Annotated in this window: 52 protein-coding genes and 1 tRNA gene (2 of these 53 cut by a window edge); 29 read left to right on the top strand and 24 right to left on the bottom strand. The window is 31.6% G+C overall.

The annotated features are described in order from the left end of the window. The 11 genes from H574_RS0110645 to H574_RS0110585 all read left to right on the top strand — a co-directional run. Positions 1–305: the 3' portion of a hypothetical protein gene (locus tag H574_RS0110645; protein ID WP_155912646.1), read on the top strand. 100 nt of this gene lie to the left of the window's left edge; 305 of the gene's 405 nt are visible here — the last part of the coding sequence; its start codon lies off the left edge, out of view; it ends in the stop codon at positions 303–305. A gap of 182 nt (positions 306–487) precedes the next feature. After that, the gene (locus H574_RS0110640) at positions 488–1,900 is read left to right on the top strand and encodes a KAP family P-loop NTPase fold protein (RefSeq protein WP_027880565.1); all 1,413 of its coding nucleotides are present in this window, start codon (positions 488–490) and stop codon (positions 1,898–1,900) included. Positions 1,901–2,064: 164 nt separating this feature from the next. After that, positions 2,065–2,709, top strand: coding sequence for a hypothetical protein (locus H574_RS0110635; protein WP_027880564.1), 645 nt, complete (start codon positions 2,065–2,067; stop codon positions 2,707–2,709). A gap of 440 nt (positions 2,710–3,149) precedes the next feature. After that, complete coding sequence (locus H574_RS0110630; protein ID WP_027880563.1) at positions 3,150–3,770, top strand: MCP four helix bundle domain-containing protein; 621 nt, start codon at positions 3,150–3,152, stop codon at positions 3,768–3,770. Beyond that, positions 3,770–4,864 (top strand): sensor histidine kinase, encoded by a 1,095-nt coding sequence (locus H574_RS0110625; RefSeq protein ID WP_027880562.1) that lies wholly within the window; start codon positions 3,770–3,772, stop codon positions 4,862–4,864. Before H574_RS0110630 ends, H574_RS0110625 begins: the two co-directional genes overlap by 1 nt. Positions 4,865–4,872: 8 nt before the next feature. Then, positions 4,873–6,201 carry a sigma-54-dependent transcriptional regulator gene (locus tag H574_RS0110620; RefSeq protein ID WP_027880561.1) on the top strand — a complete coding sequence of 443 codons (1,329 nt, stop codon included), beginning with the start codon at positions 4,873–4,875 and terminating at the stop codon, positions 6,199–6,201. Between the two features lie 189 nt (positions 6,202–6,390). Further along, a complete protein-coding gene (locus tag H574_RS14650; RefSeq protein ID WP_155912644.1) occupies positions 6,391–6,567 on the top strand; it encodes a hypothetical protein in 177 nt (58 codons plus the stop codon). A gap of 359 nt (positions 6,568–6,926) precedes the next feature. Continuing rightward, entirely contained in the window at positions 6,927–8,234 is a 1,308-nt protein-coding gene (locus H574_RS0110605; protein ID WP_027880560.1) for a Glu/Leu/Phe/Val family dehydrogenase, read from the top strand. Positions 8,235–8,254: 20 nt separating this feature from the next. Beyond that, positions 8,255–8,674, top strand: a complete 420-nt coding sequence (locus H574_RS0110600; RefSeq protein ID WP_027880559.1) for a GreA/GreB family elongation factor — start codon at positions 8,255–8,257, stop codon at positions 8,672–8,674. A gap of 80 nt (positions 8,675–8,754) precedes the next feature. After that, complete coding sequence (locus tag H574_RS0110595) at positions 8,755–9,105, top strand: hypothetical protein (protein ID WP_240471268.1); 351 nt, start codon at positions 8,755–8,757, stop codon at positions 9,103–9,105. 623 nt (positions 9,106–9,728) lie between these two features. Continuing rightward, on the top strand, positions 9,729–10,496 hold the full coding sequence (locus H574_RS0110585; RefSeq protein WP_155912642.1) for a hypothetical protein: 768 nt from the start codon (positions 9,729–9,731) through the stop codon (positions 10,494–10,496). 829 nt (positions 10,497–11,325) lie between these two features. Here the strand turns inward: H574_RS0110585 and H574_RS0110580 are convergent. The 13 genes from H574_RS0110580 to H574_RS0110520 form a co-directional block, all read right to left on the bottom strand. After that, on the bottom strand, positions 11,326–12,192 hold the full coding sequence (locus H574_RS0110580) for a DUF6371 domain-containing protein (protein WP_027880555.1): 867 nt from the start codon (positions 12,190–12,192) through the stop codon (positions 11,326–11,328). 65 nt (positions 12,193–12,257) lie between these two features. After that, positions 12,258–12,455: a hypothetical protein gene (locus H574_RS0110575; protein WP_027880554.1), complete on the bottom strand. Its 198-nt coding sequence runs from the start codon at positions 12,453–12,455 to the stop codon at positions 12,258–12,260. A 4-nt stretch (positions 12,456–12,459) separates the two neighbouring features. After that, complete coding sequence (locus H574_RS0110570) at positions 12,460–13,494, bottom strand: AAA family ATPase (RefSeq protein WP_027880553.1); 1,035 nt, start codon at positions 13,492–13,494, stop codon at positions 12,460–12,462. Next, positions 13,487–13,711: a ribbon-helix-helix protein, CopG family gene (locus H574_RS0110565; protein WP_027880552.1), complete on the bottom strand. Its 225-nt coding sequence runs from the start codon at positions 13,709–13,711 to the stop codon at positions 13,487–13,489. Before H574_RS0110565 ends, H574_RS0110570 begins: the two co-directional genes overlap by 8 nt. 188 nt (positions 13,712–13,899) lie before the next feature. Further along, complete coding sequence (locus H574_RS0110560) at positions 13,900–14,853, bottom strand: hypothetical protein (protein WP_027880551.1); 954 nt, start codon at positions 14,851–14,853, stop codon at positions 13,900–13,902. Continuing rightward, entirely contained in the window at positions 14,854–16,209 is a 1,356-nt protein-coding gene (locus tag H574_RS0110555; protein ID WP_027880550.1) for a tyrosine-type recombinase/integrase, read from the bottom strand. 56 nt (positions 16,210–16,265) lie between these two features. After that, positions 16,266–16,338, bottom strand: a tRNA-Met gene (locus H574_RS0110550). Positions 16,339–16,459: 121 nt separating this feature from the next. After that, positions 16,460–16,642 carry a CPXCG motif-containing cysteine-rich protein gene (locus H574_RS0110545; RefSeq protein WP_027880549.1) on the bottom strand — a complete coding sequence of 61 codons (183 nt, stop codon included), beginning with the start codon at positions 16,640–16,642 and terminating at the stop codon, positions 16,460–16,462. Positions 16,643–16,706: 64 nt separating this feature from the next. Continuing rightward, on the bottom strand, positions 16,707–17,519 hold the full coding sequence (locus tag H574_RS0110540; protein ID WP_027880548.1) for a leucine-rich repeat domain-containing protein: 813 nt from the start codon (positions 17,517–17,519) through the stop codon (positions 16,707–16,709). Between the two features lie 194 nt (positions 17,520–17,713). Next, positions 17,714–19,039 carry a TolC family protein gene (locus H574_RS0110535; RefSeq protein ID WP_027880547.1) on the bottom strand — a complete coding sequence of 442 codons (1,326 nt, stop codon included), beginning with the start codon at positions 19,037–19,039 and terminating at the stop codon, positions 17,714–17,716. Further along, positions 19,026–22,226: an efflux RND transporter permease subunit gene (locus H574_RS0110530; protein ID WP_027880546.1), complete on the bottom strand. Its 3,201-nt coding sequence runs from the start codon at positions 22,224–22,226 to the stop codon at positions 19,026–19,028. The genes H574_RS0110535 and H574_RS0110530 overlap by 14 nt, the downstream gene beginning before the upstream one ends. Further along, positions 22,226–23,365: an efflux RND transporter periplasmic adaptor subunit gene (locus tag H574_RS0110525; RefSeq protein WP_027880545.1), complete on the bottom strand. Its 1,140-nt coding sequence runs from the start codon at positions 23,363–23,365 to the stop codon at positions 22,226–22,228. The genes H574_RS0110530 and H574_RS0110525 overlap by 1 nt, the downstream gene beginning before the upstream one ends. Positions 23,366–23,446: 81 nt before the next feature. Next, a complete protein-coding gene (locus H574_RS0110520) occupies positions 23,447–25,354 on the bottom strand; it encodes an ABC-F family ATP-binding cassette domain-containing protein (protein ID WP_027880544.1) in 1,908 nt (635 codons plus the stop codon). Between the two features lie 87 nt (positions 25,355–25,441). On the opposite strand from H574_RS0110520, the gene H574_RS0110515 reads away from it, so the two are divergent. After that, a complete protein-coding gene (locus tag H574_RS0110515; protein ID WP_027880543.1) occupies positions 25,442–25,828 on the top strand; it encodes a DUF983 domain-containing protein in 387 nt (128 codons plus the stop codon). 144 nt (positions 25,829–25,972) lie between these two features. Here the strand turns inward: H574_RS0110515 and H574_RS0110510 are convergent, their stop codons facing one another. The 7 genes from H574_RS0110510 to topA form a co-directional block, all read right to left on the bottom strand. After that, a complete protein-coding gene (locus H574_RS0110510; RefSeq protein ID WP_036227550.1) occupies positions 25,973–27,022 on the bottom strand; it encodes an NAD(P)/FAD-dependent oxidoreductase in 1,050 nt (349 codons plus the stop codon). A gap of 76 nt (positions 27,023–27,098) precedes the next feature. After that, entirely contained in the window at positions 27,099–27,998 is a 900-nt protein-coding gene (gene porN / locus H574_RS0110505) for a type IX secretion system ring subunit PorN/GldN (protein WP_027880541.1), read from the bottom strand. 32 nt (positions 27,999–28,030) lie between these two features. Next, positions 28,031–29,593: a type IX secretion system motor protein PorM/GldM gene (gene porM, locus H574_RS0110500; RefSeq protein ID WP_027880540.1), complete on the bottom strand. Its 1,563-nt coding sequence runs from the start codon at positions 29,591–29,593 to the stop codon at positions 28,031–28,033. Positions 29,594–29,641: 48 nt separating this feature from the next. Continuing rightward, positions 29,642–30,277: a type IX secretion system motor protein PorL/GldL gene (gene porL, locus H574_RS0110495; protein WP_027880539.1), complete on the bottom strand. Its 636-nt coding sequence runs from the start codon at positions 30,275–30,277 to the stop codon at positions 29,642–29,644. A gap of 68 nt (positions 30,278–30,345) precedes the next feature. Further along, the gene (gene porK / locus H574_RS0110490; protein ID WP_051169875.1) at positions 30,346–31,707 is read right to left on the bottom strand and encodes a T9SS ring complex lipoprotein PorK/GldK; all 1,362 of its coding nucleotides are present in this window, start codon (positions 31,705–31,707) and stop codon (positions 30,346–30,348) included. A 168-nt stretch (positions 31,708–31,875) separates the two neighbouring features. Next, positions 31,876–33,042, bottom strand: coding sequence for a formimidoylglutamase (locus tag H574_RS0110485; RefSeq protein WP_027880537.1), 1,167 nt, complete (start codon positions 33,040–33,042; stop codon positions 31,876–31,878). A 6-nt stretch (positions 33,043–33,048) separates the two neighbouring features. Next, on the bottom strand, positions 33,049–35,553 hold the full coding sequence (gene topA / locus H574_RS0110480) for a type I DNA topoisomerase (protein ID WP_027880536.1): 2,505 nt from the start codon (positions 35,551–35,553) through the stop codon (positions 33,049–33,051). 155 nt (positions 35,554–35,708) lie between these two features. On the opposite strand from topA, the gene miaB reads away from it, so the two are divergent. The 8 genes from miaB to groL all read left to right on the top strand — a co-directional run bounded on the left by miaB (position 35,709) and on the right by groL (position 43,387). After that, positions 35,709–37,154, top strand: coding sequence for a tRNA (N6-isopentenyl adenosine(37)-C2)-methylthiotransferase MiaB (gene miaB, locus H574_RS0110475; RefSeq protein WP_027880535.1), 1,446 nt, complete (start codon positions 35,709–35,711; stop codon positions 37,152–37,154). Between the two features lie 12 nt (positions 37,155–37,166). Next, positions 37,167–38,132 (top strand): hypothetical protein, encoded by a 966-nt coding sequence (locus H574_RS0110470; RefSeq protein WP_027880534.1) that lies wholly within the window; start codon positions 37,167–37,169, stop codon positions 38,130–38,132. A gap of 25 nt (positions 38,133–38,157) precedes the next feature. Then, positions 38,158–39,417, top strand: coding sequence for a sigma-54 interaction domain-containing protein (locus H574_RS0110465; protein WP_027880533.1), 1,260 nt, complete (start codon positions 38,158–38,160; stop codon positions 39,415–39,417). A 29-nt stretch (positions 39,418–39,446) separates the two neighbouring features. Continuing rightward, positions 39,447–39,947: an LptE family protein gene (locus H574_RS0110460; protein WP_027880532.1), complete on the top strand. Its 501-nt coding sequence runs from the start codon at positions 39,447–39,449 to the stop codon at positions 39,945–39,947. Between the two features lie 10 nt (positions 39,948–39,957). After that, complete coding sequence (locus H574_RS0110455) at positions 39,958–40,890, top strand: hypothetical protein (protein WP_027880531.1); 933 nt, start codon at positions 39,958–39,960, stop codon at positions 40,888–40,890. Between the two features lie 12 nt (positions 40,891–40,902). Then, positions 40,903–41,259, top strand: coding sequence for a preprotein translocase subunit SecG (gene secG / locus H574_RS0110450; RefSeq protein ID WP_027880530.1), 357 nt, complete (start codon positions 40,903–40,905; stop codon positions 41,257–41,259). A 138-nt stretch (positions 41,260–41,397) separates the two neighbouring features. Next, positions 41,398–41,676: a co-chaperone GroES gene (locus tag H574_RS0110445; protein ID WP_027880529.1), complete on the top strand. Its 279-nt coding sequence runs from the start codon at positions 41,398–41,400 to the stop codon at positions 41,674–41,676. A 73-nt stretch (positions 41,677–41,749) separates the two neighbouring features. Beyond that, on the top strand, positions 41,750–43,387 hold the full coding sequence (gene groL, locus H574_RS0110440; protein WP_027880528.1) for a chaperonin GroEL: 1,638 nt from the start codon (positions 41,750–41,752) through the stop codon (positions 43,385–43,387). A 52-nt stretch (positions 43,388–43,439) separates the two neighbouring features. Here the strand turns inward: groL and H574_RS0110435 are convergent, their stop codons facing one another. Then, the gene (locus H574_RS0110435) at positions 43,440–43,868 is read right to left on the bottom strand and encodes an exosortase F system-associated membrane protein (protein ID WP_027880527.1); all 429 of its coding nucleotides are present in this window, start codon (positions 43,866–43,868) and stop codon (positions 43,440–43,442) included. Beyond that, positions 43,861–44,412 (bottom strand): exosortase family protein XrtF, encoded by a 552-nt coding sequence (gene xrtF / locus H574_RS0110430; protein WP_027880526.1) that lies wholly within the window; start codon positions 44,410–44,412, stop codon positions 43,861–43,863. Before xrtF ends, H574_RS0110435 begins: the two co-directional genes overlap by 8 nt. Before the next feature lie 80 nt (positions 44,413–44,492). Between xrtF and H574_RS0110425 the strand changes: the two genes are divergently transcribed. The 7 genes from H574_RS0110425 (at position 44,493) to rodA (ending at position 52,414) form a co-directional block, all read left to right on the top strand. Further along, positions 44,493–44,948, top strand: coding sequence for a GAF domain-containing protein (locus tag H574_RS0110425; RefSeq protein WP_027880525.1), 456 nt, complete (start codon positions 44,493–44,495; stop codon positions 44,946–44,948). 157 nt (positions 44,949–45,105) lie between these two features. Further along, positions 45,106–46,635 carry a bifunctional phosphoribosylaminoimidazolecarboxamide formyltransferase/IMP cyclohydrolase gene (gene purH, locus H574_RS0110415; RefSeq protein ID WP_027880523.1) on the top strand — a complete coding sequence of 510 codons (1,530 nt, stop codon included), beginning with the start codon at positions 45,106–45,108 and terminating at the stop codon, positions 46,633–46,635. Between the two features lie 226 nt (positions 46,636–46,861). Further along, the gene (locus H574_RS0110410) at positions 46,862–47,890 is read left to right on the top strand and encodes a rod shape-determining protein (protein WP_027880522.1); all 1,029 of its coding nucleotides are present in this window, start codon (positions 46,862–46,864) and stop codon (positions 47,888–47,890) included. A 12-nt stretch (positions 47,891–47,902) separates the two neighbouring features. Continuing rightward, positions 47,903–48,715, top strand: a complete 813-nt coding sequence (mreC, locus tag H574_RS0110405) for a rod shape-determining protein MreC (RefSeq protein ID WP_027880521.1) — start codon at positions 47,903–47,905, stop codon at positions 48,713–48,715. Then, complete coding sequence (locus tag H574_RS0110400) at positions 48,708–49,214, top strand: hypothetical protein (RefSeq protein ID WP_027880520.1); 507 nt, start codon at positions 48,708–48,710, stop codon at positions 49,212–49,214. Before mreC ends, H574_RS0110400 begins: the two co-directional genes overlap by 8 nt. Continuing rightward, positions 49,211–51,136, top strand: a complete 1,926-nt coding sequence (gene mrdA, locus H574_RS0110395) for a penicillin-binding protein 2 (RefSeq protein ID WP_027880519.1) — start codon at positions 49,211–49,213, stop codon at positions 51,134–51,136. The genes H574_RS0110400 and mrdA overlap by 4 nt, the downstream gene beginning before the upstream one ends. Then, complete coding sequence (rodA, locus tag H574_RS0110390) at positions 51,137–52,414, top strand: rod shape-determining protein RodA (RefSeq protein WP_027880518.1); 1,278 nt, start codon at positions 51,137–51,139, stop codon at positions 52,412–52,414. It begins immediately after the preceding gene. Between the two features lie 51 nt (positions 52,415–52,465). On the opposite strand, the gene H574_RS0110385 is transcribed toward rodA, so the two are convergent. Further along, complete coding sequence (locus H574_RS0110385) at positions 52,466–55,201, bottom strand: TonB-dependent receptor (RefSeq protein WP_027880517.1); 2,736 nt, start codon at positions 55,199–55,201, stop codon at positions 52,466–52,468. Between the two features lie 23 nt (positions 55,202–55,224). Beyond that, a complete protein-coding gene (locus H574_RS0110380; RefSeq protein WP_081653204.1) occupies positions 55,225–56,130 on the bottom strand; it encodes a GLPGLI family protein in 906 nt (301 codons plus the stop codon). A 157-nt stretch (positions 56,131–56,287) separates the two neighbouring features. Between H574_RS0110380 and H574_RS0110375 the strand changes: the two genes are divergently transcribed. Together H574_RS0110375 and H574_RS0110370 are read left to right on the top strand one after the other, a co-directional pair. After that, entirely contained in the window at positions 56,288–57,067 is a 780-nt protein-coding gene (locus tag H574_RS0110375; RefSeq protein WP_027880515.1) for a hypothetical protein, read from the top strand. 2 nt (positions 57,068–57,069) lie between these two features. After that, a protein-coding gene (locus tag H574_RS0110370; protein WP_027880514.1) for a deoxynucleoside kinase crosses the window boundary here: on the top strand, positions 57,070–57,671 show its 5' portion. The gene runs 13 nt beyond the window's last position; the window shows 602 of its 615 coding nt (coding positions 1–602); it begins with the start codon at positions 57,070–57,072; its stop codon lies off the right edge, out of view.

Below are 57,671 nucleotides of genomic sequence, written 5' to 3'. Positions count from 1 at the left end.
CGTTCACATTGACAATCAAATCAGTCGACCCAAAAATAGAACTTAGCTCAAATGAATCTGAAAAAATCGAAGTGAATTCTGAAAAGTGGATTAAACTTGTTGGCTTTGTAAAAGATAATATGAACGGATGGCAATCAAGTCCAGCTTCCTACATTGGAGATATTTACGTTTCTCAAGGCGATTTTAGACTAATACATACAAATGGTTCAAATGGAGTTGCTATAGTTTTTACGGACAAAGAAGGCAATCCGAAACAATACACAAAAGGAATTGACAAAGGAGAACTTGACTTTTTGACTGAATGAAAAAATTACTAAAGCACAAACGCACAACAATGTATAAATTCAATTGCGGCTGAATTTCCTGCGGAAATTCATTGCAATTTTCTATCTTTCAGTCTAAATCGGAAAATCGTACCGATTTTCCGCAACTGAAATTTATACGCTAACGTTAGCTGCAAGCTGAAAAAAAAACACAAAGACAATAAATGAACATTAAGCATAATGAAATAGATATATCAGAGGAAAATCCTTTTGCGAATTGCAAACTTGATAGAAAAAAATATGCTGATGTTTTAACAAATATTGTTAATTCCTACACATATGGTTTCGTCCTTGGAATAAATAATAAATGGGGAACCGGAAAAACCACGTTTGTAAGAATGTGGCAAAAAGACTTAGAAAATAACGGACATAAAACAGTTTATTTCAACGCTTGGGAAAATGACTTTGAGGATAATCCATTGACAGCATTAATGGGAGAATTAAAAACTCTGACAAAAAAATCAACTGAACCAGAATTTAAATCAACTTTAAAGAAAGCTGCAACTTTATCTAAACATATTGCACCTGTAATAGCTCAAGCACTAGCCGACAAATATATTGACACGAAAGGAGTTAAAGATGCAATTGCGGGAGTAACCAAAGGACTATCAGATGTTTTCGAAAATGAGGTAAACGAATATGCCGAAAAGAAAAAGAGTATTACAGAATTCAAAAAAAGTCTATCGGAATTTATTGCAAATACGTATGAAGGAAAACCTTTAATTTTCATAGTTGACGAACTTGATAGATGTAGACCAAATTATGCTGTATCAATTTTAGAGCAGATTAAACATTTCTTTTCTGTTCCAAATGTGGTGTTTGTATTATCTATTGACAAAGTACAATTAGGTAATGCGATAAAAGGTGTTTATGGAAGTGATTTCATTGACTCAGAGGAATATTTAAGACGATTTATTGACTTGGAATATTCTATTCCCGAACCAGATGCTGATGTCTTTTACATATACCTCTTTGAGTATTACGAATTCAATGAATTCTTCAACTCTACGGAACGACAAAAATATCGTGAATTACAAAAAGATAGTGAATACTTTTTGAGAATAGCCAAATTATTATTTACGAACCGAAATATTCCACTAAGACAACAAGAAAAGATTTTTGGGTTGGCAAGAGTAGCCTTAAGAAGTTTCAACGCTAACAACTATGTAGTTCCACATATATTTCTTTTTCTAGCTTTTATTAAAATAACGGACAATGAGTTTTACACTAGTTTGAAAAATAAAGAACTAACTCTTTTGGAAGTTCAGGAGAGGTATTTAAAAACAATTATTTTAAATAAGAATGATGAAACAGAAAACGAATTAATGTGGCTAGAAGTTTATTTGGTTAATTTCTATCACAACTTTTTAGAATCGAGATATTATCGCAAAAAGCTATATGAATATGATAGTGAGTCAAGTTCAAATAAACTTTTAATAGATTCTATAATTAATAAAGACAAAAATTCGAGCTTCTTGAATATCCTTGAAAATATTCACAGAGGAAGTAGTGAAGGAGATTTAGATTTAGGCTACTTCTTAAACCGAATTGAATTATTAGAAAATTTAAAAACATAAAAAGCCAGCAGCTAACAATGGCTATAAGTAATTGCTTGTTCTCGCCTACTTCTGAAAATCCTCGCGGATTTTCAGGTTGGTGTGTACTTGCTAAGTTTCGTGCAAAACCACGCAACTACTCATAGCCTAGACCGTTAGCTACAATGCCGAAACAAACTTCATAGATGATATTATTATTTCTGTTTTTAACCTTAATTATAGTTCTGATTTATCCTGTTTTGGCGTGGAATATGTTCAAAGCACTTAAGGCAAAAAACAAACCGAAATTCTATCGACTTTCAGTAATACTCTTAATTCTGATATTGATTCCAGGATTTTTCTGGAAAATATTGCCAGGTTCAAATCTATTTTGGAATCCAATAGAAAAAGCTGAAGAAAGGAATTACAATATCGAATTGACTGGATTTGAATTTAATGAAGGCGACTTGATTTACGAATACGAAACGGAAAGAGATTTTAATGGAGATGGATATTCAATTTGGATTTACAAAATTGACGACCAAACTGCGGAATATTTTAAAAATCCGAAAGAAGAATTCTTTACCAAACATCCAAAAACGGAATTAAGGAATCATTGGGAACCTGAATTTTGGAAAAAAACACCATTTGACAAGCAAGAGAAGAAGTTTTTGGAATTTGCTCATAGCACTCTTGATGATTTGGAATTTGAATTAGAGGACTTACTGTATGAAAATGGGAATTACTATGCGTATGAATATTATATGCATCGTTATGGAGTTGGAAATATTGACTTTTACATACTTTGTCCGAATAGAAAATTGATAGTAAAAATAAACCATAACACGTAAAAAGCACAGTAGCTAACAACGGCTATAATCCATTGCGGCAGAAATTCCTATCGGAATTTCATTGCAATTTTGCTATCTTTCGGCTACGGCGGAAAATCATAACTATACCGTTATGCATAATGCGAATCCACCACAAGCCCGCCGCTAAAACAGCAAATTTATTTTTACCGAAACGCCAGCCAACGCACAAAAAATAAAAAAGCTGTTTTTTGCCAATACTCAAAAACTGTAATTCTATGTTTAGGGTAATTTTAGAATCAAAAGATAGCTGCTAACCTTTTAATTAAAAAAATGGGTAAATTTGTCTCAATCGGGTAAATATCACCCAACATTAAATAAGCTATCATTTTTTAACTATTTGATTTATAAATATTTAAAAATAAGATTTAATTCTGGTAAATTTATTGCTTTAGTTAAAAAATATTTAAAATCATTAAACAATGTCTAAAAAATCTTCATTTTCTAACCGTATTAACATAGGTTTTGCACTGCTGGTTGTATTTCTATTGGTTTTTGCTACTAATAGAATAGATAAGCGACATTTCGAAACCGTTCAAGATACATTAAAAACCGTTTATGAAGATAGAGTGGTCGTACAAGATTATGTGTATAAAATGAACAATATTATGCACCAAAAACAATTGCAGCTCAAGGATTCAAGCACAACTGATAATCAAAATAACCTCAATAAGGAGTTTGCGACTTTAATTAACGTATTTTCTACTACAGGGCTTACGCGCAACGAATCTAAAACATTTAATGATTTAAAGCGTAATTTTGAAAATTTAAAGCGTACTGAGATTAAAATAGATGGTAGTGTAAACTCTAAAAAGTTGATTCAAAATATTGAAGTGATCAAAACAGATTTGAATAATCTGGCACTCATTCAGGTCTCAGAAAGTAGGACTATGATTGGCGTAGCCCAAAAAAGCTTAGATACTAATAAACTCATATCGAACCTAGAGATTATTTTCCTGATACTAACAGGTGTTTTAGTTCAATTTACTATTTTCTATAGAGTAAAAACATCTAATCGAGTTAGTTCAAAAACAATTGATTAATGAACACTACTGAAGCTGCTCTAAAAGAACGTATAAAAGAACTAACCTGCTTGTATGAGGTTTCTTCCATAATTGCTAATACCGATTTTGAATTTATTGAAGATACCCTAAAAGCTATTGCTTTCAGTTTGAAAAAAGCCTTTCAATATCCTGAAAAAACAGATGTATTAATTAAATCTGATACATGGGCTATTGAAACCAATCCTTTTTCTGAAGACCATTTAACTATCTCCTCTAGCATAAAAATTTTCAATGAAGTAAATGGTAAGATTATTGCACATTTGAACACGTCTGAAATCGAGGAAATCAATTTTTTAAAGGAGGAACAATCCCTATTGGATAATGTGGCACTTAAAATCGGAAACCTCTTTGAACGCATAGAAATCCAAAAGAACGAAGCCTCTTTAAAACGCCAAATGGAACATGCTGACCGTTTGAGTATTTTGGGTGAAATTACTGCAGGTATAGCACACGAACTCAATACACCATTGGCCAATATACTTGGGTTTTCTGAACTACTAAAAGACGAGTTAAAGTCTGATAAAAAAGCAGTTTCAGACTTGGATAAGATTATACAAAATGCTATTTTCTCAAGGGAAGTCGTAAAGAAACTTATGTTTTTTGCTTGTGAAATGCCACAGGAGAAAAAAAGTATCAATCTTATACCGAATATAAAAAATGCCATTAAGCTTCTCGACGCCACCTTTAAAAAAGAACAAGTAAACTACAAATTAATATTTGAAGGGGATGAACTATGGTTACGTGCCGATTCAGTACAGTTGACACAGATTATTTTTAATTTGCTTATCAATGCCATTTATTTTTCACCTAAGGGTGGACTTGTTACCATAACTGCCCAAAGCTCTAAAAAGGATATTATTTTAACTATTTCTGATGAGGGTGAGGGCTTTAAAGAAGAAGATATGGATAAAGTATTTCAGCCCTTTTTCACTACCAAACCACAAGGCGATGGCTCTGGTTTAGGGTTGAGCGTTGTACATGGTATCGTTGCCTCACACCAAGGTTCGATAGTTGCAAAGAACAATCCCAAAAAAGGTGCAACTTTTATCATAAAATTACCAAAAGACTCATAGTTTAGAAGATGAAATTACAAAACGAAAATATACTTATTGTGGATGACGATGTTCATATCTTGGAACTTTTACAACGCCACTTACAATCGTGGAATTACCATGTGTTCAAGGCAATTTCTGTAAAAGAAGCAGTAACCATTTTAAAGGATACTCAGGTCGATTTGTTGATTACCGACTTAAAAATGCCAGAAGTAGATGGATTTGAACTTATTAAATTTGTATCAGAGCATTATCCAAAAATGCCAAAATTGGTCATTACAGGCTATCCATCTGTTCAAGATTCGTTAGCTGCTATTAAATCTGGTGTTATAGATTATCTCACCAAACCTTTTACAAAAGACGAACTGAAATCAGCACTGGATAAAGCTTTAAGGCTATCATCTAATAAAAAGGTTGTCGCAAAACCTGCCGCAGAAAACAGAAATGAGGCCTACGGTGAAATCATTGGGAATTCTGAAAAGATAAACGATGTCGTCCAAATTATAGAACGTGTAAAAGATAATAAGGCCACAGTTTTTATAAAAGGTGAGAGTGGAACAGGTAAGGAACTCGTGGCTAGAGCTATTCACTATCAAGGTAAGTTTTCGAGAGCACCATTCATAGCTGTAAACTGTGGTGCAATTCCTGAGAACTTACTAGAAGCAGAATTGTTTGGGTACGTTAAAGGAGCATTTACAGGTGCAGATAACAATAGAGATGGATTTTTTCAAGCTGCAAATGGCGGCACCATTTTTTTAGATGAAATCGGTAATGCATCTCTTGCTGTTCAATCTAGATTGTTACGTGTGCTTCAAGAGAAAGAGGTTGTAAAGGTAGGAGCAACAAAGTCCGAAAAAATAGATGTTCGCATTATAGCTGCCACCAATAGTGATTTAAAGGAAATGATACAAAAACACACCTTTAGGGAAGATTTGTTTTACCGATTGACTGTTGTGGAAATTGAAATTGCGCCTTTACGAGAGCGAAAAGATGATATCCCACTGTTGGTAGATAAATTTCTGTTCAAATATGGAGTGGAATACAAAGACCGTTTTCTAAAAATCACACCTGAAGCTTTAGGCATTTTAAATCGTTACGATTGGCCAGGTAATATCAGGGAACTCGAAAACATTGTGCAGCGAGCGGTAATCATGTGCGATAAAATCATTGATATTGAGCATTTACCAGCACATCTAAAATACAGTTTAAATATTCCTTCTGGAGAACTTGTTCCGTTAAAAGTCATTGAAAAGCAATATATCGAAAAGGTATTAAGAGCTACCGGAAATAATAAGACCAAAGCAGCAGAAATTTTAGGGATAGACCGAAAAACCATTCGACAAAAATTATCAGATTAGGCATGATGATATTGGTCGTTTTTTACACAGCTGAGTAAATAAGTACCAGTAAATAAATTTACTAAATTAAGTTCAAAAACCTCAAAACCCTTTTATATAAAGGGATTTTGAGGTTTTTGAATAAATGATATGGCACATTTGGCACACACATTGCCTCTAGGTATGTAAATAATAATAATTTTTTTTAAGATGATCCACATTAATATTTGTCCGAATTGCATTCATCGCAACACTTGTGCGTTAACCGCACAAAAAGATAAGGTATGGTCTTGTAGCGAGTATGATGAAAACACATTGGAAGAAGAGGTTTTAGAAACTCATAACATACCAAAACAACAAAATAAAAACGAATTAGAATTAGTATAAGTTTTTAAACAATAAACCTATGATTTTTAAAACATTAACAACAGCAGTAACTACTAAAAATTCAGTTAACAAAAGACAATCTTCAAAAGGTAGATACATCAACGAGAAGTATCAAAACGAAATATAATTAATAGATATTTTAAATAATAATCTCTATTCTCCTTTTCCTAGAGAATAGTCCTATAAAAAAGAAGCAATGTTTTATCAAAAATTAATGTCAATTTTTATCGACGCAAAAATATAAACAACAAACTAGTATTAAACACTATTAGAGTAAGTCCTTACAATTTACTAATCGTATAATGTAAAGATAATAAAACAATTACAAACATATTGACCAACAATAAAAAAAGAAACAAATGGCAATAGTAACAGCAGAAATAAAAAAAGAAACAAAAAAAGTACCTTTAAGAGGTATGATGGATAACGTCATGGAGCAATTTGATAGTGCTGCAAACCAGATAAACCTTCACCCAAACATCAGAAAGATTCTCAGTATTACTAATAATGAGATTATTGTGAATTTTCCAGTGAAAATGGATAATGGTGAGGTAGAGATTTTTACAGGTTATCGCGTACAACACAACAACGCTTTAGGACCATACAAAGGTGGATTAAGGTATCATCCAACTGTAGATATAGATGCTGCAAGAGCTCTAGCGATGTGGATGACTTGGAAAACATCTTTAGCAGGCTTGCCTTATGGAGGCGGAAAAGGCGGAATTAAATTGGATCCATCAAAATATTCTCAGGCAGAATTAGAGCGTATTACAAGACGTTTCACTTTTGCATTGGCAGACAACATTGGGCCAGAACATGATATTCCTGCGCCAGATGTCAATACCAACAGTCAGACTATGGCATGGATGGCAGATACTTATATGAGTACACGTCCACCCGCAGAGCGTACTGCAAATCAACATGTAGTTACAGGAAAACCTGCAGGCAGTGGTGGTTTGGAAGGTCGTGACAGGGCAACAGGGTATGGCGTGTACCTATCCATCAAGTTTTGGTCAGAAAAAAACAACAAACCACTTGATGGCAAAAAGTTCATTGTCCAAGGTTTTGGTAATGTAGGCTATTGGGCAGCATACTTCTTAGAGAAAGATGGTGCTAAAATGGTAGCTGTGCAAGATGCTTTTGGCAGCATACAAAACCAGAAAGGAATTAGTGTTGAAGATTTATTTAATTATATGCAGCTTAACGATGGTAGTATTGCAAATTACCCAAAGGCAAAACTTGTTTTGGATAAAGACAAGTTTTTTACTCTAAACTGCGACATCTGTATTCCAGCGGCTTTAGGTAACCAGATAACCAAAGAAAATGCACCAAGAATAAAAGCAAGACTTATTGCAGAAGGCGCAAATGGCCCAACTAATGTAGAAGGTGAAAAAATTCTTCTGGAAAGAGGTATAACTATTATTCCTGATATTCTGTGTAATTCTGGAGGTGTTGTTGGTAGTTATTTTGAATGGTTACAGAACAGAAATGGAGAACTATGGCAATTGGATGAAGTCATGGCTAAGTTAGATAAGAAACTTAAAGAATCTTTCGATAAAGTCTATGACTATGCCAAGCGAGAAAGCCTGGATATGAGAACCGCAGCTTATTGTTTGGCTATTGAGCGAATAGAGAGAGCTTATATACAAAGAGGAATTTTCCCTTGATAATTAAAAGAATTTAAAAAATGAAATACGGAAGTTTAATTTTAGAAAAGAAAGAATTTGTGTACCTAAAACGCATACTCAACATCTCAGGCTATGCCGAGGATCATTTAACTCAAAGGTGTTTGGCTAAACTATCAGAAGAATTAAAAACGGCTAATATAGTAGATGAAGATAAAATGCCTTACGATATTGTTAGATTTAACAGTAAAGTAACCGTTGTTTTAAATAATGGAATCCAAGAAACTTTACAGGTTGTTATTCCTATGGATAGAGATATTAAAACTAATAAAATATCAGTATTAACACCAATGGGATCTGCATTGTTTGGTTACTCTAAAGGCGATACTGTTTTATGGGATTTTCCTAGTGGCAAACAGCAAATTAAAATTACTGATGTGCAACAAGAAGAGACCTACAAAGGAATAGATGTAGCAATTTAATAACATTAGCAATGGAAACTTTAAAAAACGATATACACGATCACGATTCAGATTTAGATATTACCCATAAAATCAACACGATGGAATTGGATAATTGGATCAATCACTTAAAATATATTTTAAAAGAACTGAATAATCTCATAGGTATATGTAATCAAGAGCTTAACCAAAAGTTGGATGACAATAGTGTTGTTGAGCGTTTTGAAAAAAAGAAGAAGGAAAATGACACTTTGCTTAGCGCACTTTTAAAATACCGTATTTCGAGATCCAATATTATTGAATGTGAAGATACACAATGTGATATGGTTTATATAACAGAACACGAAAGTTATAGACGAAGTTACCTGTATCATCTAGATAAGTATAGACGCTTGAAAGATGAGTTTTTTAACAAGGTAAAAGGACAATTTACGCTCTTAAAAATTAGCTGATTTCAGATTTTATTTGAATACGATTTCTATATATAAAGTTGATGCTTACAGAAGATTGTGTATCTCAAAAGACCTAAAAGAATTGGAATTGTGGATGCATACACTGGAGAGTTTTAATCATGAGTTAGACCACTTCACTTGTTTGGAAAAACAATTGATTAAAAACGGTTCAATCTCAAATGAAATTAAAGCGATAAGAAGGAAAAACATTTTAACTATGGCCTCATTGTGTAAATATGAGCAAGAGTTGAAAACAGAATATGAGTATGGTAAGACAGAATATAATGAAGTTAGGTTAAAGTATCATCTTCAGAAACGAGAAAACTATTTGAAACTAAAAGAGGAATACAGCACTTTTAAAAATAAAGTATTCAACATACTTAAAAGGTTTAGGACAATGTAAAGATGCTAATGTACTCATGCGCACAAGGCCATGGTTGGTTAATAGTAAATTGATTGATAGCAAATTGGTTAGTGTTATCATAGGTTTTGTGTATAACCGCAAAGCTGATTGACTTTGCGGTTTGCCTAAGTGAAAATATTAATTAAATCACAATACAATGAAAAAAATTTTAATTCCAACGGATTTCTCACTTAACAGTTATCAAACTATATTTTCAGTCTTGAAGCTGTTTAAGGATAACGTATGCGATTTTTATTTCCTAAACACCTATTCTTACAATATTTCAGGTTTTGATGCCCTTGGTTTACTTCATGTAGATGAAGAGTGGTTCGATAAACCAGAAGAAGAATCTATCCAAAAATTAGGTAAATTAATAGAGCACTGCACTTTTAAATCTAAAGATGCTAAACATAGATTTTATGGTATAACAGAGCACTCAAGTCTTTTGGATGCAGTTAAGAAACAGCAAGAATTATTGAATATTGATTTGATAATCTTATCGGGCGGTACTAATAAAAAATCTGATAAGGAGAATGAAAGCATCCTAGAAAATATACGTAGTTGCCCAATTTTGTTATTGCCTTCACATTCATCCATAGACAGAAAGATAAGTATGACTATTGCTTCAGATTTTAAACAAAGAATCAATACAGGTCGTATAGACCAATTTAGGAAAGGCTTAGTTGGTAAAGACATTGAGATAGGAATATTGGTTCTAGATAAACAGAATCAATTGTCTGAAGCTGTAGCTGATAATTTAGAAGCTTTTATTGTGTATTTAAGACAATTTCAAAACACTAAAATAAACCTAAACTATGCAGAGACAGATGGCCAATTAAAAGCTTATGCATCATTACATCCAAACGGGATTATGTGTTTGGTAGATAAAAAACCTAGTTTTATGAGAAAAATAGGAGTGTTTAAATCTGATATAGTTACAAGATTAAAGCAACTAAACACCAATTCTGTTTTAGCGATTCATCAATAATTTTAAAACCTTTATTAGTTAGTTAGAGAATTACAGAATCATAATTTTGTTAGTTATTAGATAATCCTTCAGATTCTGTATTTCATTCAAGCCGTGAAAACTTTGTCTTTCACGGCTTATTTTTTTTGCAATGCTTAACAAATTAATGTTAAAGAATCAAAGACTTTTGATTCAAAAAGTAGTTTAGTGGGATTATTAAAATCAAAGCCATACAAATTTCCAGTCGCATCAACCTCGCTTCATCAAAACTGTAAAAGAGTATGTCTAGCCAACACTCACTTTTGCACTAAATAATAAACATCGGAAAACCAAGCTAAAAGTGAAAAGCACTATGCACAACAACGTGTATAATGCATAGCTACTACTAGCCTATTTGGAATATTTTAGTGATACGCTAAAGTTCGTATTTTATTTAATAAATTAGTTCTGAACCAACGCAACGACATCATACACAAATACGTTAGCTTTAATACTGTTGCAAGTTTGCGGTAAAAAAAGCCTGGTTTATTTTTCGATTTTTTTTTTAGAATTTTAAGGTAGATAAATCAGAAAAACGGTATGCGGAATTTTGAAAATTTTAGGAATTATCAACCAAACGTGGAATGAAAAAAAACAGTGGAATCGCACACTCAAACCTTAATTAAAAAACGATCGGAATTTGAGCAAATTTGCGGAATGAATTAAACGTAAAAATTAAAGAAACCTGATTAAAAAGCTGTCCGAAAAAATTTGTATTTTAGCTGTTATAATTGATATGATGAAATCTATACATTTGTATTACCCTTTAGTCAATACAGGTTAACTAGTTATATTTTTTACAAATGACAATTTAAGCTGTTCTTTTCATTAAATAATCAGCTAAATCATAACCATTATCTACTGTTAGGTTTTCTAACAAATTACTACATCTAATCCTATATCCTTTTTTAATTAACTCTTCAGCTCTTTTATTCCAGCTATTAAATTCACTTTTATCGGGGTAAGCAATAATCTTATAATTTTTAATAGGTTTTAAAAGCTCTTCTTTAAAGCCTGACTTGCTACCTGTAGCTAACCATAAATTAGATGGAATAATAATGCTCATTATTATTGCCGTTTTTTCAGATTCAACAACACAAAGTGTATTACTTGTGTCATAATCACATAAATTATGTAAACCAAATAAACATTGTTGTAATACAAACTGGTTTAATTTAAGTTTTTTATGCATCCATGATATGTGATTGTGTGGTTGTTTTATACGATTACCTGTATTACAATCATATAACATGATTTTTCCTGCTTTTATATTAATATTCTGGTCTATCTGCCAAAATACTGTTGCTCCTGCCCAATGATTAGAGGTACCAATAAAGTATTTTTTAATTACTTGTTTTACATCTATTGGAGCGAAGTGTTTTAGTAGATATGATACAAAATGATTGTTTTTATAATTGCAACCAAACTTTTTTATTAAAATATTTGTGTGATACGATGGTTTAACCTGTTTTGTATTACAATCATACTTTTGTATTACAATTTGGTTAGATTCTGGTTTTTTAAAGTAACCACATTTGGTTTCTCGGTCACATCTCCCATCTATTGTATTTAAATAATTACCAGTTAATGTATCTACAAATCTCACGAACGTCTTTTTATTGCAATTTGGGCAAACATACTTTTTACTTGTTTTATCAAGTTGATATTTGTATTTCATATTTTAAATATAATTCGTACTGCTCGTACCTTTTATTTAGTACGAATGGTACGAGTATTAATTGACTACTTTTTATTAAAATGATTTTGTATTATGAACTTTATAGCATCATCTACCGTAAAATCAGGTAGTTTTTTTCTTGTTTTTGTTATAGTAGAAGTACTTTCTTTAACTTCTGGCAAATTACCTAGCATTTTATATAGCTTTTTTAGCTCTTTATCAGAAAGCGCTTTAGCAATATTATATACGTCGGTAGCTTGCATTAAACTATAGGTTTAGTTTTTTACGACGTTTTCTAACTGCACCTTCACTAATCCCTAACTCTTCCCCTATTTTCACATTACTTAAACCCTCATCAATTAATTGAGCCATTTTATTGTCTCTATCTTCAAGACTACCTGATTCTGTTGCTTTTAAATGACAAGCTTCTTCATCAAAATCAATAAAATTAAATGTTAGAAAATTGTGGTTTTTCTCTATACTACAAACAACCACATTACTAGAGTGATATAATTGTTCTGTATTACGTTGTTTTATTTGCTTTAAGTATCTATAATTATGACTTTGAGAACTTTCTCCAATTGCAAATGAACTATCACAAAAATTCATCAACATTTTACTTCCTGCTAAATCATTTTTAGTTAATGGTTTTGAATTATCACGCTTTGGTGTATGAGAAAGAACCAATATTGAAATTGACGTACTCTTAGTAAGCTTTTTTAAAAGCTTCATTAAATGTAAAGCGTACTTTGCTTTCTCATTGTCATTATTTAAGTATGTAAGATTATCTATTATTAAGACTTCAACATTGTTGTGATACACTGTTTGTTCTAACGTATCACAAATGTAATCTTCAATTGTATTACATCCTTTAGGAAGCGTTAAATCAGAATTTAATTCTGCACGCAAAAAATTATCACTAAAGGCATAGTGCTTTGTGTAGTCAATAGAATATCTATTTTCTAATTGTTTGTCAGACAATTCGAAATCAAGATATAATACTTTTTTAGGTTGTGCTTCTAGTTTAAAACCGTAAATAGGTCTTCCTTTACTCAAACTATCTGCTATTTGTACCGCTAAAATGGATTTACCTAAGTTTGTATCTGCGAACAAAATACATAGTTCATTTTCATACCAAAACTCGCTAAAAAGCATATTTGGTATTGGACGTTTCATTGCTTCTTCTATCCAGCTTTTTGTCTTTTTTATAATAAGACAACCTTGAGTAGCTTCTGTAAGTTTTAATTTACTTTCGTTAAGCTGAATATCATCAGCAATCTTTTTGATTGCTGACTTATTCATAATTTTCAGTATTATTATTAAGACTTCTGAAATTGACTTGACTTAAATCAATCTCTATTACCCTTTCTGTTTGAGCCTCAATAAGACCTTGATCTCTTAGATGTTGAATAATAATTTCTCTAACTACATCTGAGATAGAGCTTCCTTCTTCTTCTGCTAAAAATTCAAGTTGTTCTTTAACATCATACGTTACTCTAAAATTAACTGTTGTTTTCATGTATACTTTATTTAATTAAACATTCATTAGTTAAATGCTTATTAAAAAGTATTAATCATGAAGCACTAGCTAATAAGATTTAACTAGTTGCAAATTGTGAAACATTTTCACTTGAAAAAAGTGAATGATTTAGTGAATTACGGTGAATTATGGTGTCTACAGGTGTTTTTAGGTGAATTATTCAAAACCTAAGGCTTAGTTGTAAAATTTTCCCATTCTTTTTTAAAAAATGTCACGTGATTTTTATGACTATCACCATAGTGTCCGAGTCTTAAATTTTTGAAATTACAGTCAAAGTAATCATTACATAAATCTTTAAACTCATCAGCAGAAAATTGTATTAAGTTCAGCTTATTTTTGAGACAATAAAATATTCCTAATCCAAACTTTCTTTTTTTGTATATTGGATTTGAAAGATATTTTATAATAAATTCCACAACTTCTAATGAATTTATTTTATCACTATATCGTTTATAAATTTCATTTGATTGGTTATCTTTTTTTTCAAACTTAAAAGTATTATTTAAATATTGTAGAATTTGAAAATTGTTTTCAAAAAGAAAAATATCTTTTATCAGTTTATTATGTTCAAATAACTCTTTACTGTAATAAGTTTCATTTCCAATTAAAAATTGTGAAATAATCTCTATTTCATATACCAATGATTTTACTAAATGATTTTTCTTCTTTGAAAGTGTATCAAATCTTAATTCTAATATTTTCTCCTTATTTTCATTTAAAATTATATTTTGATCCTCTTTATCACATATTTCGTAAAAATAATTATTGAAGCACTTCAAACCTCTTTCTCTTTTCTTTTCATCACTTAATCCATATGTTTCAGATTCAAATTCTCTTTGAAACAAAACAACATCTGCATTTAAATATAACTTATAATGTTGTAACAAAAACTTATAAACTTCATATGCAATATCTTTAGTGAAAGTGTATTCCATATTTTCTTTACTTAATTCCATCACAACTTCAATTTTACCCTGAAGGTCTGGCTCTGGTAAATGATTAAAAACTATTCTATGAGAAGTACTAAGTAATCCTTTACTCAATAAAAAACTTATTCTTTTATCTTTATCTAAGCTTAGTATTTCATTTTCATTTATTATTCCAAAGTATTTATACGTCATCTATTCTAAAAGGTTTGAATAATCTTCAGGTAGAATTGCATCTATGTCTCTTAAATATTTATCTAAAGCGCTCATTGTTGCGTGACCTGTTATTATCATTAGTTTACTTTTTGCCTCGTTTGGTGTTAAGTTTTCAGCTAATTCTCTGTACATCTTTGTTATGTACGTATGCCTAAAACTATATAAGCCGTAATCTTTTCCTAAACCAAAATGATCCTTTACTTTTTTAAATCTCTTGGTAAAATAATCTCGTCTATTAGATTCGTCTGTTTCCCAAGTACCGCCAATTTCATTAGGTGTAAAAAGTAATAATTCTGAGTTTTTCTTTTTTAACCCTGTCAATTCCTTTGCCATTATATCTGGTATAATTTTAACCTTAACAGGTTTATTCTTTGCCCTAACATACAACTTATTGTCTAATAAATCCAAATCTCCTATTTTCAATCGACATACCTCTATGGGTCTTAAAGTATTATATGATATAAACTTGACAAATAAATCTAAAATTGGATCTTCTGATTTAAGATACTCTAAAATCTTACTAAGCTGACTAGGTTTATAAGTTTTATTTCTTTCTGGAATAGCTTTAAGTACATTAATCTTTTTGATAAAATTGTCTTGTATAATATCATTATCAACTAAAACTTGATAAAAAGAAGATATATCTACACGTGCATTATTCCTATTTCGTGGACTTGTTCTTTCTAATACGCTATTAAGGTATTTTATTACATCCTTTTTGGTTACAGTTGTAATACAATCTTGTAACACAAAACCATTATCTAACAACCATTTATTAAATCTATTTATACGACTTTTAAACTTTGGATATGAATTTTGGTTTAAAATCTTTTTTTTGGTCTTCAATACAAGCGCAAGTGCATCTTCAATACTTAAAATAATTTCTTTTTGTTCTGTACTAGTATTAACAATAATTGTTTCTTTGACAATATTATTTTTAGTTTTATTGCTAGGTTTTTTATCTAACTTCTGTTTAATATACTCTTCTAGTGACACATTTTTGTCATACGGGCTAAAGCCGTCTTGTAATACAATCTCCAAGCCTTCTTTAAGCATTTTAAGTACATAATACCTGCTTTTTTTATCCTTATATTGGTTTGCACCACCTTTTATATTAGTTTGTCTTACAAGTTTTCCTGTCTTTGGATTTCTATATGAATAATATACGTACCAAAACTTAGACAAGGCCTCTTTTTGTTCTTTTTTAGTCAACTTGGACCATTGGTGTATATCTACACCTCCTGTATAAATTTTAGGTTTAGAATAGTTTAGTTTCATTGGTAAATCGTGTACTGAATCGTGTACTCTTTGTAAAAGTAAGAAAATACTAGACATAAAAAAAACGGTTTGTGAGGACACAAACCGTTGATTTTATTAGTCTAAAGACTTAGTAGCGGGAACAGGACTCGAACCTGTGACCTTCGGGTTATGAGCCCGACGAGCTACCTACTGCTCTATCCCGCGATATGTATGTTGAAATGCTTTTCTTAGCTTTTAACTTGTCGGTTCATAATGCCGACCAGAACATTTCGGACTGCAAATATACAACCCTTTTTACATATAACAAGGATATTTTAAAAAAAAATTACTGATCGATACTAATAGCTTCAAAATTAATTAGTTCTGCTTCTTCAAACACTGGTGTTATTTGTATTGGATTACAACATACTTCGCAATCTTCTACATAAGTTTGATTACTAACACTAGTATCTAGTAGCATAGATATTGTTTCCCAACAGTAAGGACATGTAAAAAAGTGTTCTAACATAATTCTATAATATAAAAAAAGTCAACCAATTGGTTGACTTTAATTTACAAACTTTATTTTAATTCTAATCTTTATCAACAACCGTTTGGTCTTCTAAAAATAAAGATACTTTTTTTGGATTATTATTAACTACTGTGATGTAATCATTATTTAAGTTGTTGTCGCTAACCATAACTAAAGATAGATTATTTAATTGCGATAACTGAAATGGTAATACTCCTGTTAAATTGTTGTTTGACAATACTAATTCTTCTAATTTAGATAATTCTGCAATTGTTTCAGGTATATCTCCTTCTAATTGGTTATCTATTAAACTTAATATTTTTAATTGTTTTAAGTTATTGATTGAATAAGGTATTGTACCTTGTAAATAATTACTACCTAACTCTAAACTTTCTAACTCTGCTAAATTTGTAATTGTTTCTGGTATTTGTCCTGTAAACTTGTTACTGTAAAGAGCAACAACTTCTAAATTCTTTAAATCTCCTATCCAAGATGGAATATTTCCTTCTAATTGATTTAAGAATAACTCTAAATTTTCTAAAGATTTTAGGTTTGATATAGTATTTGGTAATGTTCCGTTAATTTTATTGAAACCTAAATTAATTGATTTTAAGTGAATTAAATTTCCTATTTCTGAAGGTAATTGCCCTTTTAAATTATTGAAAGAAAGATTTAATCCAACTACTTTAGAATCTTGAACAGTTACACCATGCCAAGTGTTTATTGGCGCTTCTAAATCCCAAGTTGTATTCCAACTAGCTCCGTTTGTACTGTTATAAAGTGCTACTAAAGCTTCTTTTTCTGAATTTGAAACTTCTGCAAAAGATAACATTGCAGTTAAAAAGAAAACGATGGTTAATTTTAAGTGTTTCATGGTGAATTATAGATTTGGTTTCTAATTTCATATTAAAACTAACTTAAAAGAAGGTGAATGACAAATTCTTTCGATTAAATGCATAAAATTTTAACATTCATTTCGGAAAAAGACGCATTTCATCGGATATTTACTTGAAGCTAAACACTATATTCTACGTTTATCGACTAAAAACACTGTTAAACAGCATTTTGCTAAAATTCAACATTTAGTAATTCGCCACTAATTTGAAGTAATTGTAATTCGGCTAATTTTGCGGCATATTTAGCTTGATTTCTGCTTAATTCTGTGTTTAATAAATTAAGTTGTGCTTGTCTAAATTCGATAGAATTAACTTGTCCTATTTTAAATTTTTCTTGTGTACGATCAAAGTTATTTTGGGCAGTGATGATGTTTTTTTCTTGGATATTATATATCTCCAATTTATTCATATAATCGTCCCAAGCATTATCAAAATCTCTTTGGATTGATAATAAAATATTTTCTTTTTGAAGTTGCTGTGTTTCTAAATTTACTTTTGCATTTCTTACACGCGTTATAGTTGCTCCGCCATCAAATAAATTCCAGCTTAAATTAAGTCCGCCAGACAGTCCTGTATTTGTAGATACAGTCACAAAAGATGCTGCGTTGTTATTGTTTTTATTCCAACCATAACTACCTGTTAATCCTAACGTTGGCAAATATGCAGATTTACCTGATTTAATATCTAACTGACTAATAGCTATATTTTTTTCTGTTTGAAGTAAAGCTACATTACGCTGTTTTGCCTTTTCAAATAAGCTATCTTTTTTAAACTGAAGTAAAAAATCTACTTCTGTTTCTACGTTAAAATCTTCGGTAAACGTTTCGCCTAAAACCAGCTTTAAATCTCGTTTTGCTATTTTTAAATCTTGTTTTGTGTTTATGATATTAATACTATCTGTGTTTATATCTACTTCTGCATTAAGTACTTCTAGTTTAGTATTTTGTCCGTAATCAAATTGATATTCTGCTCTAACTAACCTATCTTTTGTTACTAAAAGTGTTTGATCTAAAGTTTCTAAATTTTCTGAGAGTTGAGCCACATTGTAATACACAGAAAACAACTGTACAATTGTATTCTCAATGGTTTCTCTTACCTGCAATTCACTTAATTGATACTGTTCTTTTAGCCGCTTGTAATTATAATGCCTTCCTAAACCATCAAAAATGGTATAATTTAAACTTACACCTGCATTATACCTGTTACTTTCTGCTCCGTTTAAAACGGTTGAATTTCCGTTAGAAAATTCTGCTTCTGTATTATCTAAATTATAAGTTGCACCAGCAGTACCTGTTACTGTCGGTAAATATCCAGAGTTTAAAACACTTGTGTTATTTTCGGCAACTTGAACATTGTTATTTGCAATTTTTATATCGTAATTATTATCTAAAGCTAATTTTACTGCTTCTTCTTTGGTCAAGACTTGTTGTGCATTCAAATTATTGATGCAAAACATAATAGAAATGCTTATTAAAAATGCAAAATTACTCTTCTTCATCTGTTTCATGTTGTTCTATTATTGCACGTTCTACTTCTTCTTTGGTTACATTATTACCTGTTGCTAACCATTTCCCTTTTTGTTTAATTGTATTGCTAAACGATAAAAATAGAGGCAGTACTAGTAATGTTAATATTGTGGCATAACCAATACCATAAGAAATTGAAATTGCCATAGGCTTTAAAAATTGCGCTTGCCTACTTTTTTCTAAAAGTAAAGGTGCTAAACCAGCAATAGTCGTTAAAGAGGTTAAGAATATGGCTCTAAAACGTGATTTACCAGCTTCAGATAATGCGATTTCAAATGGCATTCCTTCTTTTAAATTACTATTAAATTTACCAATCAAGACCAAACCGTCATTAACCATAATTCCTATTAAAGCGATAATCCCTAAAAGCGATAAAATATTTACAGGAAAACCAGAAATCCAATGTCCCCAAGCTACTGCTGTTAAGCTAAAAGGTATTAAAAGCAATAACAATAATGGTTGAGAATAACTTCTAAAAGTGAAAGCTATAGTAATGTAAATTAGCAGTAATATAGGTATTCCTGCTGCTTTTAAAGATCTTCCTAGTTTACTAAACTCTCTATTTTGACCTTCAAAAGAAGCATTAATTGTTGGATATTTTGACTGTAAATTTGGTATAAAATTATCTTTTATATCATCCAAAATATCATTTGGACTTGTACTAGGATCTTTTAAATCTGCATAGACTTGTATTTCGCGCTTTCCTTCTAAATGGTTAATTGCCACGTCACCACGAACAATATCATATTCTGCAATGTCTTTTAAAGTAACACGCTCGCCGGTTGGTGTTACAATACGCATAGCGTCTAGATCATTGATTGAGCTTCTGTTGTTTTTATCGTAACGTACCCAAACTCTAATCTCGTCTTGTCCACGTTGAAAACGTTGTGCTTGCGCACCAAAAAACCCAGCTCTTACCTGAGACATTACTGTTCTTAAATCTAAACCAAGTAAATAGGCGTTATCTTTAAGTTGTAGTCTGATTTCTTTAATTCCTGCAGGATCATTATCTCCTATATCTTTAAGTAAAGGATTAGATTCTAAATACTTTTTAAGCTCTTGTTTTGATGCTTTGAGCTCTTCAATATTATTACTCAATAATGATACTGAAACTGGACTACCACCAAAATTCCCTCCAGAACCATAAATTAGTCGTTCTGTTCCTATTACTGGTCCAACTAATTCTTCTAACCTATTGGTTACTAAAAAGGATTGGATTTCGTCAGGACGTTCTTCACCTGGTAATAAATTAATTCTTAAAGTTGCGCTAGAGCTACTACTAATATTAACTATTGTGTTTTCAAACAGTTGCTTTCCTGTACCTTTTAAATATTTTTCTGTAAGCTCTTCATTAACAATAAACGACTTTTCTTCTATCATAGAAATGATAGAATCTGTAATCTTTACGTTAGTTCCTGCTGGCATTACCAACTCGATATTTGCAGAGTCACTTGCTATTCTTGGGAAGAAAGACGTTTTAATAATGCCACCACCAATAGATCCAAAAGTAATCACTAATAAAGACACAAAAATACCTAATGACAACACCTTATAACTTAATACAAACTTTAAAACTGGTGTATATACTTTATCCCTTAAGTATGCCATAAAGTTATCTCCTGCTTTATTAATACCTCGCATTACAGCAAAAAAACCTTTAGATTGTTTAGCGTGAAGCTCTTCCTTTTTTATTCTTAATGCTTTAGAATGTGCTAAATGAGCAGGTAGGATTATTAATGCTTCTACTAAAGAAACTACTAGCGTGAGAATAACAATAACGGATACTTCGCTAAAAAATTCGCCAATACGACTTTCTAAAAAGAAGAATAATGAAAACGCTAAAAGTGTTGTAGCAATTGCTGAAACTACTGGCGGAATCACTTCTAGCGTTCCATCTATTGCTGCTTGGATAGGTTTTTTTCCTTTTTCGTAATGTTGATAGATGTTTTCGGCAATTACAATACCATCATCTACCAAAATACCAATTACGATAATCATCCCAAATAGTGACAATACATTTATTGTTACATCAAATTGACCTGCAAAAGCAAACATCCCAAAAAACGAAATTGGTAACCCAAAAGCTACCCAAAGTGCTAATCTTGTATTTAAGAAAATAGATAAAAATACTAGCACTAAAATCATACCTACAACTGCATTTTCTACTAGTAATTCTGTACGTTGATTTAATGTAATTGATAAATCTCTAATAACATTTAATCTAACGTTATCATACTTTTGATTATAATCTTCTATGTAGGCTTTTACTTTATCTGCTGAAGAAATTAAATCTTCATTATTAGTACTTGTAATTGTTACATTAACTGCTAAATCTTGATTAAAATACGTTGCATTTGGTGTTTCTGAAAAACGATCTCTTATTATTGCTACATCTTTTAATCTAATAACTTTACCATCTGCAGATGCTCTAACAACGATATTAGACAGTTCTTTACCGTAATACTCACGGTTATTAGCTCTAATTAAATATTCTTCGGCTTCTGTTTTTACGTTTCCACCAGTGACTAAAATATTGGCGTTACTAACCGCTTGAGCGACTTCGTTAAAAGTTAAATTATAGGCTAATAAATCAAGTTCGTTTACTGCTATTTCAATTTCTTCTTCAGGAAAACCAGAGATTTCAATTTGCGATATACCTTCTAATGCACGTAGATCGGTTTCTACTTGACGCGCTAATTGTTTTAAAGTAACTAATGGCACGTTGTTTCCGCTTAAAGCGAAAGAAATAGTTTCTCTTACCGCTTCTTGTTTAGAAACCACCAAAGGTTCCATTCCTGTAGGGAAAGACGGTACTCTATCTACTGCATTTTTAACTTCTAAAAGCATAAAGTCAAGACTTTCGCCTTTTTCAATTTCAACAGTAATTGATCCGCTATTTTCTCTAGATACCGAAGTCACACGGTCTACACCTTTCAATCCTTTTAAATTATCTTCAATTTGAAGTACAATACCTTCTTCTATTTCTTGTGGTGATGCACCTGGATAAGTAATAGCTACATTGATAATTTTAGATTCAGTTAATGGGAAAAATGAGGATTTTAATGATAAAATACCAAGTATACCAAATACAATAAAGGCTATAATAAAAATGTTTACTGCAACGTGATACCTTATAAAATATTCAATTATCTTTTTCATTATTTAATTGAATCTTTAGTTGTTGCTGTAGTACTACTTGATGATTTTACACGCATACCTGCATAAGCTCCTGGTACTGGTTTACGTAATATGATTGTACCATTTGGCACGTCTTTTAAAATTACTTTTGTATCAGAAAAATGTATTGGTTTTGCAGGTATCACATCTAACAAACTATCTTTAACTATATAAATTTCTTGACTATCTAAAAGCAAGTTTCTGTCTATTTCTATAGCATTGTCTACTTTCTCTGCATCTAAATTTGCTTCTAGATACATGCCTTCTTTTAAATCTGGATGTTTTACTTCTATAAACACAGTTATGGTTTGTGTCGTCGCATCAATATTACCATTTACACGAGACACTGTTCCTGTATAGTTTTCAGTTTTTTCTAAGTTAGAAAGGCTAACATTTTCGCCTTCTTTTAAAACACTTGCAAAAGATTTACTCACTGCAACTTCCATCTCGTAAACAGAAGGATTGATAAACTCCCCTAATTTTTGTCCATTACGTACTAAGGTACCTTCGGTTACTAAAGCTTCGGTTAAAATTCCTGAAAACGGTGCAGTAATGCGATATTTTGCTAACCGTTGCTCTAAGTTTTTAACGTTGTAATAGGCACTAACAATACCTCTTCCGGTGATGAAATAATTTTCTTTTTCATTTGAAATTTCTGGAAGTTTTGGTGTTGTTTTGTTTAAATCAAAACCATTTAAATACGATTGCCACTTTGGGAAAACATCTGGAAAATCTAAACGTAAATCTGGCATAATTGCAGCTATGCTATTATATAAATTACTTTTTGCAGATTGTACGCTAGCATAATATTCTGAGGCATCAATACGAATTAAAGTTTCTCCTCGGTTATACTTTTGTCCTGGTTTAAATAACTTGTTGCCTGTTTTAAAAATACCTTGCACTTCTGAGTACAACTCAACTCTTTGCTTAGCTGTTAAGTTACCGTTGGCTTGAATAACAATAGGAACAGTAGTATTTTTAACGGTATCTGTTAATACAGTTTTTACCACTTTAGGCACTACTGGTTTTGGCTTGTTCTTATTATTTACTAGTGTTTTTGCTCCAAAATAAGCTACTGCAATTAAAGCTAAACCAAGTATGCTAAGTATAATTTTACGCATGGTTAGAAAGTTATAAATCTTAAAACTACAAAACTAGCTTTTAGATAGATGTAACTTTCTTAAAACTTTCTTAAAAAGAAATTAGCTAAGAGACTCTAATTCAATGGTAATAGCTTCCCAAGTTTCCATAAGTTCTGATAATTGATCTTTTTTTGCTTGGTAGTTATCAAAGAAGTTTGGCTGCGCAATAACTTCATCATAATTTGTTGCTAACTCTACATCAATTTCTTTAATTTCTTTTTCTAATTGATTGATTTTAGCTTCTGTATTACTCAGCTTATTATTTAAAGATTTTAGTTTCTTTTGGTCTTCGTAAGATTGCTTATTACTTGCTTTTGGCGATTCTTTTTCAACGGTACGTTTTTCGACTTCACGTAAATTTTCAACATTACGTTGTTCTAAATAAAAATCGATATCACCTAAATATTCTTTGATGTGTTGATCTTTAAATTCGAAAACTGTATTGGTCAATCCTTGCAGAAAATCTCTATCATGAGACACTAATATTAATGTGCCTTCAAAACGTTGTAGCGCATCTTTTAGGACGTTTTTAGATTTAATATCTAAGTGATTTGTGGGCTCATCCATCACTAATACGTTAAAAGGCTGAAGCATTAGTTTTGCTAAAGCAAGACGGTTACGTTCTCCTCCAGAAAGTACGCGCACATATTTATCTACTTCTTCGCCTCTAAATAAAAACGACCCTAAAATATCACGTACTTTACTACGGTTAGATTCGTTTGCGGCATCTATCATCGTGTCTAACACAGTTTTACTTCCGTCAAGATACTCTGCTTGATTTTGGGCAAAGTAGCCTATTTGCACATTGTGACCTAGTTTAAGATTTCCATCGTGTTCAAGATCACCAACAATTATTTTAGCTAACGTAGATTTACCTTGTCCGTTTTGTCCAACAAAAGCTGTTTTAGCATCTCTTTCGATTAACAAGTCTACTTTACTTAAAACTTGCTTTTTCCCGTAGCTTTTAGATACGCTGTTAGCCTCTACAACAACTTTACCTGGCGTTACTGATACAGGGAAATTTAAGGTCATGACGCTGTTATCATCTTCATCAACCTCAATAATATCCATGCGATCTAGCTTTTTGATTAAAGACTGCGCCATAGTTGCTTTACTAGCTTTAGCACGGAATTTTTCAATTAGCTTTTCGGTTTGCTCTATTTGCTTTTGCTGATTTTTTTGAGCGGCTAATTGTTGTGTTTTAATCTCATCTCGCAAGACTAAATATTTACTGTATGGTTTTGGGTAATCGTAAATTCTACCTAAAGAAATTTCGATAGTACGATTGGTTACATTATCTAAAAACATTTTATCGTGAGACACTATAACTACTGCACCAGAATAGTTGTTTAAAAACCCTTCTAACCAAATAATAGACTCGATATCTAAGTGATTTGTTGGCTCATCCAATAACAAAATATCATTGTTTTGTAGTAGAAGTTTCGCAAGTTCAATACGCATACGCCAACCACCAGAAAATGTATCGGTGAGTTTATTAAAATCTTCACGTTTAAATCCTAATCCTTGTAATATTTTTTCGGTATCACCTTGATAGTTGTAACCTCCAATAATTTCGTATTGGTGTTGGACTTCGTTTAGCTCTACCATTAAATCATGATAGCTTTCACTTTCATAATCGGTACGTTCAGCTAATTGTGTATTTATGGTTTCCATCTTAGCTTCTAACGATTTTATTTCTTCAAAAGCTTGATAAGATTCTTCTAATACTGTTCTACCAAAAACAAAGTCAATATCTTGTTTTAAAAATCCAATTTTTATATCCTTATCTGTTGCTATTTGACCAGAGTCAGGCTCCATTTCTTTGGATAAAATTTTAAGCATTGTAGATTTTCCTGCTCCGTTTTTACCTATAAGTCCTACCCTATCGCCACCATTAAGCTTGAAGGTTATGTCTTCAAAAAGATATTCACCTTGAAAAGAAATAGATAAATTATGAATATTGAGCATAGATTTGTGACTTTTGTTACTTATAATTTTACCAAGAAACTTTAAATTTGTGTTTCTTAAAATCAATTGCAAAAGTACACAATTATTATGTTTAAAAAAGGCTCTAAAATATACTCTATTATAACTGGCGCATGCCCAAAATGTCAAGAAGAATCAATGTATGAAGATCCTAATCCTTACAATGTTTCAAAACTATTTAGCATGCACGAGCGTTGTAGCAATTGCAATACAAAATATAAAATAGAACCATCGTTCTTTTACGGTGCAATGTATGTTAGCTATGCAGTTGGTATTGCTTTTGGTGTTGCTGCTTTTGTTATTAGCTACCTTTTTATTGGGTCGTCTTTAAAGACTGCTTTTATAGCTATTGTTGGCGCTTTAATTGTGTTTTATCCTGTTATAGTAAGGCTTTCTAGAAATATTTGGATTAATATTTTTATGAGCTACGATAAAAAATTAGCCAAAAAAAATTAATTTTTGGGCGTTACCTTTATCCTAAAAGTGTTTAGAATAAAGGTCGCGTTATCCACTATATCTTTTTTTTATGGATCACCTAGCGTAGTCGCAATTGATCCATAAAAAAAAGGATGCCGTTACTACCGCTAACGCAACTATCTACTATGTATTGGCAAATCTGCTAATATTAATCTCATCATCTAAAGGCATTTCATTTTCAATGTGATTAAAAAGCTGTTTTGCAATGTAAGGTCCAATCATAACACCTCTTGTTCCTAAACCATTAAGCACAAACATATTTTTATATTCTGAATGAGCGCCAACTAATGGTCTTCTATCTTTAACCGTTGGTCTTATTCCTGACACTTGATTTACAACTTCAAAATCGCATTTTAAAAAGGTTTTAAGCTTATTTAAAAGCTCTTCTTTTGCTTTTTGGGTAATATTATTAGTTTTATCAGTCCACTCATAAGTAGCTCCTACAGTGTATTGATCTTTTTCTTTTAAAGGAATTAAAAATGCACTAGATTTTAATACGTAATCCAACTTTAATTTTGGGGCTTTTATAATTAGAAGTTCGCCTTTTGTTCCATTAAGCGGTAGATAATTAAAAAATGGATTTTGTTTTAACCCAAAACCTTCGGCAAAGACAATATGTTTTGCTTTTATAGTTTTATAAAGTATACCTGTTGATTTTACTTCTAACTGATTATGGTTAAAAGTTTCAGGGTAATAACTATTTAAACTTTTTAACCAGATTTTATAGTTATCAATTAACGTATTGGTATCTATTTTTCCGGTTTGTAAAACTTCGCCTAATTTAAAATCTGCATCAATTGCATCATTTTCATTAGAAATTAAATTAGTGTTTAAAAATGGTTTTAATCCTTCTTTATCTGAAGCTTCAAACCAATTGTTTTGTTCTTCTAATGAAGTAAAACGTCTTCTTACAGGTATTTTATAATCTAATTTTACATCAAGTCTATCTTCAATATTTTGATAGATTGGGATAGCCAAATCTAATTGCTCTTTACTTTTCCAAACTTTTGAGAATCGTTTTAAAACTACCGGATTATACAATCCGCCAGCAACTAATGATGATTGCTGACTTTGATCATCAAATACAATAAATGACTTTTGATTTGAATATAGTTGCTCGCAAAAAGCTATTCCTGCCAAACCGCAACCAACAATTATATAATCTACTTCCATGATGCAAAGGTAATAAAGGGTATAAAAAAACGCTCACTAAAATAGTGAGCGTTTTTAAATATTATTTAGTTACTTATTAGTAAGACCACATGTCTAGCTCAAAGTTTCTAATTTTTTCTTTAATTCTTTCAGATTCTAAAAGTTGCATTAAAGCATTTTCTGCAATGTATTCTTTTACTTCTCTATCTCCATAAACGTTTTCTTCTTTGTAGATAATACCATTAAAACGTCTTGAATTTAAGATATGATCAAAAGTAAAAGGCATAGCACTGTTTTTTGTGTTGAATGCTTTTGCTTCGTGTAAAACATCTCTTGCATCTGGATAGAAAATCCAGAATAATGGAATTGGCTCGTTGTTAGCAGGATCGTCTGAATCGATAAAGTTAACATCTGGAGCAGCTGGTGCAATTGCAAGAATACGATATTTTAATTCGCCTTGACGCTTGTCAAAGTACCATAATCCTTTGATTAAGTAAGCAGATACATTGTAAGCAGAAATTGTTCTCTTAATAATGTATTCTGGATCTACGTAACCATCTGCATTTAACTGATCGTAACCAATATCCATTGTATCAATAGATGTTCTGATTTGAGCAATCTCTTTTTTAGTCTTCTTTGAAGTAAAATAAGAGTCTGTATAAACGTCTTCAATTTTATTTTCGTCTACAGCTTTCATTAATGCATCAAATAAAGAACGTCTATCGCTTCCAATATTATTTGTATCTACTGGATAGTATAATGGAAAGTTTACACGCTCATCTAAAACCACTTTTTCCCAAGTCATTTTAGCAAACATAATATCTCTATCATCAACATAACCGTATTCTAAAGGTTTGTCGTTATCTAAAGCTTTTTGTTCTTCTGTTCTAAACCCAATTTGATCTGGATCTTTTGCATTAAGAATGTTAGCTTGTGCATTTACTTGAGCAGTAAAAACTACTCCGAATACGATTGCTAATAAAGATTTATAATTCATCTGAAAAATTTTAAAATGTTAATCAATTATGATTAGTTTGCTAACTCAATTACGATAGCTGTTGCCGGCTTAATTTTTACGCTTGAATTAGCTTTTGACGAAATGTCAAATATTTGGATTGCCTCACCACGCTTAGCTTTTCTTAACGCTGCTTTAGCTTGTCCGTTTAATTTATTACCAGATACTCTTACTGTAGCTTCACCTGGAACTTTAAATTTGAAACCTGTTACCGTTAATGGTAAATCAAAATCAAAGTCTTCTAATTCTGCTTTAATAGTACCTATTTCTACGTTGTTTCTTGGTAAAGAACCAGAAGACATACCTGCGATCTTACCAGTTGGCTTAGGAATATCTTTAATTCTAAATGTTTTACTATCTCTAGCTGAAGAACCATCGTCTAAGGTAGCTGTAACATTAATAGTTACTTCTTTACCTCCACCTGGACTCATAACATATTTACCAACACCTGAAGTTTTAGATAATCCATTACCTGAGGCTTTTACTTTGTTATCTGGCACACCAGCAAATGAAATTGTCATTGGGTTAGGTACACCACGGTAAACAACATTCATTTTGTCTGCAGATATAGTAGCAGAGTTAGGTCTTGGTACAACAACATAGTTACCTTTGATGTCAATTTCTAATGGCTTACCATCTTCTAAGAAAGTAAATTTACCATCAATTTCGTGCTCACCAACATTACCTACGTTGAAGTCTAATCTAGCAGCTCCTGTAGAATCGATAGCATTAGATAAATCTATTTCTTGACCAGAAACAGTCATTTTTGTTGGTACAACGTTAGCATACTTTCCTAAAACTACACGTCCTTGGAATTTTTCACCTGCGAAAAACGCTGATTTATCTGCTAATACAATTGCTTGATAATTTTTTAATGATGTAGCATCACTAACTAAGTTTCCTAAAAACCCATTATAAATGTTAGTTTCTGTAGCTTTTACATCATTTTGCATAGCTGTTAACTTAGTGTAAGATGCGATAGCTGGAAAACCTTGGAAGTGATAGTTTAACCAATCAACTTTTTTTCCGTCTTTATTTTCAACTTTGTTTGTGCTAAAACGCTCTTCAAAGCTAGTAATAACTGGTTGCCACTTTCCTTCGTTAGGGATAACAGCTTTAATATCTGATTTGTACTTTTCTATTCTGTCAACAATCTCTTGACCTCTTTTAGTTAGTCTGTCTCCAGTAAACCAATGTTCGTCAAGTTTGTCACCTTTGTCCATTTCTTCGTAAGGTAACTCTCCTGCTTCCATTTCGTAACCTCCTAATTTTACAATGTCTTTAGCTTTTACATCATCTAAAAACTTATAAAATTCGTCAGAGATTATACTTATTTGTTTAGCTTTTTCATTTGCTGCAGCAAATTCTTCAGGTTTTTCATCAGCTTGTGTTTCTAACTGCTTTAAAATACCATCATTTGAATTTGCAGCTAACTCGTTAGCTCTATCAAATTTTTGATCCATTAACCCAAATGCAGATAGTACTTCTTTTGACATTGTCATTGCAATCATTGCAATAAATACTAAATACATCAAGTTAATCATTTTCTGCCTTGCAGATAATTTTCCTCCTGCCATTTCTAATTAGTTTTTTTAATTAATAAATAAATTTGAACTAATTACTAATTAGTTTTTTGACATTGCAGATAACATTCCACCATATACTCCATTTAATGAAGATAAGTTAGATGCTAAAGATTGCATTTGCTCTTTTAATTTTGCAGCGTTTTCTACAGTTTCTTCGTTAATTGAAGCTTGGCGAGTTGCAGCTTCCATTTGTACTTTATATAGACTATTTAAAGACTCCATTTGTGCAGCAGCTAAAGTCATTTCTTCACCATACTTTTTTGTAGCAGCAACTGAATCTACTGTAGGTGCAATTCCTTTTGCAGCACCTTCGAAATTTTTAATACTTTCTCCTAAGCTTGCCATTAACTCTCCGTCAATTTTAGCTTCTTTTAATAAGTTATCTAATTTTTTAGATAATAATCCTTCTGCTTCTTTTGGATCTTCTTTTACAGCTTTTTTACCTGTAGATTTTCCTCCTGCTAATTCTGGATATACTAGTGACCAATCTAATTCTGCTTGAGATTTTTCAAATGCAGAAATAGTAAATACTATTGCTTCTACAATCATACCAATTGTTAAGATTAAAGAACCGTAAGGCCAGTGTTGAATCTTGAATAAAGCTCCAATAATTACGATTGCAGCTCCTAGTCCATAGACCATATTCATTGTTGAAAGTTTTCCTTTTTGTGCCATAATTTCTAAGTTTTAGTTTTTTGTCTACTAGTGTAGGTTATTATAATTTAGTTAAGTTGTTTAGTTTATTATTTTCTTGCATTGGCTGTTACATCTGTACCCATGTAATCTTGAACAGTTCTAAAACCAATGTAACTTCTTGCAGAGTCTGCGTATTCGTAATCTCTAGAACTTACTTGTAAAAAGTAAGCTACATCTTTCCAAGATCCGCCTCTAACTACTTTACGCTTATTATTAGGATCGTTTACACTTGGATTGATAGTTGATGCGTATTCATAAGAACCTGGATCATATGATGAATCTACCCATTCTGACACATTACCAGCCATATTATATAAGTTAAAGTCATTAGGCTCGTAGGCATCTGCTTCAACAGTATATAATGCTTGATCAGCCGCATAGTCTCCTCTTAAAGGTTTGAAGTTTGCCATAAAACAACCTCTGTCGTTTTTAGCGTAAGGTCCTCCCCAAGGGTAAGTAGCAGCTTGTAAACCACCTCTTGCAGCATATTCCCACTGAGCTTCTGATGGTAATCTATATCTAGCTACAAAATGTTTACCTCTTCTTTTTCTTTCGGCATTGTGGTATAGTGTTCTCCACTCACAAAATGCTTTAGCTTGTTGCCAAGAAACACCAACTACTGGGTAATCGCTATATGCGTCATGCCAAAAATAGTCGTTGTGCATTGGCTCGTTATAAGAGTATGCAAAATCTCTAATCCAAACAGTTGTATCAGGATAAATTTCTACCTCTTCTTTTACTATAACGTCTTTACGTCTTAATTTTTTATTTTTTGCAGCTTTAGCTATATCCATGTAAGTATACTGGAATTTAAACTTAGTTACATCCCAAGTTCTTTGTCCGTTGTAAGATTCTTCTAAAGGAAGATACATAGTGTCCATTACTTCCACGTAATATTCATCAGGATATTCTGCCGTGTCAAAAATTAAATCTACATCATGATTTAATTTTCTGCCTTCATAACCAGTTTCTCCTAGACCACTGTAGTTATCGTACATGTATTGCTCGTATGGAGTCATATTTTCTGGATCAGCGTCTTTAAAAGCAAACTCGCCTATTCCTCCACTACCAGGAGTTTCTCCTACCTCATCAGCTAAGATTGCTAATTTGGTACGAATTGTTGAGTCACGTACCCATTCTACGAATTGACGATACTCACTATTAGTGATTTCTGTCTCATCCATATAGTAAGATGCTACAGTAACTGTTTTAGCAGGTGCATCTTGGATACCAGCCAAATCATCGTCGGCTTTACCCATAATAAAGGCTCCACCAGGTATTAAGGTCATACCGTAAGGCTTTTCTGGATGCCATTTTTTTCCTTTAACACCAACTAGCTGTCCTTTGTCTTTAGACCCACAACTTGCCAATAGTGCGAAAACCGCTGTTAGTAATACAAACTTCTTCATATTCATAGAAAACTCGAGGTTAATTTTATACTCTTAAAATTTTAAGAGCGTAAACATATTTATATATTTTTTAAAAAACAACTTTTTAATGTAAAAATATCACGTTTTATCGTCAAAATTTAACATTTGAACGGTATAAATTTACACTTAATCTGATTTTTCACTCACTTAAACGCTATTCTTGTAATAAGCTTTGAACCAACGATCTGGTATTTTGTCATTACAGGCATCTAAATAATCTTGATGCGTGCATGGTAATAACGTATGCTTTTTTAATTTATTATTAACATTTGATAAAAATGGAATTTCTATCCACCATCGCCCAGTTTTAACGCTTTTATAAAAGATTAACTCATGAGAGTCAGCTAAGGTAATAAATTTTTGATGACTTTTATCATCTGCAAAGTTATCATCTTGGACTCTGCAATTTACACCTTCTATAAAATACCAAACCATCTGAGAGATAAGCATTGATGTTATTTCATCATCTGTAGATGGTTTGTATTCATAAATTCCAAAACTACTCACCTTATTGCTTATACCTGCATATCTTGATACTGCACAGATCTCTTTTCCATCTAATCCATTAGGAGACACTTTTTGCCTTAAACTTACTTCTGCTGCTTTTAACACTCCTAAATCTATAGATACAATATTAGCATCTCTCATTACAGGTTCTACCAAAGTAATATCATTTGATACTTCTCCTAATCTGTAAGACTCAAAATGAAGTCGCTCCATTAAGTCAATTTCTTCTTGACTATTAAAATAGGTTTGGTAACCTACAGTTGCGTAGTTAAATAAATTGTAAGGTTGATCTATAATAATTTTACCTACAAAGCTATTATTCTTTATTGGTTTGGAAGAGTCCCCTAAGTCAAAAGCACGATCTACATTTACCACGTTTACCATTGGCATTAAACTATCGTATGCACGATAATTAGCGTAGGTTAAATCTTGGCTTCCTCCTATTATTATAGGTATGATTCTTTTTGGAATTAATATTGAAAGTGTTTCTTTTAAAGCAAAGTAAGTATCTTCTATGCTTTCACCTTTTTGGATATCTCCTAAATCTGCTATGTTGGTTGACCAACTTCCTGGAAAGAGCGAGTATAACGATTTTCTAATTTCATTTAAATTGAAATCTTCTCCTATATAATTTACATCATTTCTATTTTCTAATACTCCAAGTATTACAATATTAATGTTTTCTAAATCAGGAATCCCGTCTTGTTCAGTGTGAATTTTAATTTTTCTTCCTAGACTAAGTGGCGCTAGTAATTGGTTATGCGCTAAAACTGTATCTGGTACTGGTGAAAGAAAGTTAAAATTCATTATATATTATTTCTTTTTTGCTGTTGTTTTTTTCTTGGTCGTTTTCTTTTTTGATGCTTTTTTCTTAGGTGCATTCTTTTCTATCAGATCTTTTACCTCTTCTAAAGTTAGTGCAGAAGCATCTACTGTTTTTGCTAACTCTATTTTAGTTTTACCCTTAATTATATTGTGTCTGCCCCAACGTGCTTTTTCTACACGTATACCTTCATCTTCCCAATTATGTACTACTTTATCTATTTCTTTTTGAATTTTCTCATCAATAAGCGTTTCAATATCTTCTGTAGTTAAATTGTCCCAATCGTATTTTTTATTTACGTTAATAAACATACCGTCCCATTTAATAAACGGTCCAAAACGTCCTTTACCTTTAGTTACGTCTTTACCTTTATAATTATAGATTGGAGCATCTGCTTTTTCTCTTTCTTTAATTAACTCTATTGCTTCATCTAACTCGACATTTAAAGGATCTTGTCCTGCCGGAAGAGAAATATATTTTTTACCAAACTTAACATATGGTCCAAAACGACCATTATTTACTTCTACTTCTTCCTCTTTATATTTCCCTAAAGATTTTGGAAGCTTGAACAGATCCATTGCTTCTTCAAAAGTAATTGTATTTAATTGTTGATCTGGTCCAAGACTTGCAAAAGTTGGTTTTTCTTCATCATCTACTGTACCCATTTGTACCATTGGTCCAAATTTACCTAAACGTACACTAACTTGCTTTCCTGTTTTAGGGTCTTCTCCTAAAATACGCTCTCCTGATTCTCTATCTGCATTTTCTTTAACATCTTCTACTACTGGATGAAACTTATCGTAAAAAGTTTTCATCATCTTTTTCCAATCTTCTTTTCCTTCTGCTATATCATCAAACTGGTCTTCTACTTTTGCTGTAAAGTTATAATCTAAGATACTCTCAAAGTGATTAACCAGAAAGTCGGTAACTATCATACCAATATCTGTTGGCACTAATTTTCCTTTATCAGATCCAACTTTTTCGGTTAGTTTTTTATCTTCAACTTTTCCTTCTGTTAAGGTTAATTGCGTGTATTCTCTTTCTACACCTTCAACCGTTCCCTTTTCTATATAATTTCTATTTTGAATAGTAGAAATTGTTGGCGCATATGTAGATGGTCTACCAATACCTAACTCTTCTAACTTTTTAACTAACGAAGCTTCTGTGTAACGGTAAGGCGGACGTGTATAACGTTGAGTTGCGGTAATATATTTATTTAATAAGGTTTCGTTTACCTTCATTGCTGGCAACATTCCGTCTTGCTCTGTATCTTCATCATCTGTCCCTTCTAAGTACACCTTAAGAAAACCATCAAATTTAATTACCTCTCCATTTGCTGTAAACGTTTGGTCATGTGTATCTGCCTCAATTTTAACGTTTGTACGTTCTAGCTGCGCTTCACTCATTTGTGATGCAATTGCGCGCTTCCAAATCAATTCGTATAAACGCGCTTGATCACGATCAATATTAACGCTATGTCTTGAAAAATCTGTAGGTCGTATCGCTTCGTGAGCCTCTTGCGCACCTTTAGTTTTCCCTGTAAAATTTCTTTCTTTACTATATTCTTTACCGTAGGCATCTACAATTTCTTTCTCTGCTCCTTTTCTTGCTTCGTCAGATAAATTTACACTATCTGTTCTCATATAAGTAATTAAACCGGCTTCGTATAAACGTTGTGCCATAGTCATAGTTTTACTTACTGAGAAGTATAATTTACGTGATGCCTCCTGTTGTAACGTAGATGTTGTAAATGGAGCTGCTGGAGATTTTTTTGCAGGTTTTTTTGTTAAATCTGCAACTTTAAAATTAGCAGTCGCATTTTTTTCTAGAAAGGCTAAAGCTTCTTCTTTGGTTGAAAAAGTTTTAGGCAATTTAGCTTTAAAAGACTGTCCTTCTTCATTAGAAAACTCAGCATCAATTCTGTAAGATGCTTCTGGTTGAAATTCTTGAATTTCGCGCTCACGCTCTACAATTAAACGCACAGAAACAGATTGCACACGACCAGCAGATAAACCTCCTTTTACTTTACGCCATAACACTGGAGAAAGCTCGTAACCCACAATTCTATCTAAAACACGTCTTGCTTGTTGCGCATCTACTAAATCGTAATCTATTTTACGCGGGTTTTCAACCGCTTTCATAATGGCAGTTTTAGTAATCTCATGAAACACAATACGTTTAGTTTTTTCTTTATCTAAACCTAATGTTTCGGCAAGATGCCACGCAATAGCTTCTCCTTCTCGGTCCTCATCACTTGCTAACCAAACCGTCTCGGCTTTTTTAGCTAAGTCTTTTAATTTTTTTACTACCGCTTTTTTATCGGAAGAGACTTGATATTTTGGCTCAAAATCGCCATCAACATCAACACCAAGTTCCTTTGAAGGTAAGTCTGCAATATGTCCAAAACTAGATTCTACTTTAAAATCTTTTCCTAAAAATTTCTCTATAGTTTTTGCTTTTGCAGGTGACTCTACTATTACTAAATTCTTCGCCATTCTTTGATTTTTGTGAGTGCAAAGGTAAATTAAAAAAAATTTATCTACCTAATTTTATAATTTTTACCATAATTTAACTAGCTGTCAGATTGTCATATTTTTAAATTAATCGTACCTTTGCATGCTTATTGAGTAGCAGTATTTCAATATTATATATGGAAAAAACAATAGACGAAAAAAAACAAGGCGAAACGTTAGTTATCCCTTCTAAAGCAGAAAACAACAAAAAGCTTTTTATAGAAAGCTATGGTTGCTCTATGAATTTTAGCGACAGTGAGATTGTAGCTTCAATACTTCAAAACGAAGGTTTTAATACAACACCGCATTTAGAGGAAGCCGATTTAGTGTTGGTTAACACATGCTCTATACGTGATAAAGCAGAACAAACTGTTAGAAAACGCCTTGAAAAATATAATGCAGTAAAAAAGATTAACCCAAAAATGAAGGTTGGTGTTTTAGGCTGCATGGCAGAACGTTTAAAAAGTAAATTTTTAGAAGAAGAAAAAATAGTAGACCTTGTTGTTGGTCCAGATGCTTATAAAGATTTACCTAATCTTATTAGTGAAGTAGAAGAAGGTCGTGATGCAATAAACGTAATACTATCAAAAGAAGAAACATACGGAGATATTTCACCAGTACGCTTAAACAGTAATGGTGTAACAGCTTTTGTAAGTATTACACGTGGTTGCGATAATATGTGTACATTTTGTGTAGTCCCATTTACACGTGGTAGAGAACGTAGTCGTGATCCTCAAAGTATTATTGAAGAAGTTAATGACTTATGGGCAAAAGGTTACAAAGAAATCACTTTACTAGGTCAAAACGTAGATAGCTACCTTTGGTATGGCGGCGGACTAAAAAAAGATTTTGATAAAGCTAGTGATATACAAAAAGCAACCGCTACAGACTTTGCAAAGTTATTACAACTTTGTGCTGAAGCGCAACCAAAAATGCGAATTCGTTTTAGCACATCTAATCCGCAAGACATGCATATTGATGTCATTAAAACTATGGCTAAGTATGATAATATTTGTAATCATATACATTTACCAGTACAAAGCGGAAGTGATCGTATTTTAAAAGCAATGAATAGATTACACACTCGACAAGAATATTTCACTTTAATAGATAATATAAGAGAGATTATTCCTGGTTGTGCTATTAGCCAAGATATGATTGCTGGTTTTCCTACAGAAACAGAAGAAGATCATCAAGATACTTTAAGCTTGATGGAATACGTAAAATATAATTTTGGCTACATGTTTACTTATTCTGAAAGACCAGGCACATTGGCTGAACGTAAATTAGAAGACGATGTCCCTGAAGATGTAAAAAGTAGACGCCTTGCTGAAATTATTGAATTACAATTAAAACACAGCGAATATAGAACCAAGCAATTTTTAAATACTACTGTAGAAGTTTTAATAGAAAAAGAATCTAAAAAATCTAACCAACATTGGTCAGGTCGCACACCTCATAATATTGTATGTGTATTCCCTAAAGGTCAATTTAAAGTTGGAGACTTTGTAAACGTAAACGTAACAGACTGTACAAAAGCGACATTAATAGGTGAAGCTGTTGGGTTATCTATAAACAACTAATAAAAACTAAATATGAAAAAACTACTTTTAATTCTTATATCTTTAAGCCTATTTACTGCTTGCGAAAACGAACCTTTAGATAATGGGTTTACAGATTTTGACAACAACCAAAACAACGGTAATAATAATGATAACAACGGTAACAATAGCAATAGTGATGATTTAACACTATCTGTTTACGAGCTAGATATTGATTTATCCCTTTCATTTTTTGGATTTCCTATAAACACAATTACTAATAGTGATATTAATATTTCTAACGATATTATAATTTCTAGTTCTATAGAATTATCTGCAAATAACAGTCCATTTGTAACCGAAAACCAAACTATTACAAGAAACGCTAACGGACAAGTAATTAGTGATATTAGCGTAAATGAATCTGGTCAAAATACAAACGAATATTTTGTTACTTACAGCGGTAATAACATTTCTCAAATAGAATACAATTATTACGATTACGAAGACCCAAGCTACAACGAAAACCATGTTTATAATTACGCTTACAACAGTAACGTTATTACAAGAACAGAAGTAGGTTCTTCAATAACTGTAGAGTTTACATTAAACAATAATGACCAATTAATAAGAAAAGAAGCTTTTGAAAACGGAGCTTCAATACTAGCAGAAGATATAACTTATAACAGCGAAGGTAACATTATAAATAGCGTAAGCTCTGGAGAAAGCAACAATAGTGCTACTTACGCTTATGATAATTTTGAAAACCCTTTAAAAGTAGTTTATGACGAAAGTTATCTACTAAACTTTTTAGCAGACGATTATTCTGATGAAATTGGAGGACTAATTGCTCAATTCCATTCTACAAAAAACTGGAATAGTGTTACTGTAGACGGAACAACATTTAATTTCGATTTACAATACAACTCAGCAAACAGAATTCAATCTAGAGAAATTTCTTATAACTACGGACCTGAATTTTCAATTTCAATAAACGAAAATTTCAATTATTTAAATTAAACCAATCGCTTAAATTCCTCTTCATATGGAATCCATTCAATCAATAAAACAACGTTTCGGGATTATAGGTAATAGCGCAGGCTTAAACCGTGCTATAGAAAAAGCTATACAAGTAGCACCAACAGATATTTCTGTACTAGTCACCGGAGAAAGTGGTGTTGGTAAAGAAAGTATTCCTAAAATAATACATCAATTATCACATCGTAAACACGGTAAATATATTGCTGTAAATTGCGGTGCAATACCAGAAGGCACAATAGATAGTGAACTTTTTGGACACGAAAAAGGAGCCTTTACTGGTGCAACACAAACACGTAGTGGTTATTTTGAAGTTGCAGATGGTGGTACCATTTTTTTAGATGAAGTTGGAGAATTACCACTTACTACACAAGTGCGTCTATTGCGTGTTTTAGAAAATGGCGAGTTTATTAAAGTAGGTTCTAGTAAAGTACAAAAAACCAATGTACGTATTGTTGCGGCAACCAACGTTAATATGTTTGAAGCTATAAAAAAAGAAAAGTTTAGAGAAGACCTATATTATCGTTTAAGTACTGTAGATATTCACCTACCTCCGTTAAGAGATAGACAAGAAGACATTCATATTTTATTCAGAAAATTTGCTAGCGACTTTGCATTAAAATATAAAATGCCAACTGTTAAGCTTACAGATGATGCTGTAAATATGCTACTTAGATATCGCTGGAGCGGAAACATTAGACAGCTACGCAACGTAGCAGAACAAATCTCGGTCTTAGAACAAAATCGAACTATTAATGCGCAAACGTTACAAACTTATTTACCATCTGGAGCTAGCAATCTACCAGCTGTAGTCAATGCTTCTAAATCTGAAAGTGATTTTAGTAGCGAAAGAGAAATATTATATAAAGTTCTTTTTGACATGAAAGCCGATTTAAATGACTTAAAGAAGCTTACCATGGAGTTAATGAAAAACGGTAACGCAAAAGAAGTACAAAAAGATAACGAAGGACTTATTCAAAAAATCTATGGTGAAAATGAAAGCGATGCCGAGTTTGAAGAACAAGTACATGATTTAGAAATTTTATCAATTCCTGAGTCATCAGAAAGCAAAATATCAAGTGCAGAAGACAAATATCATTTTGCTGAAGAAATTGAAGAAGAAGAAACACTATCACTTCAAGATAAAGAATTAGAGTTAATCAAAAAATCTTTAGAGCGTCACAACGGTAAACGTAAACTTGCTGCAGAAGAGCTAGGCATAAGCGAACGCACATTATATAGAAAGATTAAACAATACGATTTATAAAAAAAGCGTTACTTTCAAAAAAAATTAAGATGAAATTACACAAAAATATATTAGTTGCCATCCTACCACTACTCTTTTTTGGTTGTGGCATCTACTCGTTTACGGGTATCGAAACTAACGCAAAAACCTTTCAAGTTAATTACTTTCAGAATAATGCCAATCTTATAGAACCAGGTTTAGATAGAGATTTTACAATAGCGCTGCAAGATCAAATCCTAAATTTAAGTAGCCTTAGTTTAGTAAACTCTAACGGAGATTTAGTTTACGAAGGAGAAATCACACAGTATCGTATATCTCCAACAACAGCAACTGCAAACAGTACAGCTGCACAAAACCGATTAACTATAGGTGTTAATGTTAGATTTTTTAACAAATTGAACGAAGAAGAAAATTTTGAAAAAAGCTTTTCTTTCTTCTACGATTATACAGGTAGCGAATTATTAAGTGGATCAACAAAAGATACAGCGTTTGAAGAAATTTTTCAACGATTAACACAAGATATCATCAACGCCTCATTAGCCAATTGGTAAAAACACAACTATGACCACTAAAGACTTTATACAAATCTTACAACAACCGCAAACCGTTTGCCAAGAGCAAACCAATGCATTAAGTGGCATTATAGAAGAGTTTCCGTATTTTCAATCAGCAAGAGCAGTATATTTAAAAGGATTAAAAAATAAAGAAAGTTTTAAGTACAACCAAGCTTTAAAACAAACAGCAGCTTACACAACAGACAGAAGTATTTTGTTTGATTTTATAACTTCAGAAAGTTTTAATCAAAACGAAATTTCAGACTACATCAAACAAAATACAGCTTACATTAACAATTTAGATGTAACTGCAGAAGACATTTCGGTTAATAAAAGCGTGACTTTTGATGACGATTTAGACACTCATATAAAAGCTACAAAAGAAATTATTAATCCAGAATTATTTCAACCTAAAATCGAAATTAAAGAAATAGCAGAGTTTAATAAAGACGAAGTTGAAACAGAAGACCAAAAAGAAAAAACACCAGAAAAGGTTTTAAATATTGGTAAACCGTTAGAATTTGATAAAACTGAAACACATAGTTTTAACGAATGGCTTAAACTAACCAGTTTTAATCCTATTGAAAGAAATGAAGAGACTTCTGAAGACACTTCTATAGAAGAAGAAACTAATAATACTTCAGAATCTTCATCTGAACAAGAATCAGACAGAGACAAAAAATTTGAGTTAATAGATAAGTTTATAGCAAGCAACCCAAAGTTAGAACCTGCTAAAACTAGTGGCAAAAAACAAAACCTTGCAAAAGATCGGATGATACAACCAGAAGCGTTAATGACCGAAACTTTAGCAAGAATTTATGTAGAACAAAAAAATTACAAGAAGGCAATTCAATCTTATAAAATTTTAAGTTTGAAATATCCAGAAAAAAGTGGTTTCTTTGCAGACCAAATTAAAGCAATAGAACAATTACAAGAATAAAATTATAATATAATGAATACATTTTTAATCTTCTTAATACTAATCATAGCAGTAGCTTTCTTTTTAGTAGTTGTAATTATGGTACAAAATCCAAAAGGTGGCGGATTATCTTCTTCTTTTGGTGGTGGCGGCACACAACAATTAGGTGGTGTTAAGAAAACAACAGACTTTTTAGACAAAAGTACTTGGACATTAGCAATTGCGTTATTAGTGTTAATATTAACATCTAGTTTAGCAATACCTAGACAAGGTGTTACTTCAGATTCTAAAATTTTAGAAAATGATAATATAGAGTTACCTGCACCAGCAGAAACACCTGCAACAGACAACACGTCTACTCCTGCAGATACAACTACAATCGGACAATAGTTATCACAAAAAAAATATCAAAAATGCCAACTTTTACAGTTGGCATTTTTTGTTTCTGAAAGTTTGTCAGTCCTATGTCATTGGCACATTTTTGGCTAATTGATGATAGTAAAATTTAATAATCTAAAAATATATACAATGAGTAAACTAAACATTAAACCACTTGCAGATCGTGTTCTTGTAGAACCGCTTCCTGCCGAAACACAAACAGCGTCTGGTTTATACATTCCAGATACAGCACAAGAAAAGCAACACAAAGGAACTATAGTTGCAGTTGGTAACGGTAAAAAAGATGAGCCTTTAACTGTTAAAGTTGGTGATACTGTACTTTACGGTAAATACTCTGGTTCTGAAATCAAATTAGATGGTAAGGACTACTTAATGATGCGCGAAGAAGACATCATGGCAATTATTTAAGATTATTCTAAACCTAAATTAAGATTTAGAACATTCATTATTAACAATTCCAAAAACTTTAAATTAAATAAAAATGGCAAAAGATATAAAATTTGATATTGAAGCTCGCGACGGATTAAAACGTGGTGTAGACGCTTTAGCAAATGCAGTAAAAGTAACATTAGGACCAAAAGGTAGAAACGTAACTATTAGTCGTTCTTTTGGCGCACCAGTTGTAACAAAAGATGGTGTAAGTGTTGCTAAAGAAGTAGAATTAGAAGACGCTCTAGAAAATATGGGCGCACAAATGGTAAAAGAAGTTGCTTCTAAAACTAATGACCTTGCTGGTGATGGTACAACTACTGCTACCGTTTTAGCTCAAGCAATAGTAAAAGAAGGATTAAAAAACGTAGCTGCTGGTGCCAACCCAATGGACTTAAAACGTGGTATCGACAAAGCTGTAGAAGCTATCGTAACCGATTTAGGTAAACAAGCTAAAGAAGTTGGAGACTCTTCAGAAAAAATTAAGCAAGTAGCTTCAATATCTGCAAATAACGATGATGTTATTGGAGATTTAATAGCTAAAGCATTTAGCAAAGTAGGTAAAGAAGGTGTAATTACTGTAGAAGAAGCAAAAGGAACAGATACTTATGTAGACGTTGTAGAAGGTATGCAGTTTGACAGAGGTTATTTATCGCCTTACTTCGTAACAGATAGCGAAAAAATGGTTACCGATTTAGAAAATCCTTACATTTTATTATACGATAAAAAAGTGTCTACAATGAAGGATTTATTACCAGTTTTAGAGCCTGTTGCTCAATCTGGTAAACCTTTATTAATCATCGCAGAAGATGTAGATGGAGAGGCTTTAGCCACTTTAGTAGTAAATAAATTACGTGGTTCTTTAAAAATTGCTGCTGTAAAAGCACCAGGATTTGGAGATCGTCGTAAAGCTATGTTAGAAGATATTGCAATCTTAACTGGCGGTACTGTTGTAAGTGAAGAAAGAGGTTACACTCTAGAAAACACAACTCTTGATATGTTAGGTACTGCAGAACGCGTAACTATTGATAAAGACAATACTACTGTTGTTAATGGTGCTGGTGATAAAGACATGATTACAAATAGAGTTAATCAAATTAAAGCACAAATTGAAACAACAACTAGCGACTACGATAAAGAAAAACTACAAGAGCGTTTAGCTAAGTTAGCAGGCGGTGTAGCTGTACTTTATGTTGGTGCTGCTAGTGAAGTAGAAATGAAAGAAAAGAAAGACCGTGTAGATGATGCACTTCATGCAACTCGTGCAGCTGTAGAAGAAGGTATTGTTGCTGGTGGTGGTGTTGCTTTAGTTAGAGCAAAATCTGTTTTAGAAAAATTAACTACAGATAATTTAGATGAAACTACTGGTATTCAAATTGTAGCTAGAGCTATCGAAGCGCCTTTAAGAACTATTGTTGAAAACGCTGGCGGAGAAGGTAGCGTTGTAGTAGCAAAAGTAATTGAAGGTAAAAAAGACTTTGGTTACGATGCAAAATCTGAAGCTTACGTAGATATGCTTAAAGCTGGTATTATAGATCCTAAAAAAGTAACTCGTGTAGCATTAGAAAATGCAGCTTCTGTTTCTGGAATGATCTTAACTACCGAATGTGCTTTAGTAGACATTAAAGAAGACAATCCATCTGGAGGAATGCCTGCAGGAATGGGCGGAGGTATGCCAGGAATGATGTAATATTATCAAATAAATAATACTAAAAAACCACTTCTAAATTGAAGTGGTTTTTTTATGTCTTTAACCGTTGATAATAATAAGCTGGCAAAAGCAATAACAATATTAAAGGCTGAATTAAAAAGCGCCTAATATTAAAAAATACGTAGTAATCTTCTTGTTTTGGATTTAAAACAAAGTACAAGAAAAGTATAATTAAAATGAAATAAGAAATCGAATAAACTAATACCGAAAACTTTACAACACTTTTATCTTTAAAAAACAGATATAAAATACCTAAAGAAATAATGGTGTTAATCCCATATCGCAATGTTGTAAAAGCTACCAATTTTGCAACTTCGCGTCTTGGCGAGTCCAAATACAAATAGTCATTTTGAAAAAACACCAAGTACGGATCATAAAACAATTCGTTTTCAAAAAAACGCACTAAAGCTAATAAGCAAAACAGCAAACCTATCCATATATATTTAGCGTATTTACCCATTAGTTTTCTTGATTTTAGAAAAACGATTCACCCAAAACATCCATAATAAAAATACCATTCCGTAAATTATTCCTGGAAAAATCACAGAGTGCAAAATTTCTTTTCGCCAAGGATAATGATACAATCCAATTGCTAAAATTACTATTCTAAAAAGATTGACTGTATAAATTAAAACACTACCTGACAAAATATAAAAAAAGGTGGTTTTTGGTTTACCTGCAAAAGCTACAACAAAAGCAATAAATAAAATTATAACACTTGTACCGTTACAGCCTTCTATTACTCTTGCAACATATTTTTCATTAACTAAAAGTTTCATTGAAGGCTCGTCAGGATGTGGCAAAACTTGACTATCGTACCCAAAACTATCTAATAAAATTTCAGATTGGTTAGCAACCAAATTTGTCACGTAATCAGGGTAATAAATCGTTCCTTTAGACAGCTCTAAATATTGACTATAAACAAAACTTAGCACACCATAAACCAATAAAAAAGTGATTATAAATTTAATAACAGACTTATATTGTAGTAATAAAGATTTCAAATGCGTAAATAGAAAAAAAATAGTTTTATAAATGTGGAAATTACACCTTTTTAAATACTTTTACCAAAAATTTTATGAAAATGAGTTTTGATACACTAAAACCTCAAGTTGAAGCTATAATTGCTAATTCTTCTTTATCTGAAGACGAAAAACTTTTAAACATCTGTAAACTTCTAGAAACCAATATAGAATATTATAATTGGGTTGGATTTTACTTTAAAAACGGTGATAAAAACGAACTTAAATTAGGTCCTTATGTTGGCGAACCAACAGATCATACAATCATCCCTTTTGGTAAAGGTATTTGTGGTCAAGTTGCAGTAAGTAACAAAAATTTTGTCGTTCCGGATGTTTCTGCACAAGACAACTATATCGCATGTAGCATTACTGTAAAAGCTGAAATTGTAATTCCTATTTTTGTTAACGGAGAAAACATTGGTCAAATAGATATAGACTCTAACACTCCAGATCCGTTTACAGAAGCAGACGAACGTTTTTTAGAATTTGTTTGCCAAAAAGTAGCATCAATATTATAAAACGTAACAAATCAACAACTTACAAAAAGCAACTATTTCTTATAGTTGCTTTTTTTTATGTTAACAACTTATATTTTTTAGTTAAAAAAACTATCACAAACAAAGTTGAAAAAAACTTGAAATTCATTACATTTGATGGCTTATTAACACAACTATAATGAGCAACAAAACAATTAAATCTGCATTAATTTCAGTATTTAGCAAAGATGGTTTAGAGCCAATTGTTAAAGAACTTGACAAACAAGGTGTAACCATCTATTCTACTGGTGGTACAGAAAAATTCATTAAAGATTTAGGCATTAACGTCATTCCTGTAGAAGATGTAACGTCTTACCCTTCTATTTTAGGTGGTCGCGTTAAAACATTACATCCAAAAGTATTTGGTGGTATTTTAAATCGTCAAAATCATGATGGCGATGTTAAAGAAATGAAAGACTTTGACATACCACAAATAGATGTTGTAATCGTAGATCTTTATCCGTTTGAAAAAACGGTAGCTTCTGGCGCATCAAACCAAGATATCATAGAAAAAATTGATATTGGAGGTATTTCTTTAATACGTGCTGCTGCAAAAAATTATGCAGATGTTATTTGTGTATCTTCTGTAGATGATTATGCTGAATTTTTAGAGCTAATCACAGATAAAAAAGGGAATTTAAGCGAAGACGATCGTAAGCGTTTTGCTGCAAAAGCATTTAATGTATCATCGCATTACGATTCGGCTATTTTCAACTATTTCAATACCACTGAAAATATTCCTGCTTACAAACTAAGCGAAACTAAAGGTCAAGTTTTAAGATATGGCGAAAATCCTCATCAAGACGGTTTCTTCTTTGGTGATTTTGATGCTATGTTTACAAAATTACACGGTAAAGAATTAAGCTACAACAACCTTTTAGATGTCGATGCTGCTGTAAATTTAATAAACGAATTTAAAGGCGAAGCGCCAACTTTTGCAATATTAAAACATAATAATGCTTGTGGTTTTGCACAACGTAGTACAATAAAACAAGCTTATGCAGATGCATTAGCAGGCGATCCTGTTTCTGCTTTTGGAGGTATATTAATTTCTAATGTTGAAATTGATGCAGACACTGCTGCAGATATTCATAATTTATTTTGTGAAGTTGTAATTGCACCTTCATTTTCCGATGAAGCTTTAGAGATTTTAAAAGGAAAGAAAAACCGTATTCTATTAATCTTAAAAGACACACCGCTTTCTGCTAAAACTGTAAGAACATGTTTAAACGGTGTTTTAGTACAAGATAAAGACAACAAAACAGATGTTGTAGAAGATTTTACTTATGCAACAAACACAAAACCAACAGATGCCGAAATTGAAGATTTAATCTTTGCTTCAAAGATTTGTAAGCACACAAAATCTAATACAATTGTTTTAGTAAAAGATAAGCAACTTTGTGCTAGTGGTACTGGTCAAACAAGTCGTGTAGATGCTTTAAATCAAGCTATACATAAAGCAACATCTTTCAATTTTGATTTACAAGGAAGTGTTATGGCAAGTGATGCTTTTTTCCCATTTCCTGACTGTGTAGAAATCGCAGGAAACGCTGGTATAACAAGCGTTATTCAACCTGGCGGATCTATAAAAGACCAATTAAGTGTTGATTATTGTAATGATAATAATATTTCAATGGTCATGACTGGGACACGTCATTTTAAACACTAATTTCTATTTAAAATATATTTAAAAGCTTCAGTTAAACACTGAAGCTTTTTTTATGCAAATAATTTCAACTTCAATAAAATAAAACATAAAAAAATCTGTTACTTGAAAAGGAATTTATATCTTAATAAAATTAAGTAGCAAGTAAATTATTAAATTCACAATAATTTCAGCATTTTTCTTACTTTTACACCATCATATACTAATAGCAAATAATTACACGTAGCGCATGGGTTTTTTTGACTTTTTAACTGAAGAAATCGCAATAGATTTAGGAACAGCAAACACACTTATTATTCATAACGATAAGGTTGTGGTAGATGCGCCTTCCATAGTTGCCAGAGATAGAGTTTCTGGAAAAATCATTGCAGTTGGTCAAGAAGCTAACATGATGCAAGGTAAAACGCACGAAAACATTAAAACTATTAGACCTCTAAAAGACGGTGTAATTGCAGATTTTGATGCGTCAGAGCAAATGATTAGTATGTTTATTAAAAACATACCTGCGTTAAAGAAAAAGCTATTTACGCCTGCTTTAACAATGGTTATTTGTATTCCATCAGGAATTACTGAAGTTGAAATGCGCGCCGTAAAAGAAAGTGCAGAACGTGTTAACGGTAAAGAAGTGTACCTAATCCACGAGCCTATGGCTGCAGCAATTGGTATTGGTGTAGATATTATGCAACCTAAAGGAAACATGATTGTTGACATAGGTGGAGGAACAACAGAAATTGCAGTTATTGCTTTAGGTGGTATTGTTTGTGATAAATCTGTGAAGATTGCAGGAGACGTTTTTACAAACGATATTATATACTACATGCGTACACAACACAACCTTTACGTTGGAGAGCGTACTGCTGAAAAAATTAAAATCCAAATTGGTGCTGCTACCGAAGATTTAGATTTACCACCAGAAGACATGAGTGTTCAAGGTAGAGATTTGTTAACAGGTAAACCAAAACAGGTACAAATATCGTATAGAGAAATAGCTAAGGCATTAGACAAGTCTATTTTGCGTATTGAAGATGCGGTAATGGAAACATTATCTCAAACGCCTCCAGAATTAGCTGCGGATATTTACAATACAGGTATTTACTTAGCTGGTGGAGGATCTATGTTACGTGGTTTAGACAAGCGTCTTTCTCAAAAAACAGATTTACCTGTTTACATTGCAGAAGACCCATTACGTGCTGTAGTTAGAGGAACAGGTATTACGCTAAAAAACATAGGTAGATTTAAAGGCGTATTGATCAAGTAGGATAAAAACACTATGCAACAAATTGTAAATTTCATTTTAAGAAACAAATCGTTTTTGTTTTTCTTGTTGCTACTGTCTATCTCGGTTTCACTTACAATTCAATCACATTCTTATCACAGAAGTAAGTTTATAAATTCTGCTAATTTTTTTACTGGAGGACTTTATAATACTAGCAACTCAATTTCTAGTTATTTTAACTTAGAAGAAGAAAACCAAAAACTTAATAAAGAAAACGCTAGACTTAACACATTAATTGGTAATACTAAAAAGGAAAGTATTAGCTATATAGACACTACAACTTTTGAAAACACTTTTAAGTTTACACCTGCTAGAATAATTAAAAACAGCTACTCTAAGCAACAAAATGTTTTATTAATTAATAAAGGCAAAAAAGATAGTATAAAAGACGACTTAGCTGTTATTGACAATAATAAGATTATAGGTATTACAGCCAATTACAACTCAAAATACGCTACAGTTATTTCAATATTAAATACAACAAGTCGTATTAGTGCACAACTTAAAAAAACTAATCATTTTGGGACTTTAAGTTGGAACGGAAAGTCTCCAAAAGTTGTACAATTAACAGATATTCAAAAAAACGCTCCAGTTAAAATTGGAGATACTATTATAACTTCTGGTAGATCGTCAATTTTTCCAAAAGGAATACTTATTGGCTCTATCAAAGATTTTAAACTAGATATTACAGAGAATTATTACGAAATAAACGTTTCATTGTTTAATGACATGACCAATTTAGAGCATGTTATGGTTATAGAAAACAAAGACAAATCATTAATTGAAGATTTATTAAACAATGAATAATTTATTATCTATACATACATTAAGGTTTTTACTGTTAATAGTTTTCCAAGTATTACTATTTAATCATATTGACTTTTTAGGCTACGTAAACCCATACATTTACATACTTTTTATTGCATTATACCCTGTAAAAAACAATCGTATGTTGTTTTTATTTTTAAGTTTTTTACTAGGGTTAATTATAGATTTTTTCATGGATTCTGGCGGTATAAATGCAACAGCTTCTTTAATTATAGCCTTTATTAGACCTGCTGTATTAAAGTTTAGCTTTGGTGCAGTATACGAACACAATGTGTTGAAGTTTAACAACACTAATTTTATTCAAAAACTGGCTTACTTTAGCATCTTGATAGTTATTCATCATTTCTTTTACTTTTTGATGGAATTTTTTAACATTTCTAAAATAATTTTAATCTTAAAAAACACGTTATTATCCAGCATTTTTACTATACTACTTAGTATTTTAATAACTACTATTTTTAGCAAAAAAACTAAATGAGAAAATATATACTTTTCTTTTTTGTAATTATTGTTGGTATCATATTTATAGGCAGATTGTTATACTTGCAAGTATTTAACAGTCATGCCCAAAGCATTTATGATGACAATGCAATTAGAACAGTTTTTAATTATCCTAAACGAGGTTTTGTTTACGACAGAAATGGTAAACTTTTAGTATCAAACCAACCATCTTATGATGTCATGGTTATTCCTAGAGATGTCAAACCTTTAGATACTTTAGAGTTTTGTTCACTTTTAAAAATCAATAAAGAACAGTTTTTAAATAAATATAATAAAGCTAGGCATTACTCACCAAGACTACCTTCTGTTTTTGTTTCTCATTTAGCAAAAGAAGATTACGCTATCCTTCAAGAAAAAATGAGAAAATACAAAGGGTTTTATATTCAAAAAAGATCCTTAAGAAAATACGAAACCAATATTGGCGCAAATGTTTTAGGAGACATAGGAGAAGTCAATAGTAGAGATATAGCAAAAGACAATTACTACCATAGTGGAGATTTAATAGGTAAACAAGGTGTAGAAGCTTCTTATGAAAACATATTACGTGGACAAAAAGGGATTAAGTTTATCCAAAAAGATATCCATAATCAAGATATAGGACCTTATAAAAACGGTAAATATGATACGCTACCAAGAGCTGGTAAAGACATAAAAATTACAATTGATGCAGATTTACAAGCTTATGGAGAGTTACTAATGACCAATAAACGTGGTGGAGTAATAGCTATAGAACCAAAAACAGGAGAAATCTTAGCAATGGTTTCTGCTCCTACTTACAACCCAAATAGTTTAGTTGGAAGAAATAGAAGCAAAAACTTTACAAAACTATTTAACGACTCTATTGCAAAACCCTTATTTAACAGAAGCTTACAAGGTGTTTACGAGCCAGGTTCACCGTTTAAATTAATGAATGCTCTTATTGCTTTAGAAGAAAACGTTATGTCCCCTAATGAAAAAGTAACATGTTATCACGGTATTAAATATGGTAACCGTTTTATGGGATGTCACTGTCCTTCTGGTAAAAGAAATGATATGATTGAAGGTATTGAAGAGTCTTGTAATGCTTATTTTTTAACAGCATATAGACGAATATTAGATAAATATGAAAACGCATCTGTTGGTATTGATAAATGGAGTAAGCATGTAAAAAGCTTTGGCTTAGGCAACTACTTAAATAACGATCTTTTTGTTGGTCAAAAAGGACGAATTCCGGATAGAGAGTACTATAGCTATCAATATCCAAAAACCTTCTACTCTACTTATACTGTGTCTAATGCAATTGGACAAGGTGAAGTTGCTACAACACCTATACAATTGGCAAATATGACTGCCGCAATAGCTAACAGAGGTTTTTATTTTACGCCACACATTATTAAATCTATAGAAGGAGACACTATTCCTGAAAGTTTTAAAACACCAAAATATACTTCTATAAGCAAAGAAAATTTTGAACCAGTAATTGAAGGTATGCACCAAGTTTACAAAACTGGTACTGCAAGTAGCCTTAAAATAAAAGATATTGAAATCTGCGGAAAAACTGGTACAGTAGAAAATTTTACCAGAATTGATAGTGTAAGAACACAGCTTACTGACCATTCTATTTTTGTGGCATTTGCACCAAAAGACGACCCAAAAATTGCAATTGCTGTTTTTGTTGAAAATGGATATTGGGGAAGCAGATTTGCAGGAAAAGTTGCTAGCTTAATGATTGAAAAACATTTAAAAGGCGAAATCACAAGAACAGATTTAGAAGACTGGCTACTTTCACACAGTCTTGAAAACGAATACGCAAAACCTTATTCTGGTAAACCGTTTAAAATTAATGGTCAAACTGAATTACAAGTCATTCCGCCAGAAGAATTTAATAAACTAAAACAAAAGTTAAACCAGCTTAACTAAATGCTAAGAGAAACAGACAGACATTTTAAATTTGATTGGCTAACCATAATACTATTTTTTTTATTAGTAGGATTTGGATGGGTTAATATACTATCTGCATCACATTCAGGCGACGCTATAGAACTTTTTAATTTTAGTCATTCTTACAGTAAACAATTAATATTTATTGGTTTATCTGTAGTTTTAATTATCTTTATTTTGTCTCTAGAAGCTAAATTTTACGAACGGTTTTCTAGTATTTTTTACCTCATCTCTATAGTTTCTTTAGTTGGTTTATTCATCTTTGGTAAAAATATTAACGGAGCCACTTCTTGGTACGCAATAGGATCTATGACACTTCAACCAAGTGAGTTTGCAAAAACTGCTACTGCACTTGCTGTTGCAAAGTATTTAAGCGATTTAAACACAGATATTAAAAGTTTTTCGGATCAATTAAAACTTTTTGGCATTATTGTGCTACCTGCTCTATTAATTTTACTTCAAAAAGACGCTGGTAGTACTTTAGTTTACAGTGCTTTTTTCTTTGTTTTATATAGAGAAGGATTACCTCAAATTTATTTAGTCATTGCTGTATTAGCAGTTTTACTTTCTATTTCTGCATTAAAATTTGGACTAATAATTACTTTATTAGTTACTGCTTTTATTGTGCTAACTCATCATTTCACCAGAAAAAAGAGACCATCATTTTTTCAACCTTTAGTGGTCATTTTAATATCCGGAGCTCTAGCATTTACTGTAAGGTTTATTTATCAAAACTTTTTACCAGTCCATCAAAAAGACCGTATTACAATTTGGTTAAGCTTAGAAAAAGATCCTGTTAAATTAAAGCAAATGAAACAAACCATAGCTTACAATTTAAACGAATCTGAAAAAGCTATAAGTAATGGTGGTTTTGCAGGAAAAGGTTTTTTACAAGGTACACGTACTACAGGAAATTTTGTACCCGAACAACATACAGATTACATTTTTACAACCGTTGGTGAAGAATGGGGATTTATTGGTAGCACACTTACTGTTATTGTATTTGTATTGCTAATTGTAAGGGTTATTATTCTTGCAGAACGTCAAAAAAATCAATTTAGCCGCATGTATGGTTATGCGGTAGCTAGTATTTTATTTATACACTTTAATATTAATATTGGTATGGTCATGGGATTAATCCCAACCATTGGCATACCGCTTCCGTTTTTTAGTTATGGTGGCTCTGGTCTTTGGGGATTTACTATTTTACTATTCATTTTTATTAAATTAGATTCTAATAGAATTAATGAGTGGTAATAAAAAAAGCGCCTTTTTAAAAGCGCTTTTTTATTGGACTAAAATTCAATACTATAAATTATATATAACTCTTAGTGTTAAAAATCTTGGTTGTATGTAGTACTGACTTGTACTTACAGAAAATGTTCCGTTGCTTGTTTGGTTTCTTGTAGCTGTATCTAACAAGTTTGTTGCTTTAAGCTCGTATTCCCATTTACTATCATTTGTTTTACGATACGCTAAAGAAGCATTCCATAAATCAAAAGAGTTTATAGTTTCATCTTCATTTCTTAAATTACTGTATGTATAGTCTGTCTTAAAAGTTAATTTTTTGAAGATTAATGCATCAAATTCAAAAGTTGGTGCATTGGTATAAAACTTTGTTCTTGTATTACCTTGATCGCTATCTTGTATGCTGTAACGGTAGCTAACTTCAAAATTAGGTGCTTCTAAAAAGTTAGAACGTATACTTGCTGTATAAGTTTGATTATAATTTTCGTTAACCGAAACAATATCGTTAATTAACTGGTTAAATTTTGTGTATGCAAAACTACCTCTTACACTACCTTGAAGCTTACCAAATCGTCTTTGAAAACGTCCGCTTGCTGTAAAAGATTCGTCTTCAAAACCTGAATTAAAAGGCGTACTACTTCTAATTACAGAACCGTCTTGAAACACCGATCTTGTCCTAATATTATCAATACTTTTTGTGTAATTTAAAAAGGCAAACACGTTAGTGTAATTAAACATATTAAAGCTGAAATAACTTAAATTTAAGTTATGTGACAATGCACTTTCTAGATCTGGATTACCAATAAAAGTCGAATTGTAATTATTTAAAACTAATCCTCTAGCAAACTGATTAACATCTGTAAATTGGGTTTGCATTCTATAATTAAAACTTAAATTTTCTGATTGTTTAAGCTGAACACGAACATTTAAATCTGGTAATAATCTGAAAAATTTATCTTTAGTTTCCTCACCAAATTGCGTATTAATTGCGCTATAAGCATGAGCAGAAACACCTGGACTAATGGTAAACTTACCTGTTTTCCAGCGGTAATGTAATCCTAAATACACATCGCTAAAGGTGTAATCTGTATCATTTACATCGGTTATACCTGCAATTGGAGTTGTATCTAACTCGCTTCCGTTATCTAACACTTGAAAGATATTAGAATTAAACTGTTGCTTGCTGTAAATTGTCCCGATAGTAAAATTAATATCGCTCTTCTTATTAAGAATGTTCCAGTAATCTAATTTGGCATCTAATTGGTTAGATTTTACACGCTTCTCTTGATTTACATCGTATAAATTTTGATCTGTATTTAAGCCTAAAGCAAATGCAGTATTATCAAAAGCATCATTATCTGCATCTGCATTGTTTGTTGGATCGTTCTCTAAAACGGCTTTGAAAAAAGGATCTTCATCTTGAATTAAATGCTGCGCAGATAACGCAAAAATATTATTCTCGTCATGCGTGTAGTAGTAGTTTAAATTCTGATTGATACTGTATGGATTTGAATTTTGGTTTTCGTCAATGCCACCAACTACAGAAGATAATACTACTTGATCTTGAGACTCTTTAGATGTACGTCCAACAATATCATAATCTAGTTGATTATTAGTGTTAGGTTTGTATTTAGCACTTAATTTAATCATTCCTAAATCACTTTTTTGATGTGTATTTGTCTCTGTTTGTTCATTAGGAATATTTAAACTTTGATCTGTATAAATTACATTTTGGTTTTCTTGTAAGTCTATACGGCTGCTAGAAAAAATACCAAAACCACTTAAATCTAAAGTCTTTTTAGGTGAAAAACTGAAGTTAGCAGCACCAAACTTTGTATTAATATCTTTAGCTTGGTTGTTTTGTAGTTGAAGGAAACTCAAATTATTATTTCCTAAACTTATATTTGTACCACTTTGCTGGCTTGGCATTTGGAAACCACCAGAAAAGTTAAAGATGTCACGACGTGTTAAAGCCAACTCACCAACATTATTTAAATCACCAATAAAGTTGATGCTTTTTTCTGGACTGTAATAGAACAATTTAGGTTGTGCTAGGTATAAAGTTTTGTTTGGAGAGTCACCAATACCGCCTGTAATGGTACCAAACCAGAAGTTTTTCTTTCCTTCTTTTAACTTAATATTTATGGCAATATTATCTTGATTATTAGTTACACCGCTAAGTTGACCAACTTCAGAATAGTTTTTTAAAACCTGCACTTTATCTACTGCATTCGCAGGAATATTTTTAGTTGCTAATTTAGAATCGCCATCAAAAAAGTCTTTACCATCTACCATAACTTTTCCAACAGCTTTACCTTCTACTTCAATTTCACCTTCATCATTAACCTCAACACCTGGAAGCTTTTCTAAAACGTCACCAAGTTTTCTTTCGGTTCCGTTTTTAAAAGAATCTGCGTTATAAACTATGGTATCGCCACTAATGGTTACAGGCATTTCATAGGTTAATTCAACTTCATCTAAGCTATCATCAAAAGACATTGTAAAGTCTTTTTCTACATTTGCTTCTTTAGTTTCTACTGTTTCAGATAAAGATTGCATACCGATATAACTAACAGTAATTGTATAGGTAGAATTTTCTTCTAAATTTAACTTAAAACGACCTTTATCGTTGGTAATCCCATAAGAATCTAAATTTTTTGTTGCTTGGTTTATAGCTACTACGTTGGCTAACTCTAAACCAACACCTGTACTATCTTTTACTACACCTTGAAATGTAACCTGTGCAAAAGATGTACTTGCTAGTAAAAATACTAGTAGTTTTATTATATTTTTCATATTGTAAGTTGGTAAGTACTTGGTTAGTTTCTTCTACCGCCACGTCTTGCTCTAAACATGGCACGCATTTCTTCCATTTTCTTTTTAACTATTTCTTGATACTCTTCTCTACCAACTTCTTTACCTTTAGTTGGTTTTTTGATTTCCTTTTTATTTTCAGGATTTAAAGTTATTTTAGTACAAAGTATAGTTGTTCTTCCAGAGTTTATTTCTAAAATCAATCCTGGTAATCCCCAATATTCTCCAGGTCCAGCGCTTACTGGTATTTGCATAGTGTACCATGCTGTAATCTCTATTTCTTCAGGGATTTCTATATCATCAAATGGATCTTTAAATTCTTCTTTTTTTGTGCTATCTTTTTGTACTTCTGCATCTTCTTTCTCGTCATCTTTTTTCTTGTCTTCATCTCTATCTCTACGACGCATATTTGTCCAATCTGCAGCATCTACCTTTTTTACAGCTGTTGCTTTAAAACACATGTATTGACCAATTTGTTTGGTTTCGCCTGTCATTTTCCATTCGTATTTTGGTAAACTATCGTTAATTAAAAACTGCTTACCAAAAAACTCTTGATCTTGTAAATACTCGTTTGTTTTTACATTTTTATAAACTGGACCACTGCTTCCCATTCCGCCCATCATACGCATTCCTCCTTGTGCTGGCGACTCTAAAGCTTCGTCTTCTTTATACATCGATTCTGTTTTGTTAAACGTAAGTATAAAGGTTTTTTCTAGCATAGATTTCATACGCTCCATAATCATTTTCTTACGTTCTGGACTAAGCTCTCTGCCTCCAAAGTTATCTAAATCTACTGTCGTTTTTGACATGTAAACTGCTTCTCCTTGAAAATCGTTTTGGGCATGTAAACCAAAAGCAATCAACATAATAAATATTGATGCATAGGTTTTTAAGGTAGTTCTTAAATTCATTTTAAAAATTTTAAGTATTAAATTTTAATCTTTTATTAGACTTTGAAATTAACCAATAGTTTAATTGTTAAATGTTAATTATTTACTAATAAAAAATTAGTAGCAAAATTGCTGATTTTGTTACAAATATGGTTTGAAATTTGTACATTGTATCTTAATGAAACAGCTTTTAATTTTACTTGCTTTTGTTAGCTCTTCTTGTTTTGCTCAAGAAGAAATCACTACTACTCTTATTGAAAAAAAGTCTCTAAAAGCAGATTGGCTAGTTGGCATAGATAATTTTGAAGCAACTTACTTTATTAAAAACAACACCTTTAAAAAAGCGACTAGCAAAGACACTTTAAACTATAGTAACTTTCAGTTAGGTCAAATTACTAGTGCTAACGCTTTTAACTCTTTAAAGATTAATTTGTTTTATTCGGACTTTAATACGGTTATTATTCTTGACAACCGTCTAGCTGAAGTAGCAAAAATTGATTTTAATTCTGCTGAAAATTATAAAAACATCACCCATATCACTACTGGTTTTGATAATACTATTTGGATTTACAATCAAGACTTTCAGTATTTAGAATTATTTGATTTTCAAACTAAAAAAACACGATACAAAACTATACCTGTAAGCTCTAAAGTTTTAGACCTTACTAGTAATTATAACTACTGTTGGTTACTAACAGATAATTTTTTATACTGCTATAACTACTTTGGTAGCTTAGTTTATAAAATACCAAACACTGGTTTTACAAAACTTCAAGCCACTAAAGAAAATTTAATCATAAAAACCAATGATGGGTTAATCTATTACAACTCAAAAGACCAAACACAAAAAGAAATCAAAACTTCAAATATGTTAATAAAACAGTTTTTTGTAACCAATCAAATCCTGTATATTTACACCCTTAATTTTTTATCTAAATTTCAACTTAAAACCGACTAATTATGCACGTTGCTGTAGCAGGAAATATAGGCGCAGGTAAAACTACGCTAACCAAATTATTAGCTAAACACTTTAACTGGGAAGCTCAATTAGAAGATGTTGTAGACAACCCATATTTAGACGATTTTTATAACCAAATGGAACGTTGGAGTTTTAACCTACAAGTTTATTTTTTAAATAGTCGTTTTAGACAAGTCACCCAAATAAACGAAAGTGGTAAAGACATTATACAAGACCGTACCATTTACGAAGATGCACATATTTTTGCACCTAACCTTCATGCTATGGGACTAATGACAAATCGTGATTATGAAAATTACAAATCACTTTTTGATCTTATGCAATCTTTTGTACCAGGTCCAGACTTATTGATATATTTACGTAGTTCTATTCAAAATTTAGTAGCTCAAATCCACAAAAGAGGTCGTGATTATGAAAACTCTATAAGCATCGATTATTTAAGCCGACTTAATGAGCGTTACGAAGCTTGGATACATAATTATGACAAAGGAAACTTATTAATAATTGACGTAGATAATTTAGATTTTGTAGCAAATCCTGAAGACTTAGGTAATATCATTAATAAAATAGACGCGCAAATTAA

Source organism: Mesoflavibacter zeaxanthinifaciens DSM 18436, assembly GCF_000422365.1.
In the GTDB taxonomy this organism is placed as follows: domain Bacteria; phylum Bacteroidota; class Bacteroidia; order Flavobacteriales; family Flavobacteriaceae; genus Mesoflavibacter; species Mesoflavibacter zeaxanthinifaciens.
The sequence above is the reverse complement of the archived record's forward strand: the minus strand, read 5'-3'. Positions and strand labels throughout refer to the sequence as shown.

Bases quoted from the DNA above. Each gene is read 5' to 3' on its own strand.
- H574_RS0110410 (WP_027880522.1), top strand. From the start codon at position 46,862: ATGGGTTTTTTTGACTTTTTAACTGAAGAAATCGCAATAGATTTAGGA.
- H574_RS0110385 (WP_027880517.1), bottom strand. From the start codon at position 55,201: ATGAAAAATATAATAAAACTACTAGTATTTTTACTAGCAAGTACATCT.
- H574_RS0110435 (WP_027880527.1), bottom strand. From the start codon at position 43,868: ATGGGTAAATACGCTAAATATATATGGATAGGTTTGCTGTTTTGCTTA.
- mrdA (WP_027880519.1), top strand. From the start codon at position 49,211: ATGAGAAAATATATACTTTTCTTTTTTGTAATTATTGTTGGTATCATA.
- H574_RS0110425 (WP_027880525.1), top strand. From the start codon at position 44,493: ATGAGTTTTGATACACTAAAACCTCAAGTTGAAGCTATAATTGCTAAT.
- H574_RS0110620 (WP_027880561.1), top strand. From the start codon at position 4,873: ATGAAATTACAAAACGAAAATATACTTATTGTGGATGACGATGTTCAT.
- H574_RS0110595 (WP_240471268.1), top strand. From the start codon at position 8,755: ATGGAATTGGATAATTGGATCAATCACTTAAAATATATTTTAAAAGAA.
- porK (WP_051169875.1), bottom strand. From the start codon at position 31,707: ATGAAGAAGTTTGTATTACTAACAGCGGTTTTCGCACTATTGGCAAGT.
- porM (WP_027880540.1), bottom strand. From the start codon at position 29,593: ATGGCAGGAGGAAAATTATCTGCAAGGCAGAAAATGATTAACTTGATG.
- H574_RS0110560 (WP_027880551.1), bottom strand. From the start codon at position 14,853: ATGACGTATAAATACTTTGGAATAATAAATGAAAATGAAATACTAAGC.
- H574_RS0110525 (WP_027880545.1), bottom strand. From the start codon at position 23,365: ATGCGTAAAATTATACTTAGCATACTTGGTTTAGCTTTAATTGCAGTA.
- H574_RS0110510 (WP_036227550.1), bottom strand. From the start codon at position 27,022: ATGGAAGTAGATTATATAATTGTTGGTTGCGGTTTGGCAGGAATAGCT.
- H574_RS0110380 (WP_081653204.1), bottom strand. From the start codon at position 56,130: ATGAATTTAAGAACTACCTTAAAAACCTATGCATCAATATTTATTATG.
- H574_RS0110465 (WP_027880533.1), top strand. From the start codon at position 38,158: ATGGAATCCATTCAATCAATAAAACAACGTTTCGGGATTATAGGTAAT.
- H574_RS0110625 (WP_027880562.1), top strand. From the start codon at position 3,770: ATGAACACTACTGAAGCTGCTCTAAAAGAACGTATAAAAGAACTAACC.
- H574_RS0110580 (WP_027880555.1), bottom strand. From the start codon at position 12,192: ATGAAATACAAATATCAACTTGATAAAACAAGTAAAAAGTATGTTTGC.
- H574_RS14650 (WP_155912644.1), top strand. From the start codon at position 6,391: ATGATCCACATTAATATTTGTCCGAATTGCATTCATCGCAACACTTGT.
- topA (WP_027880536.1), bottom strand. From the start codon at position 35,553: ATGGCGAAGAATTTAGTAATAGTAGAGTCACCTGCAAAAGCAAAAACT.
- porN (WP_027880541.1), bottom strand. From the start codon at position 27,998: ATGAATTATAAATCTTTATTAGCAATCGTATTCGGAGTAGTTTTTACT.
- H574_RS0110535 (WP_027880547.1), bottom strand. From the start codon at position 19,039: ATGAAGAAGAGTAATTTTGCATTTTTAATAAGCATTTCTATTATGTTT.
- H574_RS0110640 (WP_027880565.1), top strand. From the start codon at position 488: ATGAACATTAAGCATAATGAAATAGATATATCAGAGGAAAATCCTTTT.
- H574_RS0110515 (WP_027880543.1), top strand. From the start codon at position 25,442: ATGTTTAAAAAAGGCTCTAAAATATACTCTATTATAACTGGCGCATGC.
- groL (WP_027880528.1), top strand. From the start codon at position 41,750: ATGGCAAAAGATATAAAATTTGATATTGAAGCTCGCGACGGATTAAAA.
- H574_RS0110540 (WP_027880548.1), bottom strand. From the start codon at position 17,519: ATGAAACACTTAAAATTAACCATCGTTTTCTTTTTAACTGCAATGTTA.
- H574_RS0110570 (WP_027880553.1), bottom strand. From the start codon at position 13,494: ATGAATAAGTCAGCAATCAAAAAGATTGCTGATGATATTCAGCTTAAC.
- H574_RS0110485 (WP_027880537.1), bottom strand. From the start codon at position 33,042: ATGAATTTTAACTTTCTTTCACCAGTACCAGATACAGTTTTAGCGCAT.
- H574_RS0110555 (WP_027880550.1), bottom strand. From the start codon at position 16,209: ATGTCTAGTATTTTCTTACTTTTACAAAGAGTACACGATTCAGTACAC.
- H574_RS0110375 (WP_027880515.1), top strand. From the start codon at position 56,288: ATGAAACAGCTTTTAATTTTACTTGCTTTTGTTAGCTCTTCTTGTTTT.
- H574_RS0110520 (WP_027880544.1), bottom strand. From the start codon at position 25,354: ATGCTCAATATTCATAATTTATCTATTTCTTTTCAAGGTGAATATCTT.
- H574_RS0110565 (WP_027880552.1), bottom strand. From the start codon at position 13,711: ATGAAAACAACAGTTAATTTTAGAGTAACGTATGATGTTAAAGAACAA.
- H574_RS0110545 (WP_027880549.1), bottom strand. From the start codon at position 16,642: ATGTTAGAACACTTTTTTACATGTCCTTACTGTTGGGAAACAATATCT.
- H574_RS0110455 (WP_027880531.1), top strand. From the start codon at position 39,958: ATGACCACTAAAGACTTTATACAAATCTTACAACAACCGCAAACCGTT.
- rodA (WP_027880518.1), top strand. From the start codon at position 51,137: ATGCTAAGAGAAACAGACAGACATTTTAAATTTGATTGGCTAACCATA.
- purH (WP_027880523.1), top strand. From the start codon at position 45,106: ATGAGCAACAAAACAATTAAATCTGCATTAATTTCAGTATTTAGCAAA.
- miaB (WP_027880535.1), top strand. From the start codon at position 35,709: ATGGAAAAAACAATAGACGAAAAAAAACAAGGCGAAACGTTAGTTATC.
- H574_RS0110460 (WP_027880532.1), top strand. From the start codon at position 39,447: ATGAAATTACACAAAAATATATTAGTTGCCATCCTACCACTACTCTTT.
- secG (WP_027880530.1), top strand. From the start codon at position 40,903: ATGAATACATTTTTAATCTTCTTAATACTAATCATAGCAGTAGCTTTC.
- H574_RS0110630 (WP_027880563.1), top strand. From the start codon at position 3,150: ATGTCTAAAAAATCTTCATTTTCTAACCGTATTAACATAGGTTTTGCA.
- H574_RS0110635 (WP_027880564.1), top strand. From the start codon at position 2,065: ATGATATTATTATTTCTGTTTTTAACCTTAATTATAGTTCTGATTTAT.
- H574_RS0110605 (WP_027880560.1), top strand. From the start codon at position 6,927: ATGGCAATAGTAACAGCAGAAATAAAAAAAGAAACAAAAAAAGTACCT.
- H574_RS0110530 (WP_027880546.1), bottom strand. From the start codon at position 22,226: ATGAAAAAGATAATTGAATATTTTATAAGGTATCACGTTGCAGTAAAC.
- H574_RS0110445 (WP_027880529.1), top strand. From the start codon at position 41,398: ATGAGTAAACTAAACATTAAACCACTTGCAGATCGTGTTCTTGTAGAA.
- H574_RS0110470 (WP_027880534.1), top strand. From the start codon at position 37,167: ATGAAAAAACTACTTTTAATTCTTATATCTTTAAGCCTATTTACTGCT.
- H574_RS0110575 (WP_027880554.1), bottom strand. From the start codon at position 12,455: ATGCAAGCTACCGACGTATATAATATTGCTAAAGCGCTTTCTGATAAA.
- mreC (WP_027880521.1), top strand. From the start codon at position 47,903: ATGCAACAAATTGTAAATTTCATTTTAAGAAACAAATCGTTTTTGTTT.
- H574_RS0110400 (WP_027880520.1), top strand. From the start codon at position 48,708: ATGAATAATTTATTATCTATACATACATTAAGGTTTTTACTGTTAATA.
- H574_RS0110600 (WP_027880559.1), top strand. From the start codon at position 8,255: ATGAAATACGGAAGTTTAATTTTAGAAAAGAAAGAATTTGTGTACCTA.
- porL (WP_027880539.1), bottom strand. From the start codon at position 30,277: ATGGCACAAAAAGGAAAACTTTCAACAATGAATATGGTCTATGGACTA.